Raw genomic sequence first — 57,671 nt, 5'->3', positions numbered from 1 at the left:
TTTACAATTTCTAAAGCGTTACTTTGCAAAGCAATAGTCTGTTTAACAATATCCAATTGGCTGTCTAAAGCTAATAATTCATAATACGAATCGGCGATTTCAGCAATTAGATTGGTTACCACAAAGTTCTTGCCTTCTACCGTTGCTAAATATCTGTTTACGGCTGCTTTTTTAGAGTTGCGAAGTTTTTTCCAGATATCTACTTCCCAATTCGCGTAAGCGGCAATAGTAAAATCTGGCAACGGATCTGGTGTTTCTACTCCTGGTTTTATTTCAGTTGTAGCATCTCCTGCACCCTGACTTGTATATCGACCTACTTTTTCTATTCCAGCGCCCGCGCGAATTCCAGCTGTCGGAAGCAATAATCCTTTTCTAACACGAATATCATTCTTTGCAATTTCAATTTCCTGCAAAGTCATATTCAATTCCTGATTGTTTTTTAAGGCAACGTCAATCAGCTCTACTAAATTTTGATCTTTAAAAAATTCTTTCCATTTTAGAGCAGACATATTGGTTGTGTCCTGCGATTTTACAGCTCCAAACGCTTCAGGAACCGGAGTGCTTGTACTGGCAGTTTCAGCTGCAGGGGTTTTACATCCTGCCACGGCAAGACATAAACCCAATGCAATACTGTATTGATATAATTTGATTTTATACATGATTGTTGTCAATTTCTTCTGTTAATGGATTTTCTTCTTCATGTTTTACCAATTTGTGTTTCTCTGCAATTTTGGCAAATATGAAATACAAGCCAGGAATTACAAATACACCGCAAATGGTTCCGATAAGCATACCTCCTGCTGCTGCAGTACCAATTGTTCTGTTACCAATTTTACCTGGACCTGTTGCAAAAGCAAGCGGCAATAAACCTGCGATGAAAGCAAACGAAGTCATTAAGATTGGACGGAAACGTGCTTTTGCTCCTTCCATAGCAGCATCTAAAACTGATTTTCCTGCTGCATGCCTTTGAATCGCAAACTCTACAATTAATACGGCATTTTTACCCAATAATCCGATCAACATTACCATGGCAACCTGAGCGTAGATGTTATTTTCTAATCCAGTTAATTTTAATAAAAGGAAAGCTCCAAAAATACCCGCTGGTAAGGAAAGAATTACAGATAACGGAAGAATAAAACTTTCGTACTGAGCGGCTAATACTAAGTAAACGAATCCTAAACAGATTAAGAATACCCAAATTGCCTGATTTCCTTGCGCTACCTCATCGGCTGAAATACCTGCCCAGTCAATATCATATCCTCTTGGCAATTTTTCAGCCGCTACTTTCTGAATTACTTTAATCGCTGTTCCAGAACTGTAACCCGGAGCAGCAGAACCACTGATCTGTGTTGAGGTGTACATGTTATGACGTGTAATTTCTGAAAGTCCGTATACTTTTTCTAATTTCATAAAAGCAGAATACGGAACCATTTCGTCACGATCGTTTTTCACATACAGTTTCAAAATATCATCTGGCTGCGCGCGATATTCTGGAGAAGCCTGAACGATTACTTTATAGTTAATACCGAATTTAATAAAACTGATTTCGTAGTTACTTCCCACAAGAGTTGACAAACTATTCATTGCATTTTCGATAGAAACCCCTTTTTGCTGCGCCAAATCATTGTCTACTTTCATCATGTATTGAGGAAAACTAGAACTATAGAAACTAAATACATTCGATAATTCTGGCTGTTTGTTCAATTCAGCAACAAATTCATTGTTTACCTGCTCTGTTCTTTTGTAATCTACGGTACCTGTTTTATCTAATAAACGAAGCTCAAATCCTCCGGCAGCACCATATCCAGGTACAGCAGGCGGTTGGAAGAATTCGATATTTGCCCCCGCAATATCTTTACATTTTTCTTCCATTTCATGCATAATCTCTAGAACAGATTCCTTTCTATCACTCCAATCTTTAAGATTGACCAAACAAGTTCCAGAGTTTGCTCCTGTACCTTCAGACAAAATTTCGTAACCTGCTAACGAAGAAACCGATTTTACACCGTCAATATCTTCAGCAATTTTCTGAACTCTTTCGGCAATATTATTTGTTCTTTCTAATGAAGAACCTGGAGGAGTCTGAATAACCGCATAAAACATTCCTTGATCCTCATTCGGAATAAATCCTGAAGGAACTGTACTGCTTATAAACCAAGTTCCAGCACAGAAACCAAGAAGTGCTACGATAGTCACTACTCTTCTGTCAATAATTTTAGCTAACAGATTTTGATATTTTCCTTGAGCTAAATTGAATTTTTCGTTAAACGCATCAATAAATCTATTGGCAGGCGTTTTCTTTTTAGGCTGACCGTGATTGTTTTTCAGCATCATTGCACAAAGTGCCGGTGTTAAAGTCAAAGCCACGATACCCGAAAGAATAATAGCCGTTGCCATAGTAACCGAGAACTGTCTGTAGAATACCCCAACTGGTCCTGACATAAACGCTACCGGAATAAATACCGCCGCCATCAAGAACGTAATCGCAATAATTGCTCCTGCAATTTCGTGCATGGCTTTTTTAGTCGCTTTAAATGGCGAGAGATGTTCTTCTTCCATCTTGGCATGGACGGCCTCAATAACCACAATCGCATCATCGACGACGACTCCAATGGCCAATACTAAAGCAAATAGTGTAATTAAGTTTAATGATATATCGAAGAATGTCATAAACACAAAAGTTCCGACCAAAGAAACAGGTACTGCAATTGCCGGAATAACGGTCGAACGCCAGTCTCCTAAGAAAAGGAAAACTACTAAACCTACCAGAATAAAAGCTTCAACCAAAGTATGAATTACTTTTTCGATAGAAGCATCAAGGAATTTAGAAACGTCGTATGAAATTTCATAATTCATTCCTTTTGGAAATCTTTGTTTCAGTTTTTCCAATTTCGCTTTTACTTCTTCAATAACCTGATTCGCGTTACTTCCAAAAGATTGTTTTAATACGATCGCTGCAGATGGTTTTCCATTCAAATTAGAATAAATATCATACATCGAACTTCCAAATTCAATGTTCGCAATATCTTTCAAACGTAAAAGCTCACCGTTCGGATTTGCCTTAACTACGATGTTTCCGTATTGTTCTTTTGTTGTAAAACGTCCAGAATATTTCAATACATATTCAAACGCTTGAGAACGTTTACCAGAACTCTCTCCTGTTTTACCTGGAGAAGCTTCTAAACTTTGACTAGACAATGCTTCCATTACCTCATCTGCAGAAATTTTGTACGCAAGCATACGATCTGGTTTTAGCCAAATACGCATTGCATATTCACGTGTTCCTAAGATATCTCCAGAACCAATACCGTTTACCCTTTTCAATTCAGAAAGTACATTAATATCGGCATAGTTGTACAAGAACTTCATGTCGGTATTTGGATCTGTACTGTAAAGGTTGACGTACATCAACATACTTGGCACTTCGCGGGTAATTTTTATACCTTCACGAATTACCAAAGGAGGAAGTTTATTCGTAACAGAAGCCACACGGTTCTGAACGTTAATCGCCGCCTGATTCGGATCTGTACCTAAGTTAAAAACTACTTTGATTGTAGCTTCTCCGTCGTTTCCTGCATCAGAAGCCATATATTTCATTCCTGGAACTCCATTTAAGGCTCTTTCCAAAGGAATAACAACCGCTTTAACCATCAGCTCACCGTTTGAACCCGGATAATCTGCGGTAACATTCACCATTGGAGGTGAAATGGTAGGGAATTGTGTAATTGGTAAATTTAAAACCGACAATACCCCCAAAAAGACAATAATCAGCGATATCACTATCGACAGAACAGGTCTTTGTATAAATTTATTAAACATTTTGTATATTTTTTAATGATTAATCCATGCAAATCAATACAGCCAGTACACTTTCAGCATTCACTGAATACAATCCGGATGCTTCGGGATTGAGCACTGAACACTGAATTACTCTGCTTTTAAGCGTAAGTGATTAATTACTTCTTTAGGAGATTCGTAATCGAATTTAATTTTGTCGTTTTCTTTTACTTTCTGAACACCTTCAAGCAAGATTCTGTCGTTTTGTGTAAGCCCTTTTTTGATTACATATAAATCAGGAATTTCACCCGTAATGGTAATTTCTCTTGAAGTTACTTTATCGTCTTTGCCTACTATAAAAACATACTTTTTGTCTTGAATTTCGTAAGTTGCTTTTTGCGGAATTACAACAGCATTTTTAAGCGGAACATTCATCTGAACCTGTCCTGTTTCTCCGTTTCTAAGCAATTTTCCAGAATTAGGGAATCTTGCTCTAAAAGCGATATTTCCAGTTTCGTTGTTGAATTCACTTTCGATAACTTCGACATTTCCTTTGTCTTTAAAAGTATCTCCATTAGCTAAAACCAGCGACACTTTATTATCAGCGCGGTCTTTCACATTCGTCTGATATTGAAGATATTCTGGCTCAGAAACGTTGAAATAAGCAAACATCTGACTGTTGTCTGAAAGGCTTGTCAATAATTCGCCTTCATCAATTAAACTTCCTAATTTTAAAGGAATACGGTCGATTGTTCCGTCAAACGGAGCTCTGATTTCTGTGAATGATAAATGAAGTTTTGCTAATGAAACTTCAGCTTTTGCTGATTGCAGTTTTGCCTGAGCAACGCTCAATTCGTTTTTAGAAACGATATTTTTGTCTGCCAGCAATTTAGCATTTTGCAATTCGATTTCTGCTGATTTCTGTTCTGCCTGCGCTTTTAATAATTCTGCCTGATACATGTTTGGCATAATTTTAAATAATAGCTGGCCTGCTTTTACAAACTGCCCTTCATCAACGTATATATTTTGTAGAAACCCTTTTTCTTGGGCGCGCAGTTCAATATTTCGAACTGATTTTATTTGAGATACATAATCTTTTGTAAACGAAGTATCAATTACAACCGGATTGGTAACGGTAAATTTTTCAACTTCTTCTTTTTCTTCTTTTTTTGATGTACAGCTCGTTAAGCACACCAAGGCCATTAAGCCTGTGAACACAATGATTTTTTTCATGATTTAGTTTGGAAATTAAGCGATTGAATGCTTTTTGGAATGAAAATTCCTTTTGGATGTTAAAATGCATCAGTCAGCCTAGTCCAGACCTTTACTTTCATATAAGCAGAAGTAGAATAAATATACAACAGCAAGATACGCAGAGATCAAAACTCAGGTAACCGATGTATACTGTAAAATCAAATTCTTAATACTCGTTGAGTAATATAGATAGGATTTGAATGCCCGAAAACAGGCGTAGAAATTTTTAAACGATTAGAATCATTCGCTGCAGACTGATCTGAAAGTGCCAGATACAAAGCGTCTACCAAACTATACGAAGCCGTAAAAAACTTGTTCGTAAGTGTATTAACATCATCTCCTCCTAAAAGGTCTTCTTCTAGATCAATATCTGTAGCTTCTTCAATTGTTGAAGTTCCACGATCCTGATTGGTAAATTTTACTCTGTGTTTTTGAAGATGATGATGAGCATGAGGACCAAAAGTATTGGCATTCAAATATTGGCCTCCGCCAAACAGAAGCATATTCATGAATACTAGAAATACAATTAACTTTCTCATTTCGGTGCGAAAGTAATAAAAGAATCGAAAGAAAAAAAGATTTTTTAACAAGCTTTAACAATTGCCAAAAGCGAAAACGTTTTCAGTAATTAAACAGATGAACATAAGACAACAAAACTTGTTTTTTAAGATCATAAACAACTGCAATTCAAAAAATTAAATCAGTTGAAAAAACTGTAATTACAGATCTATTTCCATGATTGTAAATTCCTGACCCGCTTTGATAAATGTTTTGTGAGTATCTGTAAGTCCGATTTTTTCGTAAAAAGACTTTTTATTGCTTCTGGCATTACACCATACTTTTTGTATATTTTTATTTTTTGCAAATTCCAAAATATGCTTTAAAAGATAAGAAGCAATTCCTTTTCCCTGATACTCTTCTAACGTTGCCAATTTTCTAAACTGCATTTCTTTTCCTTCAATAAAACAGGAAACAATAGAAACCAATTTATCTTCTTCAAAAACTCCAAAATGATATCCTAATTCGTCTTCTTCAAGCTGTACAAATTCGAAGGGCTGGTCTGGCCACATTACTTCGTGTCTGATCTGCCAAGTATCGGATGCTTTTATTCTTTTAATTTCCATTTTGAAATAAATTATATCGTCAAAAATAATTCTTTTTGATTGGATGGAGAAAAGTAAAAGAGAAATCTCGATACAATTAATTTCCAAAACTTTACAAAAAAATAAATCAGACAAATCATTCAATTTTAATCTATTATGATTATTTTTATGTCACCAAAATCAAATAAAATTCCGTTATGAGAAAATTATTTTTAGCAGCATTTTTATGTATTTGCGCCAATGGATTTGCACAATTAATACAAATTGGACCTCAGATTTCGACGAATATTACTTCTGTCGATGCAAAAAATTTCAGCTCCGACCATACTAATACAGGAATTGGCTTTGCCGGTTTTGCACGAGTAAATCTGTTGCTTTTTTATGCTCAGGGTGAATTTGGATATGCCAAAAACAGTTTTAGCGTTTATCAAGATGGTATTGGAGAAACTGAATTTAAATTGGCTGGGACAGATGCCACATTAATTGCAGGATACAAACTTATTCCGCTGGGAAAACTCGGAAATGTGAGACTTTTTGTAGGCTACAACTGGAAGAATTACTCCGATATAAGCTCCAGCAACAATTTAAATACTATAGCATTCGAAAAAAATAATCACAGCGTGCTTGGAGGAGTTGGAGTCGATGTTTGGAGATTTACTTTTGATGTAAGATATCTTGCTGGATTGACAGATATAGATGCTTCTGACGGTGAAATTAAAACTGGAGTCACCAACTTATCAGTAGGATTTAAATTCCTATAGAATAAAAACCATAAAAAAAAGGGAATCGATTGATTCCCTTTTTGTGTCTTATTTAAATCTTAACGTAATAACTTTCTTCGTTATTAGTTTTGATTCTCTCTATTCCTTCTTCTGTTTTAATGGCTACATTAATAACATGAAGCACATTGGATTTTTCATCAATATCGCAGTTCCAAATTGTTCCGTCTGAAAGAATAATTTCTGAAAATGGAGATACCATACATTTAGCATCATTATAAACTAAATTTTCTGTTTTTAGAAGTTTCTTTACTTTCGTTTTTTTGTCAACTTCGTAAAACAATATTTCATTTTCTTTAATTTCGACCACTTCATCAAAAGTAGACTGATCATTACTGTTTGATTGAGCCGAAGACCATACAGGCTGGTTCCCTGTTTTTTTCCAAGTTCCAATTGCTTGGCTCATAATTTCTTTTCTTAAAAGCTCGCGTAAAGTGTCTACTTTTTTGACAGCTTCTTGCCCTATTTCATTCTCTGGTTTAATCTTCGCAGCCAAAGAAAATAAATCGATAGCTTTTACAAAATCGGCTTTTTTGTAGTAAGAAACAGCCAATTCATACTTGTTTTTTTGAAACGCGGTTTTTTGATCGTTCTGGCCAAAAAACTGAAAAGTAGTTAGCAGAACAATCACAACAAATGTCTTTTTCATTAAATCTTGTAGGTTTTTTTTGTTTTTTGCAAACATAAATTATTTTGCATAATAATCTTTACGGTTTTCCGTATTCTTGAATATTTTTAACTATTATAAACAAAAAAACGCCACTTCATCAAAACAAAGTGGCGTTATTAAAGTTTTATTAGAATTAATTCAATTATTTAACATGTAAAATATTATTTTCTGGCGTAGCATCCATAAAAATTCCGCCATCAAGTTCAATTTTTTCTATTTTTTTTGCGCTTTTCAAAATTATTTTAGCTGTTTTTTGATTTTTCTCCCAAATTGCTGGAGTTTGATGAACTGTTGCTGTCGATTTATCAGCGTAAGTAATCACAACATCAAACGGAATTGCAAAACCTCCAATGTTTTCTACTGTTATAACTTTTTTATCAGCAGAATAATCTTTTACAGCAATGTCTAAATAATGGTTGGTAAAGAACCAATTATTAAAAAACCAATTTAAATTCTTTCCTGTTGAGGTATTGAATGCATTAAAATAATCCCAAGGAATTGGATGTTTTCCGTTCCAGATATCCATGTAATCGTGCAGTGCCTTTTTGAATACATCGTCTCCAAGCATATCTTTTAGAGCCAAATAAGACAGAGACGCTTTTCCATAAGAATTATTGCCATAACCTGCACCCGAAACTTGAGTAGACATTGTTATTATAGGCTGGTCTTCCTCTGTAGAACGATCATTGATATAGCCTTTTACTCTAAAATTTTGATAAAACTTATCTGCTGCTTCTTTACCGTGTTCCGCAATTCCGATTAAATATTCGAAAGTTGTCGCCCAGCCTTCGTCCATAAAAGCATAACGTGTTTCATTAATTCCCATATAAAAAGGAAAATAAGTATGAGCTACTTCATGATCCTGAACTAATTGAGCAAAAATTGGATCATCCATTTGCGAATCGTTACACATCATTGGGTATTCCATGTCTGCAAAACCTTGAAAAGCCGTCATTTTAGAAAACGGATACGGAACTCCAGGCCAATTGTTAGAAAACCAATCTAAAGCATATTGATTGTTTTTTACTGAATTTACAAAATCTGTTCCTTTAACATTGTAAGCTGCCTGAACACTTGCCCGACGATTTGTTTTTTTGTCGACCACAACACTGCTGGCATCCCACAAATAATGATCGCTTAAACCAAAAGTAACATCTGTAATGTTTTTTGCTTCAAATTTCCAGACATTCCAATCGTATTGTTTGGTTACGATACCGCTTTTCATTTCTTGTTCGTTAGCCATATGCAAGATTTCATCTGTTGTATAAGATTTCTTTAAGCGTGAAGCAAATTCAGGCTGTAAAACCTCATCAGGATTTAATAAATCTCCTGTTGCATATACCACATAATTTTTGGGTGCTTTTACAGAAAAAGTATAATCATTAAAATCATTGTAAAATTCTTGACGATCTGTATGCGGTAATTTATCCCAGCCATTGTAATCGTCGTAAACCGACACGCGAGGATAGCTGTACGCTACAAAGAAAGTTGTCTCATCAATCTGCCCTTCTCTACCGCTTTCTTTAGACAAAGGATAATTCCACTGGATATTGATAATGGTTTTTGAATGCGGAAAAATCGGTTTTTGCAATTTCACATTTCCAACAGTACCCCAATTTTTAGCGTCTTCTTTATAGACTTCATTTTCTATTTTTAATGAAGTGATCGTTAATCCGTCGCTTAAAAAATCGTTGCTCACTTCACTGCCTCTTGGAGAAGATGGTTTATGAAGATTATTTACAAAACGGATAACTAAGTTTTTCAGGGTGTCTTTACTATTGTTTTCGTAAAGAATGGTTTCTGTTCCTGTAACCATTCTGGTTTTGGGGTCAACAGCGATTTCCATATTATATTTTCCTCGGTTTTGCCAGTAGTTTGCGCCAGGTTTTCCGTCTTTAGAACGAGTTCCTTTTTCAAAGGCTTTTTTTATATTTCTTGGCATATAAAGTTCTTGGGCAAAACTATTTTGAGCGAAAAGAACAAATGCTATTAATGCAAATTGCAAAAATTTCTTTTTCATAAATGATTCTTAGGTCTTTAAATTATTTTTTAGATAACTATTAGTGGAGATTTTTTTTAGAATGTTACAAAGTTAATTATTAATTGTGAATGCTCAATTGCGAATTATGAATGTATTAAGACTAAAAACTTAGAAGCTAAAAAAAAGAAAAACCGCCTGTCACCAAAAGCAACAGACGGCATCTACAATTAATATATAACCTTGATGACTACAAAATATAATCGGTATTAATAAAATTCGATTCTTTGCTGTTAAGCAATTCCTGCAGAATCTGATTATTATAATCGATATCTTTTGAAGCTACAAACGTACGAATTGAGAAGGAACGCAAAGCATCTGGAATACTCAAGGTTCCTACAGCAGAATCTTTTCTTCCTGTAAATGGGAACGCATCTGGCCCTCTCTGGCAAGAACTGTTGAGGTTTACTCTGCAAACTAAATTTACAAGCGAGTCAATAAGCGGTGCCAATGTTTTAATGTCTTTTCCGAACAAACTTACTTGCTGTCCGTAATTAGATTCTGCCATATCATGAAGCGGTTCTTTGATATCGCTGAAAGAAAGCACAGGAACCACTGGTCCAAACTGCTCTTCGTGATACACACGCATTTCTTTGTTTACCGGATATAAAACTGCTGGGAAAATATAATTTTCGGTATGTTTTCCTCCTTTTTCATTGATGATTTTCGCTCCTTTAGAAGTTGCATCATCAATTAAACCTTGAATATATTTTGGTTTATCTGTTTCTGGAAGCGGTGTTAAAGAAACTCCTTTTTCCCACGGATTTCCAAAAACCAAACTGTCTACTTTTTCAGCAAAACGTCTGTTGAATTCTTCCCTTACAGATTCGTGCACATACAATACTTTTAGAGCCGTACAACGCTGCCCGTTGAAAGACAAACTTCCTGTAATACATTCTTGAATAGCCAAATCTAAATCGGCGTCTGGAAGAATAATCGCTGGATTTTTGGCTTCTAATCCTAAAATCAAACGCAATCTGTTTTTGTTCGGGTGCTGATCTTGCAAAGCAATCGCCGATTTACTGTTTCCTATTAATGCTAAAACATCAATTTTTCCAGATTTCATAATCGGAGAAGCTACTTCGCGTCCTCTTCCGTAAACAATATTGATTACACCTTTTGGAAAACTGCTTCTGAAAGCTTCTAACAATGGTGAAATACATAAAACGCCATGTTTAGCAGGTTTGAAGATTACAGTATTCCCCATAATCAAAGCTGGAATCAGCAAGGAGAAAGTTTCGTTTAACGGATAGTTGTAAGGTCCAAGACACAAAACAACACCAAGAGGTCCACGGCGAATCATCGCGTTTACACCTTGTACTTTTTCAAAGTGCGAACTGCGTCCGTTTAATTCTTTGTAACTTGCAATAGTATCGTAAATATATTCTACTGTTCTGTCAAATTCTTTTTGCGAATCTCCCAATGATTTTCCGATTTCCCACATCAAGTATTTTACTACTTCTTCGCGGGTTTCTTTCATCTGGCGAACAAAATTCTCCATAGCCTTAATACGATCGGCTACTTTCATGGTTGGCCATAATCCTTGTCCCATATCGTAGGCAGCCGTTGCAGCTTCTACAACTTCGGCAGCTTCTTTTTCTGCCATAAACGGAATAGATCCTAATAAAGTCGGCGTATATTTTTCTGTTGAAGAAATAGTTGAAAACACAGGTGTGGTTTGCCCTGTCCATTGTTTCAATTCTCCATTCACAAGATACGTATCTTGGTTTATCAGCCCTTTGATCTGATATTCTTCTGGTATAAAACTCATAATTTGGTTTGTTTAATGGTCTGGTAATTCTATTTTCAAAAGAAAAAAGAGGCCTTTTTATGCCTCTTCTTCTTTTATGGTTGTACTGTTTCTCCTTCCCAATCTAGGATTCCTCCAAGCAGATTGTAGGCATTTTGTATACCCAACTCGTTCATGATCTGGCATGCTTTTGCACTTCTAGCTCCAGAACGGCAGTATACGTAATAGTTTTTATTTTTATCTAATTCTTCGATTTCATAGATAAATGCCTGCCCTTTATTGATATCAATATTAAGCGCGTTCTCAATGTAGCCGTCATTAAATTCGTCTTCAGTTCTTACATCAAGTATAACTGCATTTTCGTCAGCTTCTAACTGAGCAACCCAATCTTCTTGTGATAAATTCATAGTAAAATGTGTTTTTGTAAAATTACGACGTTTCTATATATAAAAAACGTACCAAATGCGATTTCGATTATTATTCTCAGAAAACGTTTTAGAGAAACTATTATAATCAGTGATTTACAAATTTAGTTACTATTTTTAAAAATTCAGCCTACAAAATCGATAGAAAATAGGATTTTTTTAATTGACCAAAATGCATCCTAAAAACAATTTTATGACAATTTAAACCATCTGAATCTGCTATCTTTGCAAACAATTATAATTTTTAATTAGATTTTAATAAAATTAGTTGCCACGAATTGCGCAAATTCTCACGAATTAAATTAGTGCACATTTGTGAAATTCATGGCAAAAACACACAAGACATGCAGCATTCTTTAAAAACCATATTTCCTAATTTCTCCAACGAACTTATTGCTACAATTGAAGAAAATGGAAGTCTTCAGAATTTTGAAGCCGGAACAGTTTTAATGCGTACAGGACAGTATATTAAAAATACTGTTTTGATTATTAAAGGAAAAATCAAAATCTATCGCGAAGGCGAAGACGGCGGAGAGTTTTTAATGTATTATCTACAACCCGGACAAGCCTGCGCCATTTCGATGATTTGTACTGCTAAAAGCGAAAAAAGCCAGATTATGGCAAAAGTGGTAGAAGAAGTAACTGTCATGATGATTCCGTTGCAGCTAATGGACAAATGGATGATGGAACATCGTTCTTGGTACGAATTTGTAATTGAAACCTATCGAAGCCGTTTTGAAGAAGTTCTCGAAGTGGTTGACAACATCGCTTTCCGTTCTATGGATGAAAGATTGGAATTCTACTTAAAAAGACATTCTGATGCTTGCGGCTGTTCTGAAGTTAATCTATCGCATCAGGAAATTGCTACGGAGTTAAACACTTCAAGAGAAGTCGTTTCTCGTTTACTCAAAAAAATGGAACAGCGCGGTTTGGTTAAACTTAACCGAAACCAAATTGAACTATTGAAATAAAGTTTTTTTTCGCCACGACTCGAGCGGGAGCGAACTGACGAAGTAATTCACGAATTTCACTGTTACTTTTATTGTCTTTAATTTCACTAATTTTTTCTAATTATTATCAAAAAAGATAATTTGTGAATTCGTGGCAAAAAACACCTTTTTTAATAACACTAATATTTTTTCTGCCACAGATTAAAAAGATTAAACTGATTCTTATTTAGAAGTAGAAAAAAAATCCTAACAATCCCTTTAATCTTTGGCTAAAAACTTTACTTCTGTCAATTCGAGCGGAGTCGAGAACCGACAAAGCATTTCAACTTCGCTCAAAAATTAGTGAAATTCGAGAAATTCGTGGCCAAAAAACTTCTGTTAGTTCGAGCGGAGCCGGGAACCGACAAGCAATTCGGCTTCAAAAAATAATTCGTGAATTCGTGGCGGAAAAAACTCTTCTGTGATAAATGTTACTGTAGGTTTCTAATTTCCGAAGCAACTTTGCATCAAAACAAATGCAATGGAATATTTAGGGTATTTTGCCTCAATCATAATCGGAATAACACTTGGCTTAATTGGCGGTGGCGGTTCTATTCTGACAATTCCAATTTTAGTTTATTTATTTAAAGTAAATCCCGATCAGGCTACTTCTTATTCTTTATTTATTGTCGGATTAACGGCAATGTTTGGAAGTTTCAGCCATTATAAAATGGGGAATCTGAAACTTAAATCAGCTTTATATTTTGCTTTGCCTTCGGTTATTTCAATTTTAATAATTCGCGAAGTTATATTTCCGCAAATTGCTGCGACTTTATTTTCTGTTGCGTCTTATACGGTTTCAAAAGATTTTCTGATTATGATTATCTTTTCTATCCTGATGATTACGGCAGCAATTTCTATGATTAAAAAAAATCAGCCCGAAATAAAATCAGCCGAAACCAATTATTCACAACTTAGCTTTATCGGTTTTTTGGTCGGAATCGTAACGGGTTTTCTAGGCGCGGGCGGCGGATTTTTAATTATTCCTGCTCTGCTTTTCTTTGCAAAATTACCAATGAAACAAGCCGTTGGAACTTCCTTATTAATCATTACTATAAATTCGTCAATAGGTTTTGCAGGCGATTTGTATATCGGAACACCCATAAACTATACTTTTTTGTTAAGCGTCTCAGCAATGGCCTTAATCGGAATGATTGTTGGAAGCCAGCTTTCTAAAAAAATTGACGGCGCAAAATTAAAACCCCTATTCGGATGGTTTGTCCTCGTAATGGGATTTTATATCATAGCCAAAGAAATTTTATTTTAAAAACTTAAAAGTGCGTCAGTGTACTTTTTAATTTGAATTTTTGAATTTAGTTTTCACTTGTAGAGTAATCTTTGTCAAAGTATTGAACTTTGACAAAGATGAAACTAAAAAATTCTAAAGTTCTCCAAATTTATCTTTATAACGTTCAAGCTCAATTTCGGTTCTATTTAGCAGTTTTTCTAAGAGCTGGATTTTATCTTCGTAAAGTTCTTTTAAAATCGAAGTATTATCGGCATTAATTAAAATACTTCCGTTATTGTTTCCTGTAATTTTGTTGTAGTTATTAAAGTATTTATCGTAATCAAAACTAATTATATCCTCTACACTGACATCTAAAATCCGTCCTATTTCGACCAATTTTTCATAACTCAAAGAAGTTTTTCCTTTCTCAATTTTACTGTAACCTGCTTGAGTCACACCTAATCTTTCTGCCATATACTCTTGAGTATAATTTTTTAACTCTCTAATATTTTTGATTTTGTTTTTTATTGTTGTGGCCATATTCTTTTCTGATTTGGGGTCATGTATAGTCAAAACAGCCAGCCGTTACATTATAACGGCATAACTATACTTATTTTTGGGTATTCATAAAGCTACTTCATAATGAGAATATTATGACTTAGCGTTTTGTTAATTTTTTCTTTCTGATAATAAAGTAACCATATATCAAAGCTGCCATTATGAACAAAATATCATAATGGGAAATATAAAATGCAAACATTTCTGATTTTTCTTAAGCAGTTTTCTTTATACTGCGTTCAAACTGAAGATCTAAATAATAATCGATCTGTTTACCAACCAATGCACGGTCTTTTGGCGCAATTTTAGTTCTTATTTCATTTTGGTAAATATCTTTAACAAAAATAAAATATACAAACTCCGCCTTATTGCCAAATCGGGCAATGATAATAAGAGTGTAGCATAAAAGCGCAGGAATAATATAATATAAGTCCATTAAGTCGGAAAATATCATACAGTAGTACGTGGCAATTGTTACGGCTATAAAAGCGCCATTTTCAAGAAAATATTTTCTCTTTTTTTTAAGCAGTCCAAGTTCTTTAATTTCATCAAACTGATACTGCCAATTCTTAGATTTGTAACGAAATCTAACCTTGTCGGAAAAAATTGTTAAAGGCATAATAATTTGTAGGTAAAAAATAGATTTAATCTTTTGGTAAAAATCAATTTCTAAAAATTCTTAGGGGGAAAAATTCTTAGATACGCAATATTAAGCATTAACTGCATTTTTTTCTTACAATCAGCATTATAGAATATAACTATAAGTTGTAATTAAATCTTTCGTAAAAGTTATCTTATGTTTATTTATTAGAAAATAAATTAATTCAGAAGAATGTTTTGGGCGTTTTCGCCACAGCGAACGGGCTATCCGCTAAATTCCCGATTAACAAAAACTACGGCTAAAAAGCCTTGTTTTTCTAAATCGGGAGATACCGCTACTATCCCTAACGCATATCGATAAAATAGCAGTTTTTCGTCTTTTACGATTTATAAAACTTCAAAGATCCCGCCCTTTAATTCAAATATTTTATCTGAAACTAAATGACTTCCCTTTTCATTCATTTTTTCAATGTAATCATATAGTTTATGTAAATTTTCAGAATCTTTACTCCCCGTTACATATAAAATATCTCTTGTGGGAATTCCTATCAAGAAATTTCCATTAATAGGGAAATTTTCATTATCCCAAATATTTAATAAAATTAAACTGGATTCGTAATTACCTCCAGCAGTGACCATGTAGAATCCATTTTCTCCATGGCGTTCTATTTTTATGCAATTTTTCAAATTCTCAAGGGCTATAGATTTTAGATTATCTATTGAGAGATTAATTTCTTTTAAATTGCTTTGCGAAATATAATTAATAGTATGTTCGCCGTCTTCTACATAGAATATAAAAAGTTCTTCATTATAAGATTCAAAAACATGGCTTTCCTCAAAATCCACATTCATTTCCCTTAAGCTGGCAACAAATCTTTTATCTTTAATTACTGGCAAAATTCTTTCACTTTTTAAAACCTCTTTAGGTAGATAAATAGCACTGGCAGCATTTAAATATCTATTTAGTATATCTTTTATATCTTTAGGATCAATTTTATATTCAGCATAGCAATTATCCAAGAAATGTTTGAAATCTGAAATCCCATTAAATTTAGCTATAATTTCCAAACCATTTATGGAAATGATTTGCAAGCCGTTGACTCTCTTTAATAATCCTTTTGCAAATTTTTTCGAGAATTCAGTTTCAGAGAGTGGTTTCTTTTTAAAAAACATTACTATATTTTGTTTCAGTTAATAATTTGCTTAATTATAATTTAGATTAAATTCCATCCAAAGTATATTTCAATCTTTTGTCAACGTTTAAATTTTAAAAGATGGAAACATATAATTTATTAAATTGCCTCCAGCTTTAGCTGGAGGTAAACAAATGTATATAAAAAAGGCTTTAGCCAAACTTTACAATTTTGGCTAAAGCCCAATTCTAATTCAAACAAAAAACCTCCAGTTAAAACTGGAGGCAATTAATATTAAAATTTAATTCGTGAAAATTCGTGTAATTTGTGGCTATCAAAAAAATCAATGTTCTCCATACCCGATATCATCCATTTTCCCACTGAAAACACGATATTGAATAATAAAATAAACAATCACCAAAGCCAAAGCCACAAAAAACCAGCTCAAACCAGCATTTAATCCATATTCGTGAGCGGCAGTATTATAAATCGTCAACGACGGATTTACTTTATTGGTCGATGGCAAAACATTCGGAAAAATAGAAACCGCTGTCGAAGCGAATCCGCCAAGGAGAAACAAGGTTGAAAAGACAAATCCGTGTCCATCTTTTTTGAAGGAACGCACTTTGAACAAACCTATTATTCCAACAAAAGTCATTATTGGAAAAAACCACAAAATCGGATTTTCTACAAAATTGTGAAAGGGTTTCGGCTCAATAAAATGCCAGATTTGCAATGAAATACAAACCAAAACCAAGAGTACAATATTCAAACCAAAAACTACTTTTTTAAGTTTTTCATTTAAAGAAGAATTCGTTTTATAAATAATCCAATTGGCGCCGTGAATCGTCAAAGCTACAACGCTCACAATCCCTAAGAAAAGCGTAAACCAATCGATAATTCCCAATTCATTGGCCTGCGGACTAAAAGTCGGATTCCATAAAGGCAAAAAGAAATAATGCGCTTCTTGCGTAGAAACGCCATTTTGCACCATTCCGAGATTGACACCGCGAACAATATTTCCTAAAGCGATTCCGAAGAAAAGGGCTAAAAGCAGACTTGCAATTCCGAAAGCTTTATCCCAAATGGCTTCCCACATATGATTATGAATCTGTCCGCGCATTTCTAATCCGATGGCACGGAAAATCAAAAGCCATAAAATCATAATCAAAGGCAGATAAAATCCGCTGAAAGAAGAAGCGTATAAAGTAGGAAAAGCAAAAAACAAAACGCCTCCAGCTGCAATCAGCCAGACTTCATTGGCATCCCAAAATGGACCAATCGAATTGGTAATTACTTTTTTATCTCTTTCTGTATCGGCAAAAAATAAATGAATAATTCCTGCGCCAAAATCATAGCCATCTAAAACCAGATAAACAGCCAGAATTCCCATTAAAACTACGTACCAAAAAAATTCCATACTTATATTTTTTCTGTTGAAAGTTCCACATGATGCGGCCCTTTATTGATAATTTTTCCAATCAAAAGCAAAAACAACATTCCGAGTAAAAGGTATAAACCAATAAAACCAAGTAATGTAAATAAGGTATTTCCTGAAGAAACTGTTGGCGAAGCTCCCGCTGCTGTTCGCAATAAATTGTAAACCAGCCACGGCTGTCGTCCTAATTCTGCCGTATACCAACCCGTTGTGTTGGCGATGTACGGAAACGGCATCATGAACATCAGCGACCATAAAATCCATTTGGTTTGGAATAATTTTCCTCGAATTAATTGGAAAAGCGAAAGCACCATCAAACCAATAAAAACAGTTCCAAGTCCTACCATAATATGATAGGCGTAATACAATCCAGAAATATTAGTCGGATGCAGATCTTCTTCAAACTGGTCTAAACCTTTTATTTCCTGATCCCAATTTCCGTAAGTCAGGAAACTTAAAATATTTGGAACCGCAATTTTATTATCCAGTTTTTTGTCTTTTACATCGGGCTGCCCGATTAAAACAATTTCTGAACCTTTTTTCTCGGTATGAAAAATTCCTTCCATTCCGGCAAAAGTTACAGGTTGGTATTTCACCACATTTTTAGCCAATAAATCTCCTGTTGGAACTGCGACAATTATACTCGAAATCAATCCGAAGATAACACCTGTTTTAAGGAACAATTTCCCAAACGAAACATTTTTATTACTTAAAATATAGAAAGCGCCAATGCCCGCAACAACAAAAGAACTCGTTACCAGAGAAGCTGCTTGATTATGCAGATAAGAAGGCCAAAGCCAAGGATTTAAAAACAAAGCCTGAAAATTATTCAAAACAAATTTTCCGTTTTCGAGAATTTCATAACCTACAGGATTCTGCATCCACGAATGTGTAGCGATAATTAAAAATCCGCTGGCCCAAGAACCAATCATGATTAGTAATCCCGTTACAAAATGCCATTTATGCCCAAGGAGTTTTTCTCCAAATAAAAATATACCTAAAAATGAAGATTCTAAGAAAAACGAAAACATTCCTTCCATCGCCAGAGTCTGACCTATGATTCCACCCGTCAATTCGGAGAACTTTGCCCAGTTGGTTCCAAACTGAAACTCCATTGGGATTCCGGTTACTACGCCCATCGCAAAATTGAGGGCGAATATTTTCATCCAGAAATGGGTGGCATGATTGTATTGTTCGTCTTTAGTTTTGAGAAATTTCCACTTGAAGTAGACAATGATCAACGAAAGACCCATTGTAAGTTGCGGAAAGAGATAATGAAAAGTAATGGTGAACGCGAACTGCATTCGGTCATAAAAGAGCATTTCTTCCATAAGGTAATTTGTTTATGAAGTTCCACAAATTTAACCATTACAACCCGAATTAACGCCCTAAAAAAACAGTTTATTTTAATTTTTTAAACCATATAAGTGATATAAGTAAATATAAAAATTAGTAGACGCAAAAAGCTCATATCAGATTTGCTCCTGCAAGGTTTTGGAAACTTTGCAGGAAAACAAAAAAACTTATACCACTTATATGGTTTAAAAAAATTATTTCTCTAAAATCCCTTTTTCAACGCTGTCGTTAATTAAGCCTTCAGCGTAATTCCATATTGATTTTGAGCCTTCTTTTATCACGCTTTTCTTTTCGTAAACTTTATCGTATTTCACTCCAAATTCTTTCCATGTTCCGCCGTTATTCGAAGTGTTTTGCAGAAGAGGTTCTAATCTGTCCATTGATTTGGCGAATTTGGCTTCGTTGGTTTCTCCAGCTTCAAATTCTTCCCAGATTGATATAAACTCTTCTTTTTGCTTTTCTGGCAGTAAACCAAAAATTCTATTTGCTGCCAAACGCTCTTCATCAGTGTTCGAATGATTTTTTACGGTATCGTAAATAAAAACATCTCCGGCGTCGATTTCTACAATATCATGAATTAAAACCATTTTTACGACTTTCAGAACATCAATGGGTTCGTTAGAATGCTCGGCCAGAACAATTGCCATTAAGGCTAAATGCCAACTGTGTTCGGCGTCGTTTTCGCAACGGTCGCTATTGAATAATTTAGTTTTGCGTTGAATGTATTTTACTTTATCAATTTCTTTTATAAAAGCAATTTGATCTAATAAGTCCTGTGTGTTCATTTTAAATATTTTAGCAAAAAAGCAAAATTACGTAGTTTTTTCACCATATAAGTGATATAAGCAAATTAAGATATATGCTTATTTATATAATCAAAAAATGAACTTATATCACTTATATGGTAAAGACATATTTTTTTACACAAAAACCTAATTTCTGTAACATTAGTCACCCAATTTATTAAAAAACAAAGTTACCTTTGTATCCCATCATTTTACAATATCTATCATGAAAATAGAACAAATTTACACCGGATGCTTAGCACAAGGTGCATATTATATCACTTCAAATGGCGAAGCGGCCATTATTGATCCGCTTAGAGAAACGCAGCCTTACTTAGATCGTTTGGAACGCGATGGAGTTAAGCTGAAATATATTTTCGAAACACATTTTCACGCCGATTTCGTTTCTGGCCACGTTGATTTAAGCAAAGAAACGGGTGCGCCAATTGTTTACGGTCCAAATGCTGCCTGCGAATTTGACTGCGTTTCTGCAAAAGACGAACAGGAATTTAAACTTGGAAAAGTAACGATCAAAGTTTTGCACACTCCTGGCCATACTATGGAAAGTACAACTTTTTTACTGATTGATGAAAACGGAAAAGATCACGCGATTTTCTCTGGAGATACTTTATTTATTGGTGATGTTGGTCGTCCAGACTTAGCTCAGAAAGCAGCGGGAATGACGCAAGATCAATTGGCGGGAATTTTATATCATTCGCTGAGAAATAAAATCATGACTTTGGCTGATGATGTAATTGTGTATCCGGCACATGGTGCGGGAAGCGCTTGCGGAAAAAACATGAGTAAAGAAACGGTTTCAACTATCGGAAATCAAAAAGCGACAAACTATGCTTTGCGCGCTAATATGACCGAAGAAGAATTCATCAAAGAAGTTACTGACGGTTTATTGCCTCCTCCAGCCTATTTCAGTATGAATGTGGCGATGAATAAAGGGGGGTACGAAAGTTTCGAAACTGTTTTAAACAACGGAATGAAAGCTATAAACGTAAAAGAATTTGAAGCGGTTGCAGAAGAAACTGGAGCTTTGATTCTCGATACTAGAAGCGCTGCCGATTTCAGCAAAGGATTTATTCCACAGTCAATTAATATCGGAATCAACGGTGATTTTGCGCCGTGGGTTGGAACTTTAATCGCAGATGTAAAACAGCCAATTGTTTTGGTTACGGCTGCTGGAATGGAAGAAGAAACGGTAACGCGTTTAAGCCGTGTTGGTTTTGATACTATTATAGGTCATCTAGAAGGCGGTTTTGAAGCGTGGCAAAAGGCAGGTTTCGAAATTGATACTGTAAACAGAATTACTGCTGACCAATTTGCTAATGAATTTAAATTCGGCGAAGATAAAGTGGTTGATATTCGTAAAGAAACCGAATACGAAGCAGAACATATAGACGAAGCTTATAGCAAACCTTTAGCCTATATAAATGACTGGGTAAAAGATATTAATCCAAATGAGCATTTTTATCTGCATTGCGCGGGCGGATATAGAAGCATGATTGCCGCCTCTATTTTACAAGCAAGAGGTTTCAGAAACTTCTCTGAAGTAGAAGGCGGTTTCGGAGCAATCTCAAAAACAAATGTTCCAAAATCAGATTTCGTTTGTCAGAGCAAAGTTTTGAAAGCATAAATATATTTTTACCATATAAGTCATGTAAGTTCATTTTAGTTGGGGCGTAATTTCAATCGCTTATATTAACTAGATCATATAAGAATTCTACACATCAGCTTAAAATTACTTATATCACTTATATGGTTTTGAAAAAAAAAATTTTAATTATGAGTATATTAGAAATCATTAAAGAACCTTGGCCGTGGTATGTTGCGGGGCCGTTGATTGGATTGACTGTTCCAATTTTATTAATTATCGGAAATAAATCTTTTGGGATTAGTTCGTCGCTTCGTCACATTTGTGCGGCTTGCATTCCTGCCAATATTTCGTTTTTTAAATACGACTGGAAAAAAGAAAGCTGGAATTTATTCTTTGTTTTCGGGATTTTCATTGGCGGTTTTATTGCTGCTTATTTTCTTACGAATCCAAATCCAGTTGAAATTGCTCCTGAATTATCTGAGAAATTAGCGACTTATGGAATCACAGATCATAGCGGTTTGGTTCCGTCACAATTATTTTCTTGGGAAAGTTTACTAACGCTTCGCGGATTTATCATGATCGTTGTAGGCGGATTTCTTGTTGGTTTCGGAACTCGATATGCTGGTGGATGTACGAGCGGTCATGCGATTATGGGATTATCAAATTTACAATGGCCTTCTCTTGTTGCTACAATCTGTTTTATGATTGGCGGTTTTGTAATGGCACTTTTGATTTTACCTTATATTCTTTCACTTTAAAATTTCAAAAATGAGTTTAGAAAATAAAAATATCGATGGCGAAGGAATAAATGCAAGCCAGAAAAAAGAAAATGCATTCGCAAACCTAAAATATTTAATCGTTGGCATTTTTTTCGGAATTGTATTCGTAAAAGCCGAAATCATCAGCTGGTTTAGAATTCAGGAAATGTTTAACTTGGAATCTTTTCACATGTATGGCGTTATCGGATGTGCCGTTTTTGTTGGATTAATTTCGGTACAATTGATTAAAAAATTCAACATCAAAACCCTTGATGGAGAAAAAATAGAAATTCAGCCTAAGACTTTCAACAAAGGACAAATCTATGGAGGTTTACTATTCGGTTTTGGATGGGCAATTACTGGAGCTTGTCCTGGACCGCTTTTCGCTCAAATTGGAACTGGAGCAACGGTTATTGTTGTCACTTTATTAAGTGCCATTGCTGGAACTTGGTTTTATGGATTAATTAAGGACAAACTACCTCATTAAGATGTCTTACAATACGTTGATTTAAACGCAAAGCACGCTAAGATAACGCAAAGTTCGCAAAGTTTTTTTGACAAAGCTTTGCGAACTTTGTGCATTAAACACTTACTTCATTCCGTAGGAATGTCTCATCGGTAGAATTAGATTCGATTACAATTATTACGTTCGTTTGATTAATTTACATAAAAATCAGGTGTCCCTACAGGACACAATTCAATGCGACATATTTTTTTTTACCGATGAGATATTCCTATGGAATATTCTTCATCAATTTTTAATTTCGTTTTGTTAAGTTTGCTTTCAACATTTCCCAAACAAGCAAACTAAATATATGATCCGTTCTGAACAGCTCTCACAATTACAAAATACCGACAAATGGGACGTAATCATAATTGGCGGAGGCGCAAGTGGTCTCGGAACTGCAATCGATGCTGCGAGTCGCGGTTATAAAACGCTTTTATTAGAAGCAGTTGATTTTGCAAAAGGAACTTCAAGCAGAAGCACCAAATTGGTTCACGGCGGGGTTCGTTATTTGGAACAAGGCAATATCCATTTAGTTCGAGAAGCATTAAAAGAAAGAGGTTTGCTGGCTCAAAATGCCAATCATTTGGTCAAAAACCAGTCTTTTGTAATTCCGAATTACCATTGGTTTGGCGGTTATTTCTATACTTTCGGATTAAAAATTTACGATTTATTGTCGGGGCGTTTGAGTTTAGGAAGCTCCAAATATCTTTCGAAAAAAAGAACTATTGAATTGCTTCCGAACGTAGAAGAAAACGGATTAGCAAATGGCGTTATTTATCATGACGGGCAATTTGATGATTCTCGTTTAGCAATAAATATGGCTCAAACTGCTTTAGAAAATGGCGCTTGTGTTTTAAATTATATAAAAGTTGTCCATTTAGTAAAAGGCGAAAAAAATCAGATTATTGGTGTTCAAGCTGTCGATCAGGAAACTGGCATCAAATACGATTTGAAAGCTTCTGCTATTGTAAATGCTACTGGAGTTTTCACCAATGCGATTATGAAACTTAATGATACGGTTTATAAAAAATATATAGTTCCGAGTCAGGGAATACATTTAGTGTTTGATAAATCTTTTCTTCCTGGCGAAAATGCTTTGATGATTCCCAAAACAAAAGACGGGAGAGTTTTATTTGCTGTTCCGTGGCACAATCATATTGTGGTGGGAACAACTGATACTTTAATTAAAAAACAAAGTTTAGAGCCAATTGCTTTAGAAAGCGAAATTCAATTTGTTTTGGAAACCGCCCAAAGATTCCTAGCGAAGAAACCAACAAGAACTGACGTATTATCTGTTTTTGCAGGATTACGTCCGTTGGCTGCTCCTGAGGAAGAAGGAAAAAGCACCAAAGAAGTTTCTAGAAGCCATAAAATTATCGTTTCAGAAACGGGCTTGATTACCATTACAGGCGGAAAGTGGACTACTTATAGAAAAATTGCTGAAGATATTATTGATAAAGCAATCAAAACGGGTAAGTTGTCTAAAAAAGAATGTCGCACAGAACATCTTTCCATTCATGGAAACCAGCCAACTAATTCTTTCGATAGAGAAAATCACCTTTATATATATGGTACTGATATTCCGAAAATAATGGAATTAATGGAAAACGAACCTGAATTAAAGGAAAGACTACACCCTAACTATGAATTTACATTAGCAGAAGTTGTTTGGGCAATTCGCTACGAAATGGCCAGAACTGTTGATGATATTTTAGCGCGACGTGTTCGTTTATTATTTTTAGATGCCAGAGCTGCGATTGAAGTTTCTGAAAAAACCGCACGATTAATTGCTAAAGAATTAGGTTACGATGAAGCGTGGATTATTCAAGAAATTGCAAATTTCAGACAAATTTCTAAAGGTTTCCTTCTGTATGAGTTTCAATAAACCATTAAAACTCGCTGATTTTGAGTATCTTTTACCTTAAATCATCTTACAAAAAATAATTTCAGGCTAGTTTTAATCAAAGATTTGTCTTTAGTTTAAAAAAACATTAATTATCAATATATCAATACGTTATATTAAAAAATTATTTTAATTTTATTGTTTAAAAGCTATATTTTAGTTCATACTAAAACGAATTCATTTGTATTAACAAAAATTTAACATGACACTTGTATATACAACTATTAATTGTTATACATTTGTATATACAAATTATACACTTACGACTATGACAATTGAAGAGGTTATTAAGAGTACGGTTAAGATGGATAATGCGAAAAAAGTTATTCTGAATATCATGTACACACAAAATGTGGTTCAGGATCATTTCAACGAGTTGCTTAAACCGTATGATTTATCTGGTGAACAATATAATGTGTTGCGTATATTAAGAGGACAAAAAGGTAAACCTGCCAATATGTGCGTAATACAAGAGCGTATGCTTGCGAAGACGAGCAACACAACTCGATTGGTAGACAAATTATTATTAAAAGAATTTGTAACCCGAAATGTTTGTCCAGATAACCGAAGAAAAATAGAAGTCTTAATCACACAAAAAGGATTAGACGTCTTAAAAGAATTAGATCCGAAAGTAGATGCGCATGAAAACACATTTGCTAAAAATTTGAAACCAGACGAACTGGTTTTCTTAAACCAATTATTAGAAAAATTTAGAACCAACAAATAAAATAAATACTATGAGCAATTTCTTAGAAAATCAAAATTGGAGATATGCAACCAAACAATTTGATGCTTCAAAAAAGATATCAGATGCTGATTTAAATACACTGAAAGAGGCTGTTAGATTAAGTGCTTCTTCATACGGATTACAACCTTACAAAGTTGTTATTGTGGAAAATCCAGAAATTAGAGAGCAATTAAAAGCTGCCGCTTGGGGACAAACTCAAATTACAGATGCTTCTCAATTATTCATTTTTGCAAATGATTTAAACCTAGATGCAGGTTCTGTTGATAAATACATCAGCAACATCAGCGAAGTAAGAGGTGTTCCTACAGATGCTTTAGGCGGATTTAGCGACATGATGAAAAATGTAATTGCAAATTTATCTGAAGATGCTAAACACATCTGGACTGCAAAACAAACTTATTTAGCTTTAGGAAACTTATTAAACGCAGCTGCAGAATTAAAAATTGACGCTACTCCAATGGAAGGTTTCAACGCAGCTCAATTCAATGAAATTTTAGGTTTTGATAAATTAGGGCTAAATGCTTCAGTTATCGCTACTGTAGGATACAGACACGAAGACGACAAATCTCAACATAGCAAAAAAGTTAGAAAATCACACGAGGAATTATTTATCACTATATAATTATTTATTAATCAAATTCAAATTTTAATTTTAAACAACATGAAAAATTTAAAAACAATTGCAATAGCATTATTCGTAGCAGCAGCTGGAATCTCAGTAAACGCACAAACTAAAAAAATCGACGTAAAAGCATCTACTATTAAATGGGTAGGTAAAAAAGTAACTGGGGAGCACTCTGGAACTGTAAACTTCAAAGAAGGTGCTGTAGTTTTCAAAGGAAAAAAATTAGCTGGAGGTAGCTTTACAGTTGACATGACTTCATTAACTGCTACAGATTTAACTGGAGAATACCAAGGAAAATTAAACGGTCACTTAAAAGCTGACGATTTCTTCGGAACTGACAAATTCCCAACTTCAAAATTAGTTTTCAAAACTGTTAATGCAAAATCTGCTGACGTTTATTCTGTAACTGCAGATTTAACTATCAAAGGAATCACTAAACCAGTATCTTTTGACATCACTGTAAAAGGAAACACTGCTACAACTGCTTTCAAAGTTGACAGAACTAAATACGATATTAAATACGGTTCAGGTAGCTTCTTCGACGGTTTAGGAGATAAAACTATCAACGATGAATTTGAATTAGCTGTTGCTTTAAAATTCTAATATTTCAGGCTTACTAAATTCAGAAATACAATAAACCCCAACGGTGTAAAACTGTTGGGGTTTTGTTTTTTTAAAATTATTTATTTCTATAAATTTTCTCGGGATTTTGTCTGGTATCAAATACGTCCAAAATTTCGATAGTGTTTTTCTCCACATTAATTCAATAAATAATTTTATAGTTTTTGTATATTAAATAACGTATTCCGTTCGGATTATTTATTAAAAGTTCTTCTTCTTGACCAATTTCCGAATGTGAAATTAATTTGACAGTTTCTTTTGTAATTCCTGACACAAGATTTCTCGCGACATTTAAACTAGCTTCCCTTTTATAATAATCAAAAATATTCCGTAATTCCTTCTTCGCAAAATCTGTCCAAAATATTTTTAATCCCATTTTTCAATTTCTGTAATTAAATCATGAACCTCAGTCACATGACCATTTTTAGAATCTTGCAAAGAAAGGTCAATTCTTTTTTGAAATTCAGAAATAGACATAGGATTTAATTTAGACTCTTTTTCATTTTCTTTACGCAACAATTTTTCAAACTGTAAAATAGCTTTCTCGCTCTCAAGCTTTAAAAACTCTTTTATGAAAATTATTTTTCTAGTATCTAAGTCCATTTTTACTATTTTTTTCAAAGTTACAAATTATCTGAATATCAAGATTTAATTCTAACTATTTAACAGGTACTGAATATTCAGAACTTCTAACCTTAAACTTTCCACAATCTTAACATTCTTAATATTATAATAACGCTTTCGTAATAAGTATCGGGGCTTTGATTAACATACGGCTTCTAATTTTGGGACAATTAAAAAAAATCACAAACTAGAAATTAAAATCATAGTTATGAAAACAAAATTACGTATTGCATCTATTATCTTCATTATCAGCTTTTTCGCACAAGCTCAACAACAGCAAAAAGGAATCGTTGGTGCAACAAACTGGATGAATAACTGGACGAACTTTAAACCAGCGATAAATGAATACGATGAAGCAACCAATATAATTGCCGGAACAATTGATAAAGATACACGATTAGTAAAGCGCAGTGTTTACCATTTAGTTGGCGTTGTGTATGTTACTAACAATGCAACCTTAACTATCGAACCTGGAACTGTAATTCGCGGAGACGATAAAACCTGCGGAACTCTTGTCATTACAAACGGAGCAAAAATTATGGCTGAAGGTTTAGAAACTGATCCAATTGTGTTTACGTCAGAAAATGAAAAAAACAACAGAAAACCTGGCGATTGGGGCGGAATCATTATTTTAGGAAAAGCACCTATTAATTCTCTTGGAGGCATCAACACTTTGCCTTTTGATTTAGATCCAACTTTAAATCATTATGGAGGTCAGGATCCTGAAGATAATTCTGGGGTTATGAAATATGTTCGTATCGAATATGCTGGAAGAAAATTAAGTGCTTCTAAAGAGTTAAACGGACTTTCTCTAGCAGGAGTTGGTAGAAAAACTCAGGTGAGCAATGTACAAATCAGTTTTTCAAATGATGATTCTTTCGAATGTTATGGAGGCGATTTAAATTTGAGCAATCTAATTTCTTACAGAACAACCGATGATGATTTTGATTTTACTCAAGGTGCTCAAATAAACATTAGCAATAGTATCGCAATTCGTCACCCATTTTCATCGGATATTTCGGGTTCAAGATGTTTTGAAGTTGATTCATACGAAAAAGTTGCAACAACTGATATGACGAAAAAAATGACCAAAATAAACGCAAACAATATTACATTGGTCAATTTGGAAGAAAACAATCAGGGCTTAGTAAGAGAATCGGCTCACATTAAAGAAAACACTTTTTTTAATTTAACTAACAGTGTCGTTTCAGGATTTGCGCCTTTTATTTTATTGGAAGGAAATATCGGAAATGGAGAAGCTAATTTATCTAAAATTACTTTTAAAAATGTCGTGGCAAACAACTGTCAAGGTGAAATTGAAAGCGAATCTGGAAGCAATATTCCTGGTATAAAAAGCTATTACAGCAATCCTGCTTTTGGAATAGAATATACTAAAATGAAACTTACAGAGTTATTTGCTCTTCCAAGTATTAAAGGAAATCCAGATTTTAGATTAAATGTAAACAACACGTTAGCAATTGGAAATTAAAGAATTGCAAAAACACTTTCGATTAAAATTTAACAAATTTCACAGAATCGAAAAGTTTTTTTTCAAATTTTATATACTCTAATTCAAATTACATTTATATCTTTGTGACATCAAAATAAGATATGAAAACAACAATGAACAATATTTGGTGGTGGAAGAATTTACGTCAGACGTCGTGAACGAAGCTTCCTATGGTATTGTAAAAACTATAAAAATTTAAAGGGCTTGTCATCACGACAAGCCCTTTTTTTTGATCAAAACTGAAACACATTAACGAACAACATAAAACTATATATTTTGAAACCTTTTATTCTTAATACACATTACAAACAAATTCTGGCAGATACCGTTACGCCTGTGAGCATTTATTTCAAAATCAGAGATAAATTCCCAAACAGTTTATTGCTAGAAAGTAGCGATTATCATGGAAATGACAACAGTTTCTCTTACATCTGCTGCAACCCGATTGCTACAATCAAAATTGAAAATGAGGTTATCTCTAAAACTTTTCCAGACGGAACTTCAGAAAAAATCACAATCGATTCTTCAACAAATATTCCCCAAGTCATTCAGGAATTTTCAAGTCAGTTTCAATCGGAGAAAAACGATTTTAAATTCATTAACAACGGTTTGTTCGGCTACATTTCTTATGATGCTGTTCGTTATTTCGAGAAAGTTTCAATTGCCAAAAAAGATAATGCGACTTCTATTCCAGATGTTTTTTATGCCGTTTATCAAAACATTATTGCTATTAATCACTTTAAAAACGAAGCTTATATTTTCTGCCACAGCGTAGATAATAAAAACAATATTGCAGAAATTGAGCAATTGTTGCAATCCAGAAATATCGCTTCATATAAATTTTCTAAAGAAGGAGAAGGTTTTTCAAATTTAACAGATGAAGAGTTTAAAGCAAATGTGGCTTTAGCCAAAAAACATTGTTACCGCGGAGATGTTTTTCAATTGGTTCTTTCTCGCCGATTTACTCAAGGTTTTAAAGGAGACGAATTTAATGTGTACAGAGCTTTAAGAAGCATCAATCCTTCACCTTATTTATTCTTCTTTGATTACGGCGATTTTAAAATATTTGGTTCTTCGCCAGAAGCACAAATTATCGTTAAAAACAGAAAAGCCGAAATTCACCCAATCGCTGGAACTTTTAAAAGAACAGGAAATGACGAACGCGATGCGCTTTTAGCAAAAGAACTTTCTGAAGATAAAAAAGAAAACAGCGAACACGTTATGCTAGTTGACTTAGCCAGAAATGATTTAAGCCGAAACGGACATGATGTAAATGTAGAAAAATACAGAGAAGTTCAGTTTTTCTCTCACGTAATTCACTTGGTTTCAAAAGTTACGGGGCATTTGCACGACAAAGCAACTACTATGCAAGTTGTAGCCGATACTTTTCCAGCAGGAACTTTGAGCGGAGCGCCAAAACACAGAGCAATGCAGTTAATTGAAGAATGCGAAAAAACAAATCGTAATTTTTATGGAGGTGCAATCGGCGTGATGGATTTTGACGGAAACTTTAACCATGCGATTATGATTAGAACTTTCCTTTCTAAAAATCATCAATTGCATTGTCAAGCTGGAGCTGGAATCGTAGCAAGTTCTGACGAAGAAAGTGAAATGCAAGAAGTTTATAATAAATTACGAGCTCTGAATACAGCGCTTGAAATGGCAGAGAAAATTTAGTGTTCAGTGTTCAGTCTCGAAGTGTTCAGTTTTTTTAAGCGTGAATCCTGAAACTTAAAACAAATCAAAAAACAACCATAAAAAAAACCACAAAAGATCATGAAAAAAGTAGTATTCATTTTAGTTTTAATCATTAGTATGAGTTCTTGCAATTCAGAAAAAAAACAGAATCCGATTGAAGGAACCTGGCGACTTATATCGGCAGAAACAACTGAGAAAGATTCGACTTTTTCTACATTCAATAAAAACACCAAAATGATTAAAGTTATAAACAGCACTCATTTTGCTTTTATGAACCATGATTTAAAAAACGGCAAAGATTCTACAACAGCGCTATATTTTGCTGGAGGTGGAAAATATACATTGAAAGACAGCATTTATACTGAAAATCTGGAATATTTTAATAATCGTGATTGGGAAAATGGAAAATTTGAGTTTGTGGTAAAAGTTCAAAATGATACCTTAATTCAAAAGGGAGTAGAAAAATTAGAAAAATTAGGAATAGACCGAATTATTACTGAAAAGTACGTTCGAGAGAAATAAAAAATTTAGTTGCATTTTAAGTCATAGTCAAAAACTTAGAACCTTAGAAGCTTAGCAGCTCAGAACCTTAAAAAAAAATGAAAAAAATACTAGTTATAGACAATTACGATAGTTTCACTTACAATTTAGTACACTATCTAGAAGATTTAAACTGTGAAGTAACGGTTTACAGAAACGACGAATTTGATATTGATGAAATTGCTTCTTTTGAGAAAATTTTACTTTCTCCAGGACCTGGAATTCCAGATGAAGCGGGCTTATTAAAAGCAGTAATCGAAAAATACAGTCCGACGAAAAGTATTCTTGGAGTTTGTTTAGGACAGCAAGCAATTGGAGAAGTTTTTGGCGGAACGCTTTCGAATCTTGATAAGGTATATCACGGTGTAGCTACAAATGTAAAAACTGTAGTTTCTGACGAAATTTTGTTTGAAGGTTTAGGAAACGAATTTGAAGTAGGAAGATACCATTCTTGGGTTGTTGATGCAAATTTACCTGAAGATTTAGAAGCAACTTCGGTAGATGAAAATGGCCAAATCATGTCTTTACGTCACAAAAATTATGACGTAAGAGGCGTTCAGTTTCACCCAGAAAGTGTTTTAACACCAAACGGAAAAAGAATTTTAGAGAATTGGATTAAGAGTTAAATTTTGTTTCAGGTTTCAAGTTTCAAGTTGTTGGAACGCGAAACCTAACACAACTAAAACAAAAACTTAGCACCCTAGAACCTTAGCAACTTAGAACCTTAAAAAAATGGAAATATCAATTCTTGAAACCAGAGAAATCAAAATTGAAGACATTTTAGTTTTGTATAAAGCAAATGAATGGAGTTCTGCCAGTAAACCAAATGAGTTGTATAATGGGCTTTTGAATTCTGAAACCTTAATAACAGCATGGGAAGGAGAAAAATTGGTCGGACTTGGAAATGCAATTTCAGATGGATTTTTAACCGTTTATTATCCGCATTTATTGGTGCTTCCTGAGTACCAAGGAAAAGGAATTGGAAAGATGATTTTGGATAAAATGCAGGAAAAATATCGTCGCTTTCACATGCAGATGCTTACGGCAGACGGACGCTCCGTTGATTTTTATAAAAAAAACGGATTTGAACGAGCAGGAAAAACAGAGCCGATGTGGATTTATCACGGTAACGAACATTAAGAAATAGTATTCAGTTACAGTTTACAGTCAAAAAAACTTAGAACCTTAGCATCTCAGCACCTTAGAACCTTAGAATAAAAAAAATGAAAACAATATTAAATAAATTAATCAACCACGAAGTGCTTTCTAAAGAAGAAGCAAAAAACGTTTTGATTAATATTTCAAGCGGTCAGTATAATCCGAGTCAGATTTCGGCATTTTTGACTGTTTTTATGATGCGAAGCATTACAATTGAAGAACTTTCGGGTTTTCGCGAAGCTTTATTAGACCTTTGCGTAAGAGTAGATTTATCAGCTTACAACACGATAGATTTGTGCGGAACAGGCGGTGACGGAAAAGATACGTTCAACATTTCAACTTTGGCTTCTTTTGTTTCTGCTGGAGCGGGAATAAAAGTGGCAAAACACGGAAATTACGGGGTTTCTTCTATTTCTGGATCAAGCAACGTGATGGAAAAAATGGGAATTAAATTTAGCAACGATCCTTCATTTTTAGAAAAATGTATGGACAAAGCGGGAATCTGCGTTCTGCATGCTCCCCTATTTCACCCAGCAATGAAAAATGTCGGACCAATCAGAAAAGAGTTGGCGGTAAAAACCTTCTTTAATATGTTGGGACCAATGGTAAATCCCGCATTCCCACAAAATCAATTGGTTGGAGTTTTTAACTTAGAATTGGCGAGAATGTATGCCTATTTATATCAAAATACCGATGTGAATTTTACCATCCTGCATTCGCTTGACGGATATGATGAAATTTCACTGACAGGACCAACCAAAACAATTTCTAACCATATGGAAGGAATGTTGAATCCAGAAGATTTTGGTGTTAATCTTTTATCTCAAACCGAAATTGAAGGCGGAAAAACTATTGAAGAATCGGCTGAAATTTTCACGAATATCATTTCAGGAAAAGGGAATGAAGCGCAGAATAATGTCGTTTGTGCCAATGCTGCAATGGCGATTTCAACCGTTACAAAATGTTCTCCGCAAGAAGGTTTTGAATTAGCAAAAGAAAGTTTATTGTCTGGAAAAGGATTAAAGGCATTACAAACATTACAAGAATTGAGTAAATAAAATTAAACACAAATTTCACGAATTATCACGAATAAACTTTGCGTCTTTGTGACTTTGTGGCAAAACAACAACAATGAACATTTTAGATAAAATAATAATAGACAAAAAACGAGAAGTGATTCTGAAGAAATCGATTATTCCGATTTCACAGTTGGAGACTTCTGTCTTTTTTGGAAAACAAACCATTTCTCTTAGTCAAAAATTAAGAGAAAGCAATTCTGGAATTATCGCCGAACACAAACGTCGTTCTCCTTCAAAATCAATTATCAATAATAATTTTACAGTTGAAGAAGTCGTAAAAGGTTACGAAAATGCTGGCGCGTGTGGAATCTCGGTTTTAACCGACGGAAAATATTTTGGAGGTTCGCTTGACGATTTACTTTTAGCAAGAGCGTCTGTAAATATTCCGCTTTTGCGAAAAGAATTTATTGTAGACGAATATCAGATTCTGGAAGCCAAAGCACACGGAGCTGATTTAATTTTGCTAATCGCAGCGGTTTTGACCAGAGAAGAAATTAAATCTTTATCTGAGTTTGCTAAAAAATTAGATTTAGAGGTTTTATTGGAAGTTCATAATCAGGAAGAATTAGAAAAATCGATTATGCCAACTTTAGATATGATTGGTGTGAATAACAGAAATTTAAAAACGTTTGAAGTGAGCTTAGATTTCAGTAAAGAATTAGCATCGCAGATTCCAAACGAATTTGTAAAAGTCTCAGAAAGCGGAATTTCATCAGTAGAAGCCATTCAAGAACTAAAACCTTACGGTTACAAAGGTTTCTTAATTGGAGAGAACTTCATGAAAACCGACAACGCAGGAGAAGCTGCAACTGAATTTATAAATCAGCTTAAGTAAAAAAATAGCCACGAATTCACGAATTAATTAAAAGAGATTCGTGAATTCGTGGCGGAAAAATTAACATAAATCTTAGCGCACTTTGCGTTAAAAAACACACAACAATGAAACTTAAAATATGCGGCATGAAAAATCCAGAAAACATCCTTGAGGTAGGCGCACTCCTACCCGATTATATGGGATTTATTTTCTGGGAAAAATCCGCTAGATATTGCAATGGGAATGTTCCCGAACTGATCAAAACCATCAAAAAAGTTGGTGTTTTTGTCAATCAGAGTTTGGAAGAAATTCTGGAAAAAGTCGAAAAATACAATTTACAAGCCGTTCAGTTACATGGAGAAGAATCAGTTGAATTCTGTTCAGCCTTAAAAGAAAAACTTTCAAAGAAAATTGAAATTATCAAAGTCTTTTCTGCAGATGAAAATTTTGATTTTGAAGTTATTAAACCTTTTGAAAATGTTTGCGATTATTTTCTGTTTGACACAAAAGGAAAACTGCCTGGCGGAAACGGAACCACTTTCGACTGGACAATATTAAAAAAATACAATTCGAAAAAACCTTTCTTTTTGAGCGGCGGAATCGGAATGAATGAATTAAAAGCCATTGAAGAAATTTCAAAAACAAAATTGCCTATTTACGCTATTGATGTAAACAGTAAATTTGAAATCGAACCAGGGCTAAAAAATAGAAATCTATTAAGCAATTTCAAACGCAAATTTGATGTTGCCAACTTTTAAAATTTAAAAAAATGAGTTTTAACGTTAACGAAAAAGGATATTACGGAGAATTTGGAGGAGCTTTCATTCCAGAAATGCTATACCCAAATGTAGAAGAATTACGCCAAAAATATCTAAGCATAATGGACGAACCTGATTTTAAAGCAGAGTTCAATCAGTTATTAAAAGATTACGTAGGACGCCCTAGTCCGCTGTATTTTGCGAAGCGCTTATCTGAAAAATACAATACCAAAGTTTACTTGAAAAGAGAAGACTTGAACCATACCGGAGCGCACAAAGTCAACAATACTATAGGACAGATTCTGCTAGCAAAACGTCTTGGTAAAAAAAGAATTATTGCTGAAACAGGTGCTGGACAGCATGGCGTAGCAACTGCAACAGTTTGTGCTTTAATGGGAATTGAGTGTATTGTATACATGGGTGAAATCGACATTGCGCGTCAGGCACCAAACGTGGCACGTATGAAAATGTTAGGCGCAGAAGTTCGTCCTGCACTTTCGGGTTCAAAAACTTTGAAAGATGCCACAAACGAAGCCATTCGCGACTGGATTAATAATCCTGTTGATACGCATTATATTATCGGATCTGCAATTGGACCACATCCTTATCCAGATATGGTTACGCGTTTTCAAAGCATTATTTCAGAAGAAATAAAATGGCAATTAAAAGAAAAAGAAGGGCGTGAAAATCCTGATTATGTAGTAGCTTGTATTGGCGGAGGAAGTAACGCTGCGGGAACTTATTATCACTTTTTGCACGAACCAGAAGTTGGAATTATTGCGGTTGAAGCAGCAGGAAAAGGTGTTGACTCAGGACATAGCGCCGCAACTAGTAAATTAGGGAAAGTTGGTGTTATTCACGGTTGTAAAACTCTTTTAATGCAAACTCCGGACGGACAGATTACAGAACCGTATTCTATTTCTGCCGGATTAGATTATCCAGGAGTTGGACCTTTACATGCGCATTTGGCGCAAACTGGACGCGGAGAATTTTTCTCTGTTACCGATGATGATGCGATGAATGCTGGTCTGCAGTTAACTAAATTAGAAGGAATTATTCCAGCTATAGAAAGTGCACATGCATTTGCGGTTTTAGATCAGAAAAAGTTTAAGCCGACAGATGTTGTCGTAATTAGTCTTTCTGGTCGTGGCGACAAAGATTTAGATAATTACATTGAGTATTTTAAATTGTAATAAAAGTTATACTTTTGGTGTTAGCGCTTCGGCGATCTGAGATTTATTCTAAATGCTAAAAATTAACGGGAAATATAATTATTATGGAACTATTATTCTCATACGGAACATTAAGATCAAAACAAATTCAAATGCAGATTTTCAATAAAGTTTTAAGTGGATCTCCAGATCAGATTCTGGGCTTTAAACTTAAAAGTTTACAAATTGAAGAAGAATTTGGAATGGCAGATTATGTTGTTGCAGTGCCAAGTGATAATCTTGAAGATATTATACATGGAGTTGTTTTTGAAGTGTCGAGTTCTGAAATGTTAAAAGTTGACCAATTTGAATCTAATTCATACAAAAGAGTTCAGGTGAAACTAAAATCTGGAAAAACGGCTTGGGTTTATACCGAAAACAAATAATAAAAGATGATTTTAGCAGCAGCGCAGACCAAACCAAAACGCGGAGATATATCTTCTAATTTATTAAATCATTATCAGCTTATTGAATTGGCTGTTGAAAACGGGGCTAATTTAATTGCATTTCCAGAATTATCTATTACGGGTTACGAAAGAGAAAATGCTGAAGAATTGGTTTTTACAGAAGACGATTATAGAATTGATCATTTAAAGGAGCTGTCGACTAGATATAACATCGTCATTATAGCTGGAGCTCCAATTAAGATAGATTCGAAAATGTTTATTGGCGAATTTGTCATTGCTCCAGATGATTCGGTTTCTATTTACACGAAACAATTTTTACATGAGGGAGAAGATGAATTTTTCGAATCTTCTTTTGATTATAATCCGATGATTGAAATAGAAGACCAAAAGATTTCTTTGGCTATTTGTGCTGATATTGACAATCCGCTGCATCCTGAAAATGCAAAGAAAAGAGATACCGATATTTATATTGCCAGTATTTTCTTTTCGCCAAACGGAATTCCGAATGCGTACAGAGATCTAAAAAGCTATGCCGAAAAACATAAAATGAATATTATGATGTCCAATTTCAGCGGTGAATCTTGGGGATCACCATCTGCAGGACAAAGCGCTTTTTGGAATAACAAAGGAGAATTAGTTGCCCAAATGAATGATTCTGATTCTGGATTATTGCTTGTTGAAAAACAAGACGATGATTGGGAAAGCCGAATCGTAAAATTTTAAAATTGTTTCATGCTCCCGATAGCTATCGAGATGGCAGATCATTGCAGATTAAAATTAAAAAAATCTGTGCGAATCAGCTTAAATCTTTTTAAATCTGCGTGAAATAAAATTTATCGATAAGAAAAACATAAACATACCTACAAGGTTTTGAAAACCTTGCAGGAATAAAAAATACAGTAAAATGAACAGAATAACTCAAAAATTACAAGAAGATAAAAAGATACTTTCTATTTATTTTTCTGCCGGATATCCCAACTTAAATGATACGGTGCAGATTATTCAGGATTTGGAAAAAAATGGAGTTGATTTAATCGAAATCGGCCTTCCATTTAGTGATCCTTTAGCAGACGGACCTACGATTCAGGCGAGTTCGACAGCGGCACTTCATAACGGAATGACAACTCAAATTCTATTCGATCAGCTGAAGAACATTCGCGAAAGCGTTAAAATTCCGTTGATTATCATGGGATATTTTAATCCGATGCTGCAATATGGAGTTGAAGCTTTCTGCCAGAAATGCGCCGAAATCGGAATTGACGGTTTAATTATTCCAGATCTTCCTGTTGACGTTTACGCAGACGAATACAAAGCGATTTTTGAAAAATACGGTTTAATTAATGTGTTTTTAATTACGCCTCAAACTTCTGAAGAAAGAATTCGTTTTATCGACAGCGTTTCAAATGGATTTATTTATATGGTAAGTTCTGCAAGCGTTACGGGTTCTCAATCTGGATTTGGTGATACTCAAGAAACGTATTTTGAAAGAATTGCCGATATGAATTTGAAAAACCCACAAATAGTAGGTTTCGGAATTTCTAACCAAGAGACTTTTAATCAGGCAACAAAATATGCGAAAGGCGCTATTATTGGAAGTGCTTTTATTAAACATTTAAGCGAAAGCGGAAGTGGAAAAATTGAGGAATTTGTTGGAGGGATTCGATAATTTATTTTAAAGATGAGATTTTTAAAATATCTTATAGTACTCCTATTTTTTACATCAATTAGTTCATGCCAAAAAATTCAACCTAACAAATTAATTGGAAGTTGGAAAATGAAGGATTTAGTAGATACGACTGGTAAAAACATTGAAGACAAAACAACTTTCACAAAGGATAATTTATTAATCCTAGAATTAATTTCAAACGAAAAAATTATCGAAAAAAACATCGCTAATTATACTTTAGAAAAAAACATTATTAAAATAAAGTATGGGAAAAGAAATTTATTTAACTATGAAATATTAAAGTTGAATGATTCAGAAATGGAATTACTACATAGTACGGATAAAAAAATATATAGATACATTCGAATTCATTAAAACATCTTTTTAGACGGGTTAAAATTTCAATTTAATTGAAGAAGTTTCTATTCTTTGGAATGACAAAATTATACAAAAAGCTGAAACAACAACTGTTTCAGCTTTTTTTTGCTCCAAAATATCGAAACCGTTTTATGTTAATATTGTGTTAAAATAAAATTAAACAAGTGTTTAAATTAAACAAGTGTTTAATTTTGCATCCGATTAGAAACAATACCATGTCCAACATCGAATTAAACGACAAAAAAATTCAGATTCTTGAAGTCGCAGAAAAGCTGTTTTCTGAAAAAGGATTTGAAGGTACATCGATACGAGATATCTCAAAAGAGGCAAAAATCAACATTGCCATGGTCTCGTATTATTTTGGTTCAAAGGAAAGGCTTTTGGAAGCTCTAATTCTCTACAAAACCGTTGATTTAAAACTACAACTCGAAAATTTATTACAAGAAGATCTTGAGCCTCTTGAAAAAGTCAATAAATTAATCGAAATTTACATTAGTAGAATTTGCCTTAACAAAGGGATTTACAGGGTTTTACATTTTGAACTTAACGCAAAAAAAAGAGAAAAAAGCTTAAATGCTTTTACAGAACTTAAAAAAGGAAATTTAAAATCTGTTGAAAGCATTATCAAACAAGGGCAAGCTCAAGGAGTTATTAGAAAAGATATTAATATCCAACTTATAACGCCAACCATTATTGGAACCTTTTTTCACTTTCACATGAATCGCTCTTTCTTCGAAGAATTATTGGATTTAAAAACAGAAGAAATGTTTAACAATTACATTAAAAACGATCTCACAAAGCACATTCAACAAACTATAAAAGCGCTACTTGTTTATGAAAATTAGTCAATTAATGCTCTTTGGAGTTTTCTTTATCGGAATATCTTCAATTGAGGCACAAGAAAAAACAAGTTTAACCTTAGGCGAAGCCGTGCAAATGGCTTGGGAAAAGAGTAATGAAGTTACGCTTGCCAACACTAAGGTAAACACAAAAAAATACGAATTAAAAACTGTAAAAAACAATCAGTATCCAGATCTTAAAATTTCTGGTCAATACCAGCGTCTTACAAAAGCTTCTATTGATATGCCAAATCAAGGAGAAAGCGCTTCTTTAGCATCTCCAGACCGTGCAATGTTGGGAATGGCAAACTTAAGTCTTCCAATTTTTGCTGGTTTTAAAATTCAAAGCAGCATAGATGCTTATGAAGGAATGTACGAAGCAGAAACTGCTAATGCGGCAAAAACGAAAGAGGATGTAGCTTTAAAAGCAATCACTTATTACACAGCACTGTACAAAGCTCAAAAAACATTAGATGTTTTAAACGAAAATCAAAAAAGTGCGAAACAGCGTGTTACCGATTTTACAGAGTTGGAGAAAAACGGAATTATTCCGAGAAATGATTTATTAAAAGCGCAATTATTAGTTTCTAAAACGCAATTATCTATCGATGAAGCTAATAATAATATTAATAACATCAATTACTACCTAACTACTTTGCTTAAATTAGATCCTAATGTAAAAATTGAGGTAAACGAGCAAGATTTCTTTAATCTGAAAACAAGCAACACTATAACATCTGATGCTGTTGCACTTGAAAGCAGAAAAGATTTAGAAGCAATAAGATTGCAAAGCAAAGCTTCTGAAGCTAATGTAAAAATTGCAAAAGCAGGATATTATCCAGCAATCTCATTACTTGGTGGTTATACAGCGTTGGATCTGAAAGATATCATAACTGTAAAATATGCTATGAATTTTGGAATCGGATTATCTTATGATTTATCAGGAATTCTAAAAAACAATGTGCATGTTAAAGAAGCAGAAAGTAGAGCTTTGGAAGTAAAAAACACAGAAGCAATTATGACGGATCGTATTAAAGTTGAAGTTCAGAAATCTATTGAAGATTATGACTTAGCTATTAATCAAAGTGTTGTTTATGATGAAGCGCTTCAGCAAGCGGCAGAAAATTACAGATTAGTAAAAGATAAGTTTGACAATGGTTTATCTGACACCAACGATTTGGTAGAAGCTGACGTTGAACATTTAAATGCCAAAATTCAAACTGCTTTATCTAAAGCCACTATTATTCAAAAATATTACGAATTACTTTCAGTATCAGGACAATTATCACAATCATTCAATCTTTCTAAAATATAATCGATAGCTCTCATGGAAAAGAAAAAGACAAATAAAAAATTCATCATCATACTAACCGTTTTGGTTTTAGTGGGCGGAACTTACGGAATATCTAAATACTTACACGCTCAAGCACACGAAGAAACTGATGATGCTCAAATCGAAAAAAGAATGAATCCGATTATCCCGAGAGTATCAGGATATATCAGCAAAGTATATGTGAAAGATAATGATTATGTAAAAAAAGGAGATACTTTATTTACAATTGATAAGAGAGATTACCAATTAAAGATTGATGAGGCTAACGCTGCTTTATTAGGAGCTGAAGGTCAATTTGAAGCTGCAAAAGCAGATATCGGAAGTGCTTATGCAAGTATTTCTGTTTCAGATGCTCAAATGAGATCTGCAAGTGGTTCTATCGAAAGTGCAAGAATTAGATTGAGACAGCTTACAAACGATTATAACCGTTACAACAACTTGTACAAAACGCATACAATTACAAAACAGCAATATGAGCAAGCTTTGACTGCAAAAGAAGAAGCTGAAAATCAAGTTCGTGTTTTAGAACAACAACAAAAAGCTACTTCTTACCAAAAATCGGTTATTCAGTCAAAATCTAAAGTTTCTGACAAACAAACAGAAGTTGCTGCTGCAAACATTAAAAAAGCGAAAACAATGCTTGATGTTGCGCACTTAAACCTTTCTTATACTGTAGTTACAGCTGCAATTGACGGTCAGGTTTCTAAAGTTGATATTCAGCCAGGACAATTAGTTCAGCCAGGACAATCTTTGTTCTACATCATTAACAATAATGAAGCTTGGGTTGTAGCTAACTTTAAAGAAACACAGTTAAACAAAATGGTTGTGGGACAAAAAGTAAGCTTAAAAGTAGATGCTTATCCAAACTATGAGTTTAAAGGTACTGTATCTTCTTTCTCTCCAGCAACAGGATCTCGTTTTTCATTATTACCTCCTGACAATGCAACAGGAAACTTCGTAAAAACAATTCAGAGGTTACCAGTAAAAATCACCATCGATCAATCAAACGATCCTGAAAAAGTAAAACTTTTAAGACCAGGAATGAATGTTGATGTAGATGTACATTTGAAATAAAATAAATGGCTACAGCAGTACAAGATGACGATTTAGTAGAATACGGTTTCAGACGTGTTATCATTACGATTACCGCAGTACTTTGTGCATTGCTGGAAATTGTTGATACGACGATTGTAAACGTAGCGCTAACAGACATGCGCGGAAGTCTTGGTGCTACCTTGACCGATGTGGCATGGGTAATTACAGCATACGCAATTGCGAATGTTATTGTAATTCCGATGACGAGCTGGCTATCACAGCAATTTGGACGACGTAATTATTTTGTGGCTTCGATCATAGTATTTACGGTCTGTTCCTTCTTGTGTGGTAATGCCACAAATATATGGGAACTTGTCGCTTTTCGATTCGTACAAGGTATGGGCGGTGGAGCGCTTCTAGTAACAGCCCAAACTATTATTACAGAAAGTTACCCCGTAGCAAAACGTGGAATGGCACAGGCGATTTACGGAATGGGTGTAATTGTTGGTCCAACTCTTGGTCCGCCTTTAGGAGGATATTTGGTTGATAATTATTCTTGGCCTTATATTTTCTACATCAATATTCCGTTGGGAATTATTGCAACGATTTTGGCTCTAACATTTGTGAAAAGTCCAAAATATGGTGAGAAATTAAAAGCCAATCAGGTTGACTGGTGGGGAATTATATTGTTGACCGCTTTTATCGGATCTTTACAATTCGTATTGGAACACGGACAGCAAGATGACTGGTTTAATGATTCTACAATTGTAGCGTTAAGTGTTGTAACCGTTTTGGGATTGGTTCTTTTTATTTGGCGAGAACTTACGTATGATTATCCAATTGTAAACTTGAGTGTTTTAAAAGATGGAAACTTAAGAATTGGAACCATAATGTGTTTTATTCTTGGTTTCGGATTATATGGATCAACATTAATTATTCCGATTTATACACAGTCTATTTTAGGATGGACCGCAACAGACGCAGGTCTATTATTAATTCCGGGATCTATTACAACGGCGATCATGATGCCATTTGTTGGTAATATGATCCAGAAAGGAGTTCCGCAGGGATATATGGTTGGAGTTGGATTTTTAGTTTTCTTCTTCTTTACTTTTATGATGTATAGCCGCATGACGCCTGATACGGGAGTTGAACATATGTATTGGCCATTAATATTAAGAGGGGTTGGTTTAGGATTGCTTTTCGTGCCTATTACAACGCTTTCTCTATCTACTTTGAAAGGAAAACAAATTGGTGAAGGAGCTGCATTTACAGGAATGATGCGTCAGTTAGGCGGATCTTTTGGTATTGCGATTATTACCACTTTCATTACACGTTTCAGCCAGTCACACCGAGTAGATTTAATTAATAATTTAGATCCTGCCAAGTTTGAGGTACAACAGCGTATTGCAGGAATGCAGCACGCCTTCATGGCAAAGGGTTATAGTGCAGATGTCGCTTTGAAAAAAGCATATCAAGCTATAGAAGGCTCTATAATGAAGCAAAGTACTGTAATGGCTTATATGGATATTTTCCTTTACCTAGGGATTATGTTTTTATGTTGCATACCGATTATTCTCTTTATCAAAAAAGGGAAGAACAAAATTAGTGCAGCCGACGCAATGCATTAATAATAATAATTTTATAATACGCAAAAACGCCGAATTCAATTTAGAATTCGGCGTTTATTTTTTTTATTTCAATTTGATCTGCTAAATCTGCAGGGATTAAAATCCCTGCCTACAAAATTGTTCGAATCTACGATTCTTTAAGAACCTTTGTCGCTTTGTCACTTTGCCCCTTTGAACTAGACAACGTTCTAACGAGTAAAAACCAAATGATTTCCTTTAGAAAGATTCGCATCAAACTGATATCCTTCGTAATTGAAACCTTTTAAATCATTAATCGTTTCTGCATTGGTATCGATTATATAACGAACCATCATGCCTCTCGCCTTCTTCGCAAAGAAACTGATCATTTTTAATTTTCCATCTTTGTAGTCTTTAAAATCTGGCGTAATTACAGGAACTTTTAGAGCTTTTACATCAACAGCAGAAAAATATTCGTTACTGGCTAAATTCACGAATAACTCGTCTTTTTTCAATTCTTTGTTTAAAGCCTTTGTTACTGTCGGTTTCCAAAACTCGTGCAGATTTTTAGATTCGCCAACTGGCATTTTGGTTCCCATTTCTAAACGGTACGCCTGCATTAAATCAAGCGGTTTCAAAAGTCCGTAAAGTCCAGATAAAATTCTTAGTTTATCTTGCAAAGCATCTAATTTTTCTAACGGAATGGTATAAGCATCTAAGCCTGTGTAAACATCTCCATCAAAAGTATAAACTGCTGGACGCGCATTTTCTGGAGTAAAAGGTGTTTTCCATTCCTGATTTCTTTTCCAATTTAAATCGGCTAGTTTGTCTGAAATAGACATTAACTCTGATAATTCTGCTGGCTTTTTTGTTTTCACTACTTTATGAACGATTCTTGCTTCTTTTAGAAAAGCTGGTTCTGTATGTTGTTTTGTAGGCAATTCTTTTTCGAAATTTAATGACTTCGCTGGCGATATAACAATTTTCATTTGTGCATTTTTAAGTGATTCAAAAATACTATTTTTCCGCCACGAATTCACGAATTATTTTTCCCAATCTTTGAGTCCAATTTCGAATAAATTCGTGTAATTAATTACTCTAATTTATTCGAAATGATTAAAATTAATTCGTGAATTCGTGGCAAAAATTCTAGTTTATCTTAATCTCTAATTATTTTTTCAATCTTTAAGTATAATTTCAAATTAATTCGTCCAATTCACAACCTGAATTCATAAAAATTAATTAAAAATAATTCGTGAATTCGTGGCGAAAAAAAAATCATGAATTGTTTTCATTTTACATTTTCATAAAATTCAAATGAAAAATTGTGAATTTATTCAAAAAAGTCAACAATAGATTATAAAAGGCATTTTCTATGTTGTAAATTTGCAACCATAAAATTCCAAAAACATTTTCAATACAAAAATTGAAAGTTGTATTCTAAATAATAGCCACAAATTCACGAATTAACTTTTTTAAAATTAATTAGAAAAATTCGTGAATTCGTGGCGGAAAAATTTAGATCATGACAAAAATATTGTATCAGCAGGAAAGCTATCAGATAATGGGAATTTTATTTGATGTTCATAGAAATTTAGGTGGAGGTTTTTCTGAAATCGTATATAAAGATGCTTTAGAATATGAATTTAAGAAAGCCGATATTCCATTTGAAAGAGAAAAAGAATATTTGGTAAATTATAAAGACATAATATTAGATCACAAATTTTATGCTGATTTTGTTTTGTTTGATAAAATAATACTTGAAATAAAATCAAGCGATTTTCTACATCCAAAATACATTTCGCAATGTCTTAATTATTTAAAAGTTTCCAAAAATCATTTAGCTATTTTGGCAAACTTCAATTCTACCTCACTAGAACACAAACGTATTATTTTATAAAAATTAGTGAATTCGTGGCTGTACAAACAAACTATAAATCTGCTTTACAAAACAAAATCTTCGATATTATTTCGAAAGCTTCTAAGGAATTAAACGTTGACTCTTACGTAATCGGCGGATTTGTCCGTGACTTACTTTTAAACCGAGGTTCTAAAAAAGACATCGACGTTGTGGCTGTTGGAAGCGGAATCGAACTGGCGCTTAAGGTTTCTGATTTACTTCCGAACAAACCAAAAGTTCAGGTTTTTAAAACTTACGGAACCGCAATGCTTCGTTTTGAAGATACGGATATTGAATTTGTTGGTGCAAGAAAAGAATCTTACACCCGCGACAGCCGAAATCCGATTGTGGAAAACGGAACGCTTCAAGACGATCAGAACCGTCGTGATTTTACAATCAATGCATTTGCTCTTTCGTTAAACGAAAATAATTTTGGAGAACTGCTAGATCCTTTTAACGGTCTGCAAGATTTAGAAAATAAAACAATCAAAACACCTTTGGATCCAGACATTACGTATTCTGATGATCCTTTGCGCATGCTTCGTGCGATTCGTTTTGCTACACAGCTGAATTTTGAAATTGAAGAAAATTCATTGAATGCAATTACAAAAAATGCAGATCGTATCAAGATTATTTCTGGCGAAAGAATTGTCGATGAATTGAACAAAATTCTTTTGACAGATAAACCTTCGACTGGATTTTTACTTTTATACAAAACGGGGCTTCTGGATATCATTTTACCTGAATTGACAGCGTTGAATCAGGTGGAAGAAATTGAAGGTCATACGCATAAAAACAATTTTTATCATACGCTAGAAGTTGTCGATAACATTTGTCCAAATACTGATGATGTTTGGCTGCGCTGGTCGGCTTTATTGCATGATATTGGAAAAGCGCCGACAAAACGTTTCACCAAAAAACAAGGATGGACTTTTCACGGTCATGAATTTCTGGGCGGAAAAATGGCTAAAAAAATATTCGAACGTTTACACATGCCTTTAAACCATAAAATGAAATTCGTTCAGAAAATGGTTATCATGAGTTCGCGTCCGATTGTTTTGGCACAAGATATTGTAACTGACAGTGCGGTTCGTCGTTTGGTTTTTGATGCCGGCGAGGATGTTGAGGATTTAATGACTTTATGTGAAGCCGATATTACAACTAAAAATCCTGCGAAGTTTAAGAAATATCATAAAAATTTCGAAGTAGTTCGCAAGAAAATTGTTGAAGTCGAAGAACGCGATCATGTTCGTAATTTTCAACCGCCAATTACGGGAGAAGAAATTATGCAAATGTTTGAGTTGAAACCTTCACGCGAAATCGGAGTTTTGAAAGAGGCGGTAAAAGAAGCTATTCTAGAAGGCGTTATTCCAAACGAATATCAAGCAGCTTACGATTTTGTGATTAAGAGAGCTGAGAAATTAAATCTGACACTTAAGAAGTAATGGACATTTTAGGTGCTATTTTTTTAATAATTCTAGTAATAATAGTTTTAGCAACTAATATTATTTTTATTCGTAAAATCAATAGAACTAATAATAACCACTATAAATATAAAATCTTCTTTTTTTTAATAAGTATTGTTTCCGTATCCACTATAATGATTATAGCTGCACTATTTCAAAATATAGTTTTAATTGATTATTTTAAAATAACAGTTAATATAGAAAGCTATCTATACAGAACAATCATTATGATAGTTATCTTATCTAGCAATATCATAGTAAACTTTACTTCATTAAAACTTTATATAAAAAGAAGAGAAAGAAAAAGCAAAATCAACGAAATCGAATTAATCGGAAAAGAATGAAAACACAGAATAAATCAGTAATCATTTGGTTACTATCAGGTTGCGTATTATTATTTTTAATGGTTGTCGTGGGCGGAATCACCCGTTTAACCAATTCAGGCTTATCAATGACCGACTGGCATTTGGTAACCGACACCTTCCCTCCTCTAACTGAAGCCAAATGGCAAGCTGCTTTTGACGAATACAAAAAGTTTCCTGAATATCAGAAAATCAATATTCATAACGATTTTCAATTGGCAGATTATAAATTCATTTATTTCTGGGAATGGTTTCACCGTTTTATCGGTCGTATTATCGGTTTGGTTTTCTTTGTTCCGTTTGTTTACTTTTTAGCTAAAAAGAAATTAGATACGGATACAATCAAAAAATGTATTGTGCTTCTAGCAATGGGAGGTTTCCAAGGATTTTTAGGCTGGTTTATGGTAAGAAGCGGATTAATCGATAATCCAGATGTGAGCCATTTTAGACTTTCATTACACTTAACTTTTGCTTTTATCACTTTTGCTTATACACTTTGGGTTGCATTAGATTTAATTTACCCTGAGAGAAATATCAATAAAATTTTACCTCTACGAAATATTGCCCGTTATGCTTTAGTAGCTTTATTAATCCAGATTATTTACGGCGGGTTTGTAGCGGGTTTAAATGCAGGATTAATTCACAATCACTGGCCTTTAATGAGCGATGGCGAGTTTATTCACGAATCTGTTTTTATTGAACAATCGACTTTAGTGAAGAATTTAATTGAAGGAAAAAGCGGTGTTCAGTTTGTGCACAGAACTTTCGCTTATGTAGTGGTTGCCATTATTCTTTTCCTTTTCTTCAAAAGCAAAAAATATACGCTTACGCATACTCAAGCAAACGGAATCAAAACTTTAGTAATTTTTGTTTTTATTCAATTTTTATTGGGCGTTTTCACTTTATTATACAGTGTGCCATTGGCTTTAGGACTAATTCACCAGATTATGGCATTTTTCCTTTTGAGTGCTATGACGTATACATTGCACAGATTGAGCAAATAATCTTGAAATATTTAAATAGAAAAACAGCCGATAATAATCGGCTGTTTTTTTTATCTGTTTTTATATGAATTGAGCCGATGGCTCTCTTTTGATTTTGATACCCTTCGCCCCCGGATTAAAATCCGGGGCTACAATATTGGTCGAACCGATGGTTCTTTTTCAACTGAATAATTTAATCTAAAAAGAAATTCCGTAGGAATGGCAAAAATATTGTAGCAACGGATTTTAATCCGTTGAAATTATAATGCACATTTTGCATCTTACATTTTACATTTCACATTAAAAAAAACTATCCCAGCCAGCTTTTAAAATCCTGAACTTTTTCTCGACTTACAATTACCTCATCTTCTTTGTAAGTTGGAAGAATAACTTTTAAACGTGAATTGGTATAAACCTGAATTTCTTTAATCGCTTTTAGCGGAACAATAAATTTTCTGCTTACGCGAAAGAAATCCTTTTTGTCTAATTCCTGTTCTAAAATCTCTAAAGTCGAATCGATTAAATAATCGCGATTGTCGTAGGTATGAATATAAGTTCCTTTGTTTTCACTAAAAAAACATTCGATTTCTTCTGTCGTAATTACTTTTAAGTGCTGCCCGATTTTTACGGTAAATCTCTTTTTATAGGTTTTCTCAAACGGATTTGACAGCATCTGGCGAATCTGTTCAAAATCCAGATGTAAGTTTGAAGTTTCTGCACTGGCTTTTGGAAGACGTGATTTAAATTTGGCAACAGCCGTTTCCAGATCATCTTCGTCAATTGGTTTTAAAAGATAATCGATACTGTTTAGTTTGAAAGCCTTTAACGCATATTCATCATAAGCCGTTGTAAAAATGATAGCGCTTTTAATGTCTATTTTTTCAAAAATTTCGAATGACAAACCATCTGAGAGCTGAATATCCAGAAAAATCAAATCGGGATGCGGATTATTAGAGAACCATTCTACCGATTCTTCAACAGAGTGAAGCATGGTTTCTACGGTTACATCTAATTTTTCAAGCTTTCTTTGCAGCAATCTTGCCGCTGGTTTTTCGTCTTCTATAATTAATGTGATCATTTACTCGATTGTAAAATTTAGAAAAAATAGTATTTCAAAGTTACTCCCATTTATTTTTATTTGCGGCGTCTTTCTCCATATATTTTTGAATTTTTCTCTTTTCCCAGTCTTGACCGAAAAACAGATCAGAACCAAAAACAGACAATCCGTGAGCCGCTAAACCAATTCCCCAGAAAAATGCAGTCGAATACGTATGCCATTCAGATAAACCGCTAAAATCAATTCCTCTAGTAAAACTAGATCGGGTTAAACTGGATATAATGATGATAATATTTATGATAATGTAAATTTTCACATGAGAATAAAACCCTTTAAGTTTCTTTACTCTTTTATAAGCTGCATTGTAACTTTCGTCATTCGTATATTCTGCTCCAAAATGCTGGCTTGTATAATCTTCGTATCTATTTCTTCTAAAACGTCCCATAACTATATTTTAAATTATTGCCACTTATTTTTATTCTGTTTTTCTTTTTCTTTTTCCATAAACTCCCTGATTTTTCTTTCTTCCCATTCTTTACCCATTCCTGGAAAAACTTCAAAAACTTTTAATCCGTGAAAAAGAACGCCAACTCCCCACCACAGCAATGGCCAGAAAAACCATAAATAACTTGGCGATGTGTATAAATTGATAAAGATTAAAATTGCATTTACTAATACGAAAGCCAGAAGATTTCCGTAAAATCCCTTAATGTTTTCAACCTTCTTTTTGGCTTGGATATATTTTTCCTCTTCGCTTAAATTCCTTTCCATAATTATTCCCATTTTTGTTTTTTATATTTTTTTTCTAGAATGCTTTTCATTTTACGCTTTTCCCATTCTTGCCCAAATATTTTAGTCGAAGCAAACAAATCTATTGCAGAACCTGCTACCACAGCCGACCAGATAATCATAACTACCCAATTTAAATATTTTATCGGAATGAAATTAACGGGAAGATTTGTGTATTCTTTTAAAAGAAAAAGAAGCATTACAATAGTGTAAATGAACAAATGTTTGTAAAAATACTTCAGCTGAATTACTTTTTTACTTGCCAATTCTTTTAGAATTGTTTCTTCCTGATCATTACTCAAATTTGTTTCCATGATTATTTTCAAGTCGTTTTTGGTTTTCTTTTTCTAAAATTTCCTGAATCTTTTTCTGTTCCCATTTTTTATTATAAAAAGGCGGATATTCAAAAGCTTTTAATCCATGCAATACGATTGCCATTCCCCATCCCATTACAGACCATACCCACCAAAGATATTCTGGAGAAGTCATATAATTGACAACAATTACAATCGGATTGCATAAAACGTACACAGTCAAATGCTCGTAAAACCCTCTTATTTCTTTTACTTTTTTCTGGGCATCATAATAACGCTCTGCTTCTGTGAAATCTTTTTCCATTATTTCCACGTTTTTTGTTTGTTGTCTTTTTCTAAAATCTCACGAATTTTTCTTTCTTCCCAATCTGAGCTGTAGCCAAAAACCTTAAAAGCATGCATGGCAACTCCAAACCCCCAGCCTAAAGCAGAAAACCAAAACCATTGAAATTGCGGTGAAAATCTTAGATTGATAAAAATCAAAAACGGAATTACACAACAATATGAAATTACATTTCCATAAAATCCCTTTAACTCTTCTACTCTTTTTTTGGCTCTATAATAAGCTTTTGCTTCGTCGGTATATTCTGCACTCATTTCCATAACCGCAATTTGTTTGGTTAAAATCGGAATCCTAACGGTGAAATTCTTTTCATCTTCCTGAACTTTCACTTTTCTGTCGGTTATAATTCCGTATCGATTTACAATATTCTGCAGTCCGACACCTTGTCTGTCCTGCAAAACTTCTTTTTTCTGAAGATCGTTCTGAATCGCCAAGTAATCTCCATCAATAAAAATTCTAATATGAAGCGGTTTTTGCTCGCTTACCACATTGTGCTTTACGGTGTTTTCTAGCAAAAGCTGTAAAGAAAGCGGCACCACTTTGGCTTCTGGATTGATGTTTTCTGTTGGCAATTCGTAGAACAAACTATTTTCGAAACGCATTTTCAACAGATTCATATACGTTTTTGCAAATGACAATTCATCTTCAACCGAAACCAATTCTTTATCTTTCTGTTCTAAAACATAGCGGTAAATTTTAGATAATGAAGTGGTAAAACGCTGTGCATTATCTGGATTCTCCTCAATTAAAGAACTTAAAACATTTAAACTATTAAAAAGAAAATGCGGATCGATCTGGTTTTTTAAACTCTCAAATTTGGCATTTGCCGTTCCTGCGATAATCTTTTGCTGCGTGACTTTGTTTTCCTGATAGAGTTTATAAAAATTAAGTCCATGAAAAAAAAGCAGTACAATAAAGGTCATAACTGCAGATTCTATATAATTTTCTGCCTTTTCATTTGCCAGAAAACCTATGATGGTCTTATTCTCGATTATTACACTTGTAAACAAACGCAATACACCAATAATGATCATCGATATGAAAAATGAACTTACAAAACCTATTACAATTCTCTTTATGGAATAAGGATTTGCCTTGAAAACTTTATCTAAAAACTCAAAAAGAACAACGTTTACGATATACAAAACCACACTGTAAAGCATGCAGTACAAGAAATAAATAGAAAGATTCTTATTGAAAACTGCAGTTCCTAAAGAAGCAAATCGAATTAGAAAAGAAAATAAAAATACTATTCCTCCAACTAAACATGCTTTTAACAAATTGGGTTTTAATATCATGAGGCTTATAACTATTAAATTATTTACAAGTTTTTTGAATTTCTAACGCTCTTTCTAATCCCCATTTTGGAGAATATGGCGTAGCTGGTTTAAAATTATTAAAAAGTTCGATAGATTTATCAACTTGCGCACATAAAGGTTTTGTATCTACTCCTGTCCATTTTGCACCGCCCAACTGATAATCTGCTTCACCAAAAACCGCTCTAGGGTTTGTTGGGTCTAATGCTTTTGCTTTCGCGTAAGCTTCCATTACTTTACCAGAATATTTCATTCCGTTTGTCATTGGGTCTGCCACAACATATCCTGTGTAAATTAAAGCTTGTAAAACATACAATTCTGAATTGCTTTGATCTTTAATCATTTCAACATCAACAGCATCTTGAGCTTTTGTCAATAGCAAGTCGATTTTTGTTTTATCTTTTTCAGTAAAAACGGCCAATGAATTTATTAAGCCTACATAATAATTTGGCAGGTAACTGTTTTTTTCGGCAGCGGCAATTCTTTCAAATAAAGCAGAAGCCTCAGTGTTTTTTCCTTCTTTCCAAAGTCCGAAAGCTTTGTTCATTCCTTGTTCAAATTGCGTTTGAGCTGAACTTATTCCTACTATAAATAATGCGATTAAAGTGATGATTTGTTTCATTTTATAAATAATTAAATGGTTGTTTTTATATGGATTAGTTATATGTTATTAGAATGTAATTTCAATTTTTGAATCTTTACTCACAGTAAATTTAGCATCATTATACGAAGGAGGTCCCATAAATCCTTTTGCATTGTTTGAAGCTGCATATTCTTCAGACGGAATTCCCATTGCGTTTCTGTCCAGTTTTCCGTTGCTGTTTTCATCATGATAAGTTGAAATGGCATATACTCCCGCAGGAAGGTTATCAAAAGTTACAACGGCATTATTGTCTTTAATTTCTGAAGAAAGGCTTTTGTAAATTGTTTTAAGAAATGTCCCTTCTGAATTGTACAATCCTACTTTAACGTTTCCTGTATCATTTTTCAATCCTGAAACAGCAACAGTCAGTTTCACATTCTGTGCAGACATTAAGCTGCAGATAAATAAAATAGTTATGGTAATAATTTTGGTCATGATTATTTTTTTTTAAGGTTCTAAGGTTCTGAGATGCTAAGGTTCTAAGATTTGTTTCTTTGTCACTTTGTTTCTTTGTTCCTTTTAATTTACTCTTCAAAAGTATACTGGTTTTTAGTGTTTTAAAATTAAATGATACTGAGTTGTTGATTTTGGTTACTGAATTGTTTTTTCTGAGGTTCTAAGGTGCTAAGCTACTGAGGTACTAAGAAAAAAACTTAGAAGCTTAGCCTCTCAGAACCTTAGAACCTTTGAAAAACCTACAGGTTTTTCAGCTGATTCTCATTCTTATTCTGACTAATCGTCCAGAAGAAACCTACGAAGAAGAATCTGTCTGCTGTTGGCACTACCGCTTGTCTTTGATATACTCCGCTTGGGTCTGGGGTTTTAGCATAATCGTAACCGAAAACGTTTTGCGTTCCTAAAAGATTTGAAACGGAGAAATAAAGGATTTTTTGCGTTGTTAATAAATACGCCCAGTTAAAACTCAAGCTATTGTACGATTTTGTTTTTCCATTCATAAACTGCGTCTGATTTGGATCGTTGTACGGACGTCCTGTGCTAAAACTATTTGTAAAACCTATCTGTGATTTCCAGTCTGTAATAAAATATTTGGTTACAACCGATAAATTATGATTGGCAATAAAACTTGGAGTTGCCATGTTTGGAAAATTCTTGTATTGTCTTTCTGAATCGATATAAGAGTATGAAATCCAATATTCTAAGTTTTTGTACAAATTGCTGTCTCTCCAAAAAATATCCAATCCTTTTGCGTAACCTGATCCGTTATTATTAAAAACCGAATTGTATTGAATATCTCTCGTATCGTATTGAACTAAATTGCTGTAATCTTTGTAATAAGCCTCAGCTCTCAGCGTCTGACCAGGTCTTGTAAAGGTGTAATTTAAAATATAATGCTGTGCTTTTTCGCTTTCAAACTGATGGTATTTCGAATATTTAATATAATCAACAACAGGAGTTTGGCTAAAATCTCCGTAAGCAAAAGAGAACTGACTTGTTTTTGAAACTTTATATCCTAATGAAGCTCTTGGCGCAATATTGTTTTCGTTTAACAAACTATTATTCGAAAATCTCAAACCAACTTTTAAAGCTAAGTTTTTAGAAAATGAAATATCTCCTTCTGTATAAGCCGCAAAAATGTTAGAATTATAACCATTTGTTACGTCAAGCGAAATATTATCAGCTACATTTTCATTGTATTTTGTAATGAAATAATCTGTTCCGGCAGACAATCTAAAATAGTTCGAAAATTTCTTGCTTAACTTCAGTTTCAATTGAGACGCATTTTCTTGAGCGTCAATTCCAGTAATATCATATTTCAATTTGTTTTTGCTATAACCGTAACTCACTCCAGAAGTTAACGTCCAACCTGTTCCGAAACTTCCTTTATAAGAAGAATTCAAATAGAAGTTATTATTGTTCATGTCAGTGCGAATCGGATTTTCGAAGTTGATGTTTTTCTGATTTAAATCGAATTTTTCAGAATCGAATGAAGCATACAATTTAAAAACTCCATTTGTGAATTTATATCTGTAAACCGTTTCACCTCCAAGCGATTGATACGGATTGTTCCAATCTACGTTTTGTGGAATCACCGCTTGATACGGCGCCAGATTAATGTAAGCCATGTTTACGCTCAAAGTGCTTTTTTTGAATTTCTGCGTATTTCCTAAACTCAAACCAACCGTCATTAATCCGATATCTGTTTTTTCGTGATCTTCATCATCATTCGTATTCAAAAGTAAAACACTAGATAAAGCTTCTCCGTATTCTGCAGAATAACCGCCTGTAGAAAATGCGATCCCGCTAAACAAGAAAGGAGAAAAACGGCTTCTAGTTGGCAAGTTATTCGTTGTTGCTCCGTATGGCTGTGCTACGCGAATTCCGTCCACAAAAGTTTGCGTTTCGCTTGCCTCTCCTCCACGTACAAACAGACGTCCGTCTTCACCCACACTCTGCGTTCCTGGCAAAGTTTGCAATGCCGCCACAATATTTCCAGCAGAACCTGCTGTGGTTACAATATCTAAAGGTTTTAAAACCGAAACTCTTGCCTTGTCTCCAGATTCTAAAGTTCCAGCCGTGATTACAACTGCATCCAACGCGTTTACATTTTCTCTCAGTTTTACTGTTTGATCTTTATAATTGGCAACATCAATTTCTTGTTTGTAAGTTTCGAAAAGTAAAAAACTAACCACTAAAAATTTGTTTCCTGTTTCTGTAGTTTCAAAAGAAAAATCTCCCGTTTCAGAACTCGTTGCTCCGTCGTAAGTTCCGTCAATATATATGTTTGCACCCGCAACTGGTTTTCCTTTTTGATCTACGACTTTTCCTGAAATAGTGTTCTGAGCAAAAATTAATGCCGTAAAAAATAAAAAACTAAGGGTAAAAAATAATTTGGTTTTCATGTCATCTTTGGTTTTGATGAAGCAAATGTATTTCAACCATAAACGTTAAAAAATATATAATAACCCAATTGTAGAATTTCGAGGATGAGTTGTAAATGACTAATTTGTATCTTAGCTTGGAATTCCAAAATCATCATTTTATGTCAGAAAGTAAAAGAATCTCAAATTTATATCAATCCATCTATAACGGAAATCCTTGGCTAGAAGTTAATCTAGCCGATACCTTAAAAAATGTTACTGCAGAACAGGCTTACAAAAAAGCCAATCCGAATCTTAATACAATCTGGGAAATTGTAAACCATTTGATACAATGGAGAAGAAATATTTTAGAACGCATGCAGGGCGAAGTGATTATCACGCCAGACCATAATTATTTTGTTCCTGTTCTGGATCCTTCAGAAGTAGCTTGGGAACAATCTCTTCAGACTTTAGCAAAATCCCAAGATTCTTGGACTGCTTTTTTCGAAAATTTTAATGATGAAGATTTAGCTAAAATCTACGTTAATAATGGTCATACGTATTACGAACACATACACGGAATTATTCAGCATGATGTGTATCATTTAGGGCAGATTGTTATTTTGAAGAAACTGGTTTAGTTCAATTGAAACACATAGAAACATAGATTTTTTATTTCTCAGAAAAGAATATTTAAAAATCTAGATTTTACACATAGTCTATGTGAATGTATGGAAATGAAATGCCTTTACTACGCTTTTAAACTATGTTTCTATGTGTTAAAAATAAAAAAACATTTATATGAAAACCTCACTTTTTATTCTAGCATTTCTATTTTTCAGCACAATTGGTTTTTCACAAGAAACTGAAGTAAAATACGATGAAGCCTTAGCCAAATCTCTCCATGCCGACGAATACGGAATGAAGAAATATGTTTTTTGTCTTTTAAAATCTGGAAGCAATACAACGGCTTCTAAAGAAGAAACCAAAAAACTTTTTGAAGGCCACATGGCAAATATTAATAAATTGGCTAAAGAAGGAAAGCTAGTTGTTGCCGGACCTTTTATGAAAAACGATAGAAATTATCGCGGCATTTATGTTTTTAATGTAGAAACTGTAGAAGAAGCGAAAGCGCTTGTTGCCACAGATCCTGCCATTAAAGCCAATTTACTTGAAGCCGAATTAACGCCTTGGTATTGCACCGCAGCACTACAGGAAACTGTAAAAATTCATGACAAAATTGCCAAGACGAAAATGTAAAATATGAAATCAGAAAAAGAAAAAATGATCTCTGGCGAATACTACAATGCCTTTGATCCAGAATTAGTTAAAGGACGCCGTGCCGCAAAGAACCTTTTGCATACTTTAAATGTAAAAGAATATCGAGTTACCAAAAAAGCAAAAGAAATCCTTAAAGAACTGATTCCCAATACTGGAGCTGGTTTTTATATTGAACCGCCGTTTCACTGTGATTATGGGTATAATATTTTTGCAGGTGACAACGTTTATTTTAATGTGAATTGTGTCGTTTTAGATTGCGCTCCTGTAACTATTGGCTCCAATGTTTTCATAGCGCCAAATGTTCAAATTTATACAGCACATCATCCGCTTGACGCTGAATTGAGAAGAACTTTAGAAAATGCTTATCCCGTTACGATTGGAGACGACACTTGGATTGGCGGAAATTCGGTGATCTGTCCTGGAGTTACGATTGGAAAAGGCTGTGTTATTGGAGCTGGATCTGTTGTGACAAAAGATATCCCAAACAATTCACTTGCCGTTGGAAATCCTGCAAAAGTTATTCGAAAATTAAATCAAGAATCTGAATCCAAAAAATAATGCTTACCCTCAATAAAGTCCACCATATTGCCATTTTATGTTCCGATTATGAAAAATCGAAATATTTCTATACCCAGATTTTAGGTTTAACCATAATTAGAGAAATTTACCGCGAAGAACGCCAGTCTTATAAATTAGATTTGGCTTTAAATGGTTCTTATGCAATCGAATTATTCTCATTCCCAAATCCGCCGCAAAGACCTTCAAGACCTGAAGCTGTTGGACTTCGCCATTTGGCATTTGAAGTAATTAATTTGGAAGAAACTATAGATTTTCTGAATTCAAAAGAAATAGAATCGGAGCCTATTAGAATTGATGAAACAACTGAAAAACGCTTCACTTTCATCTCCGATCCAGATTTACTGCCAATTGAGTTTTATGAGCGTTAAGTTTTTTTTAGCCACTAAGGCGCTAAGGCACTAAGTTTTTATTTAAAACAAACAATTAAACAGACAGTTTGTCATTTCGACGAAGGAGAAATCTCCGCAAGAAGCTCTACAAAGATTGGCGATTTTAATTGTGGAGTTACTTGTGAAGATTTCTCCTTCG

At 34.0% G+C, this 57,671-nt stretch carries 61 protein-coding genes (1 of these 61 running past the window's edge); 34 read left to right on the top strand and 27 right to left on the bottom strand.

Translation table 11 applies throughout. The annotated features are described in order from the left end of the window. The 5 genes from ACWA1F_RS19030 to ACWA1F_RS19010 form a co-directional block, all read right to left on the bottom strand. A protein-coding gene (locus ACWA1F_RS19030; protein WP_306155998.1) for a TolC family protein crosses the window boundary here: on the bottom strand, window positions 1-659 show its 5' end (the start). Its footprint begins 781 nt before the window's first position; only the first 659 of its 1,440 coding nucleotides appear in the window; its start codon is at window positions 657-659; its stop codon lies beyond the left edge, outside the window. After that, window positions 652-3,819, bottom strand: a complete 3,168-nt coding sequence (locus tag ACWA1F_RS19025; RefSeq protein WP_306155999.1) for an efflux RND transporter permease subunit — start codon at window positions 3,817-3,819, stop codon at window positions 652-654. Before ACWA1F_RS19025 ends, ACWA1F_RS19030 begins: the two co-directional genes overlap by 8 nt. Before the next feature lie 108 nt (window positions 3,820-3,927). Continuing rightward, entirely contained in the window at window positions 3,928-5,010 is a 1,083-nt protein-coding gene (locus ACWA1F_RS19020) for an efflux RND transporter periplasmic adaptor subunit (protein ID WP_456895957.1), read from the bottom strand. 179 nt (window positions 5,011-5,189) lie between these two features. Continuing rightward, window positions 5,190-5,570, bottom strand: a complete 381-nt coding sequence (locus ACWA1F_RS19015; RefSeq protein WP_456895955.1) for a hypothetical protein — start codon at window positions 5,568-5,570, stop codon at window positions 5,190-5,192. Between the two features lie 180 nt (window positions 5,571-5,750). Further along, a complete protein-coding gene (locus tag ACWA1F_RS19010) occupies window positions 5,751-6,155 on the bottom strand; it encodes a GNAT family N-acetyltransferase (protein WP_456895953.1) in 405 nt (134 codons plus the stop codon). A gap of 176 nt (window positions 6,156-6,331) precedes the next feature. Here ACWA1F_RS19010 and ACWA1F_RS19005 point away from each other — a divergent pair, with 176 nt between their 5' ends. Continuing rightward, window positions 6,332-6,895 (top strand): outer membrane beta-barrel protein, encoded by a 564-nt coding sequence (locus ACWA1F_RS19005; RefSeq protein ID WP_456895951.1) that lies wholly within the window; start codon window positions 6,332-6,334, stop codon window positions 6,893-6,895. A 52-nt stretch (window positions 6,896-6,947) separates the two neighbouring features. Here the strand turns inward: ACWA1F_RS19005 and ACWA1F_RS19000 are convergent, their stop codons facing one another. The 4 genes from ACWA1F_RS19000 to ACWA1F_RS18985 all read right to left on the bottom strand — a co-directional run bounded on the left by ACWA1F_RS19000 (window position 6,948) and on the right by ACWA1F_RS18985 (window position 11,778). Continuing rightward, window positions 6,948-7,562, bottom strand: a complete 615-nt coding sequence (locus ACWA1F_RS19000) for a hypothetical protein (RefSeq protein WP_456895949.1) — start codon at window positions 7,560-7,562, stop codon at window positions 6,948-6,950. A 163-nt stretch (window positions 7,563-7,725) separates the two neighbouring features. Continuing rightward, window positions 7,726-9,603, bottom strand: coding sequence for a M1 family metallopeptidase (locus ACWA1F_RS18995; RefSeq protein WP_456895947.1), 1,878 nt, complete (start codon window positions 9,601-9,603; stop codon window positions 7,726-7,728). A 208-nt stretch (window positions 9,604-9,811) separates the two neighbouring features. After that, window positions 9,812-11,392: an NADP-dependent glyceraldehyde-3-phosphate dehydrogenase gene (locus ACWA1F_RS18990; protein ID WP_456895945.1), complete on the bottom strand. Its 1,581-nt coding sequence runs from the start codon at window positions 11,390-11,392 to the stop codon at window positions 9,812-9,814. A gap of 74 nt (window positions 11,393-11,466) precedes the next feature. Continuing rightward, window positions 11,467-11,778 (bottom strand): rhodanese-like domain-containing protein, encoded by a 312-nt coding sequence (locus ACWA1F_RS18985; protein WP_306156007.1) that lies wholly within the window; start codon window positions 11,776-11,778, stop codon window positions 11,467-11,469. Between the two features lie 362 nt (window positions 11,779-12,140). On the opposite strand from ACWA1F_RS18985, the gene ACWA1F_RS18980 reads away from it, so the two are divergent. Next, window positions 12,141-12,767: a Crp/Fnr family transcriptional regulator gene (locus tag ACWA1F_RS18980; protein ID WP_456895943.1), complete on the top strand. Its 627-nt coding sequence runs from the start codon at window positions 12,141-12,143 to the stop codon at window positions 12,765-12,767. A 499-nt stretch (window positions 12,768-13,266) separates the two neighbouring features. After that, window positions 13,267-14,052 (top strand): sulfite exporter TauE/SafE family protein, encoded by a 786-nt coding sequence (locus ACWA1F_RS18975; protein WP_456895941.1) that lies wholly within the window; start codon window positions 13,267-13,269, stop codon window positions 14,050-14,052. A gap of 114 nt (window positions 14,053-14,166) precedes the next feature. Here ACWA1F_RS18975 and ACWA1F_RS18970 read toward each other — a convergent pair whose 3' ends face one another. From ACWA1F_RS18970 to ACWA1F_RS18945, 6 genes are all read right to left on the bottom strand, one after another. Beyond that, window positions 14,167-14,553 carry a helix-turn-helix transcriptional regulator gene (locus ACWA1F_RS18970; protein WP_456895939.1) on the bottom strand — a complete coding sequence of 129 codons (387 nt, stop codon included), beginning with the start codon at window positions 14,551-14,553 and terminating at the stop codon, window positions 14,167-14,169. 232 nt (window positions 14,554-14,785) lie between these two features. Continuing rightward, the gene (locus tag ACWA1F_RS18965) at window positions 14,786-15,190 is read right to left on the bottom strand and encodes a hypothetical protein (protein WP_456895937.1); all 405 of its coding nucleotides are present in this window, start codon (window positions 15,188-15,190) and stop codon (window positions 14,786-14,788) included. Between the two features lie 368 nt (window positions 15,191-15,558). Beyond that, window positions 15,559-16,344 carry a DUF1444 family protein gene (locus ACWA1F_RS18960; protein WP_456895935.1) on the bottom strand — a complete coding sequence of 262 codons (786 nt, stop codon included), beginning with the start codon at window positions 16,342-16,344 and terminating at the stop codon, window positions 15,559-15,561. Between the two features lie 303 nt (window positions 16,345-16,647). Then, window positions 16,648-17,724 (bottom strand): cytochrome d ubiquinol oxidase subunit II, encoded by a 1,077-nt coding sequence (gene cydB, locus ACWA1F_RS18955; protein WP_456895933.1) that lies wholly within the window; start codon window positions 17,722-17,724, stop codon window positions 16,648-16,650. Window positions 17,725-17,726: 2 nt separating this feature from the next. Next, window positions 17,727-19,073: a cytochrome ubiquinol oxidase subunit I gene (locus ACWA1F_RS18950; protein WP_456895931.1), complete on the bottom strand. Its 1,347-nt coding sequence runs from the start codon at window positions 19,071-19,073 to the stop codon at window positions 17,727-17,729. A gap of 219 nt (window positions 19,074-19,292) precedes the next feature. Further along, the gene (locus ACWA1F_RS18945) at window positions 19,293-19,883 is read right to left on the bottom strand and encodes an HD domain-containing protein (RefSeq protein ID WP_306156015.1); all 591 of its coding nucleotides are present in this window, start codon (window positions 19,881-19,883) and stop codon (window positions 19,293-19,295) included. Between the two features lie 226 nt (window positions 19,884-20,109). Here ACWA1F_RS18945 and ACWA1F_RS18940 point away from each other — a divergent pair, with 226 nt between their 5' ends. The 7 genes from ACWA1F_RS18940 to ACWA1F_RS18910 all read left to right on the top strand — a co-directional run bounded on the left by ACWA1F_RS18940 (window position 20,110) and on the right by ACWA1F_RS18910 (window position 26,634). Beyond that, a complete protein-coding gene (locus ACWA1F_RS18940) occupies window positions 20,110-21,528 on the top strand; it encodes an MBL fold metallo-hydrolase (RefSeq protein WP_456895929.1) in 1,419 nt (472 codons plus the stop codon). Between the two features lie 155 nt (window positions 21,529-21,683). Next, the gene (locus ACWA1F_RS18935; RefSeq protein WP_456896285.1) at window positions 21,684-22,247 is read left to right on the top strand and encodes a YeeE/YedE family protein; all 564 of its coding nucleotides are present in this window, start codon (window positions 21,684-21,686) and stop codon (window positions 22,245-22,247) included. Between the two features lie 10 nt (window positions 22,248-22,257). Further along, a complete protein-coding gene (locus ACWA1F_RS18930; RefSeq protein ID WP_456895926.1) occupies window positions 22,258-22,734 on the top strand; it encodes a DUF6691 family protein in 477 nt (158 codons plus the stop codon). Between the two features lie 328 nt (window positions 22,735-23,062). Continuing rightward, window positions 23,063-24,640, top strand: a complete 1,578-nt coding sequence (locus ACWA1F_RS18925; protein WP_456895924.1) for a glycerol-3-phosphate dehydrogenase/oxidase — start codon at window positions 23,063-23,065, stop codon at window positions 24,638-24,640. A 286-nt stretch (window positions 24,641-24,926) separates the two neighbouring features. Beyond that, complete coding sequence (locus tag ACWA1F_RS18920; RefSeq protein WP_456896283.1) at window positions 24,927-25,385, top strand: MarR family winged helix-turn-helix transcriptional regulator; 459 nt, start codon at window positions 24,927-24,929, stop codon at window positions 25,383-25,385. Window positions 25,386-25,395: 10 nt separating this feature from the next. Beyond that, window positions 25,396-26,028 carry an NAD(P)H-dependent oxidoreductase gene (locus ACWA1F_RS18915; protein ID WP_306156020.1) on the top strand — a complete coding sequence of 211 codons (633 nt, stop codon included), beginning with the start codon at window positions 25,396-25,398 and terminating at the stop codon, window positions 26,026-26,028. 39 nt (window positions 26,029-26,067) lie between these two features. Beyond that, a complete protein-coding gene (locus tag ACWA1F_RS18910; protein ID WP_306156021.1) occupies window positions 26,068-26,634 on the top strand; it encodes a YceI family protein in 567 nt (188 codons plus the stop codon). 160 nt (window positions 26,635-26,794) lie between these two features. On the opposite strand, the gene ACWA1F_RS18905 is transcribed toward ACWA1F_RS18910, so the two are convergent. Then, window positions 26,795-27,028, bottom strand: a complete 234-nt coding sequence (locus ACWA1F_RS18905) for a type II toxin-antitoxin system RelE/ParE family toxin (RefSeq protein ID WP_456895922.1) — start codon at window positions 27,026-27,028, stop codon at window positions 26,795-26,797. Further along, window positions 27,019-27,255, bottom strand: coding sequence for a hypothetical protein (locus ACWA1F_RS18900; protein ID WP_306156023.1), 237 nt, complete (start codon window positions 27,253-27,255; stop codon window positions 27,019-27,021). The genes ACWA1F_RS18905 and ACWA1F_RS18900 overlap by 10 nt, the downstream gene beginning before the upstream one ends. 229 nt (window positions 27,256-27,484) lie before the next feature. Between ACWA1F_RS18900 and ACWA1F_RS18895 the strand changes: the two genes are divergently transcribed. The 17 genes from ACWA1F_RS18895 (at window position 27,485) to ACWA1F_RS18815 (ending at window position 43,333) form a co-directional block, all read left to right on the top strand. After that, complete coding sequence (locus tag ACWA1F_RS18895) at window positions 27,485-28,765, top strand: hypothetical protein (RefSeq protein ID WP_456895920.1); 1,281 nt, start codon at window positions 27,485-27,487, stop codon at window positions 28,763-28,765. 297 nt (window positions 28,766-29,062) lie between these two features. After that, complete coding sequence (locus tag ACWA1F_RS18890) at window positions 29,063-30,463, top strand: anthranilate synthase component I family protein (protein ID WP_306156025.1); 1,401 nt, start codon at window positions 29,063-29,065, stop codon at window positions 30,461-30,463. Window positions 30,464-30,562: 99 nt separating this feature from the next. Continuing rightward, window positions 30,563-31,006, top strand: coding sequence for a hypothetical protein (locus ACWA1F_RS18885; RefSeq protein WP_456895918.1), 444 nt, complete (start codon window positions 30,563-30,565; stop codon window positions 31,004-31,006). Between the two features lie 77 nt (window positions 31,007-31,083). After that, window positions 31,084-31,650 carry an anthranilate synthase component II gene (locus tag ACWA1F_RS18880; protein WP_294787397.1) on the top strand — a complete coding sequence of 189 codons (567 nt, stop codon included), beginning with the start codon at window positions 31,084-31,086 and terminating at the stop codon, window positions 31,648-31,650. Between the two features lie 106 nt (window positions 31,651-31,756). Beyond that, entirely contained in the window at window positions 31,757-32,164 is a 408-nt protein-coding gene (locus ACWA1F_RS18875; protein ID WP_456895915.1) for a GNAT family N-acetyltransferase, read from the top strand. An 83-nt stretch (window positions 32,165-32,247) separates the two neighbouring features. Beyond that, complete coding sequence (gene trpD / locus ACWA1F_RS18870; protein ID WP_456895913.1) at window positions 32,248-33,240, top strand: anthranilate phosphoribosyltransferase; 993 nt, start codon at window positions 32,248-32,250, stop codon at window positions 33,238-33,240. Between the two features lie 73 nt (window positions 33,241-33,313). Then, entirely contained in the window at window positions 33,314-34,096 is a 783-nt protein-coding gene (gene trpC / locus ACWA1F_RS18865; protein ID WP_456895911.1) for an indole-3-glycerol phosphate synthase TrpC, read from the top strand. 104 nt (window positions 34,097-34,200) lie between these two features. Next, entirely contained in the window at window positions 34,201-34,833 is a 633-nt protein-coding gene (locus ACWA1F_RS18860) for a phosphoribosylanthranilate isomerase (protein ID WP_456895909.1), read from the top strand. 11 nt (window positions 34,834-34,844) lie between these two features. Next, window positions 34,845-36,026, top strand: a complete 1,182-nt coding sequence (trpB, locus tag ACWA1F_RS18855) for a tryptophan synthase subunit beta (protein WP_456895908.1) — start codon at window positions 34,845-34,847, stop codon at window positions 36,024-36,026. 83 nt (window positions 36,027-36,109) lie between these two features. Continuing rightward, window positions 36,110-36,430, top strand: a complete 321-nt coding sequence (locus ACWA1F_RS18850; protein ID WP_306156033.1) for a gamma-glutamylcyclotransferase family protein — start codon at window positions 36,110-36,112, stop codon at window positions 36,428-36,430. Between the two features lie 6 nt (window positions 36,431-36,436). Next, entirely contained in the window at window positions 36,437-37,174 is a 738-nt protein-coding gene (locus ACWA1F_RS18845) for a carbon-nitrogen hydrolase family protein (protein WP_456895906.1), read from the top strand. A gap of 181 nt (window positions 37,175-37,355) precedes the next feature. Then, the gene (gene trpA / locus ACWA1F_RS18840) at window positions 37,356-38,117 is read left to right on the top strand and encodes a tryptophan synthase subunit alpha (protein WP_456895904.1); all 762 of its coding nucleotides are present in this window, start codon (window positions 37,356-37,358) and stop codon (window positions 38,115-38,117) included. Window positions 38,118-38,225: 108 nt separating this feature from the next. Further along, window positions 38,226-38,492, top strand: coding sequence for a hypothetical protein (locus ACWA1F_RS18835; protein ID WP_456895902.1), 267 nt, complete (start codon window positions 38,226-38,228; stop codon window positions 38,490-38,492). 218 nt (window positions 38,493-38,710) lie between these two features. Continuing rightward, window positions 38,711-39,340: a TetR/AcrR family transcriptional regulator gene (locus ACWA1F_RS18830; RefSeq protein ID WP_306156038.1), complete on the top strand. Its 630-nt coding sequence runs from the start codon at window positions 38,711-38,713 to the stop codon at window positions 39,338-39,340. Beyond that, the gene (locus ACWA1F_RS18825; protein ID WP_456895900.1) at window positions 39,330-40,649 is read left to right on the top strand and encodes a TolC family protein; all 1,320 of its coding nucleotides are present in this window, start codon (window positions 39,330-39,332) and stop codon (window positions 40,647-40,649) included. Before ACWA1F_RS18830 ends, ACWA1F_RS18825 begins: the two co-directional genes overlap by 11 nt. Before the next feature lie 12 nt (window positions 40,650-40,661). Then, window positions 40,662-41,741 carry an HlyD family secretion protein gene (locus tag ACWA1F_RS18820; RefSeq protein ID WP_306156040.1) on the top strand — a complete coding sequence of 360 codons (1,080 nt, stop codon included), beginning with the start codon at window positions 40,662-40,664 and terminating at the stop codon, window positions 41,739-41,741. A 5-nt stretch (window positions 41,742-41,746) separates the two neighbouring features. Next, window positions 41,747-43,333, top strand: coding sequence for an MDR family MFS transporter (locus ACWA1F_RS18815; protein ID WP_306156041.1), 1,587 nt, complete (start codon window positions 41,747-41,749; stop codon window positions 43,331-43,333). Window positions 43,334-43,521: 188 nt separating this feature from the next. Here ACWA1F_RS18815 and yaaA read toward each other — a convergent pair whose 3' ends face one another. After that, complete coding sequence (gene yaaA / locus ACWA1F_RS18810) at window positions 43,522-44,280, bottom strand: peroxide stress protein YaaA (RefSeq protein WP_456895897.1); 759 nt, start codon at window positions 44,278-44,280, stop codon at window positions 43,522-43,524. A gap of 536 nt (window positions 44,281-44,816) precedes the next feature. On the opposite strand from yaaA, the gene ACWA1F_RS18805 reads away from it, so the two are divergent. From ACWA1F_RS18805 to ACWA1F_RS18795, 3 genes are all read left to right on the top strand, one after another. Next, window positions 44,817-45,191: a GxxExxY protein gene (locus ACWA1F_RS18805; RefSeq protein WP_456895895.1), complete on the top strand. Its 375-nt coding sequence runs from the start codon at window positions 44,817-44,819 to the stop codon at window positions 45,189-45,191. A 14-nt stretch (window positions 45,192-45,205) separates the two neighbouring features. Further along, entirely contained in the window at window positions 45,206-46,636 is a 1,431-nt protein-coding gene (locus ACWA1F_RS18800; protein ID WP_456895893.1) for a CCA tRNA nucleotidyltransferase, read from the top strand. 361 nt (window positions 46,637-46,997) lie between these two features. Next, entirely contained in the window at window positions 46,998-48,023 is a 1,026-nt protein-coding gene (locus ACWA1F_RS18795) for a COX15/CtaA family protein (RefSeq protein ID WP_456895891.1), read from the top strand. 289 nt (window positions 48,024-48,312) lie between these two features. Here ACWA1F_RS18795 and ACWA1F_RS18790 read toward each other — a convergent pair whose 3' ends face one another. From ACWA1F_RS18790 to ACWA1F_RS18750, 9 genes are all read right to left on the bottom strand, one after another. Beyond that, window positions 48,313-49,080: a LytR/AlgR family response regulator transcription factor gene (locus ACWA1F_RS18790; protein ID WP_456895889.1), complete on the bottom strand. Its 768-nt coding sequence runs from the start codon at window positions 49,078-49,080 to the stop codon at window positions 48,313-48,315. Window positions 49,081-49,120: 40 nt separating this feature from the next. Then, complete coding sequence (locus tag ACWA1F_RS18785; protein ID WP_456895887.1) at window positions 49,121-49,504, bottom strand: 2TM domain-containing protein; 384 nt, start codon at window positions 49,502-49,504, stop codon at window positions 49,121-49,123. Between the two features lie 14 nt (window positions 49,505-49,518). Next, entirely contained in the window at window positions 49,519-49,830 is a 312-nt protein-coding gene (locus tag ACWA1F_RS18780) for a 2TM domain-containing protein (RefSeq protein WP_306156047.1), read from the bottom strand. Window positions 49,831-49,832: 2 nt separating this feature from the next. Continuing rightward, complete coding sequence (locus tag ACWA1F_RS18775) at window positions 49,833-50,162, bottom strand: 2TM domain-containing protein (RefSeq protein ID WP_306156048.1); 330 nt, start codon at window positions 50,160-50,162, stop codon at window positions 49,833-49,835. After that, window positions 50,143-50,466 carry a 2TM domain-containing protein gene (locus ACWA1F_RS18770; protein ID WP_306156049.1) on the bottom strand — a complete coding sequence of 108 codons (324 nt, stop codon included), beginning with the start codon at window positions 50,464-50,466 and terminating at the stop codon, window positions 50,143-50,145. The genes ACWA1F_RS18775 and ACWA1F_RS18770 overlap by 20 nt, the downstream gene beginning before the upstream one ends. After that, on the bottom strand, window positions 50,466-51,803 hold the full coding sequence (locus ACWA1F_RS18765) for a 2TM domain-containing protein (RefSeq protein WP_306156050.1): 1,338 nt from the start codon (window positions 51,801-51,803) through the stop codon (window positions 50,466-50,468). Before ACWA1F_RS18765 ends, ACWA1F_RS18770 begins: the two co-directional genes overlap by 1 nt. Window positions 51,804-51,822: 19 nt before the next feature. Then, complete coding sequence (locus tag ACWA1F_RS18760; protein WP_456895884.1) at window positions 51,823-52,443, bottom strand: hypothetical protein; 621 nt, start codon at window positions 52,441-52,443, stop codon at window positions 51,823-51,825. A gap of 48 nt (window positions 52,444-52,491) precedes the next feature. Beyond that, the gene (locus ACWA1F_RS18755; RefSeq protein WP_456895882.1) at window positions 52,492-52,899 is read right to left on the bottom strand and encodes a DUF2141 domain-containing protein; all 408 of its coding nucleotides are present in this window, start codon (window positions 52,897-52,899) and stop codon (window positions 52,492-52,494) included. A 260-nt stretch (window positions 52,900-53,159) separates the two neighbouring features. Continuing rightward, window positions 53,160-55,325, bottom strand: a complete 2,166-nt coding sequence (locus ACWA1F_RS18750; RefSeq protein ID WP_456895880.1) for a TonB-dependent receptor — start codon at window positions 55,323-55,325, stop codon at window positions 53,160-53,162. Between the two features lie 140 nt (window positions 55,326-55,465). On the opposite strand from ACWA1F_RS18750, the gene ACWA1F_RS18745 reads away from it, so the two are divergent. From ACWA1F_RS18745 to gloA2, 4 genes are all read left to right on the top strand, one after another. Beyond that, window positions 55,466-55,924 carry a DinB family protein gene (locus ACWA1F_RS18745; RefSeq protein WP_306156054.1) on the top strand — a complete coding sequence of 153 codons (459 nt, stop codon included), beginning with the start codon at window positions 55,466-55,468 and terminating at the stop codon, window positions 55,922-55,924. 160 nt (window positions 55,925-56,084) lie between these two features. After that, window positions 56,085-56,543 carry a YciI family protein gene (locus tag ACWA1F_RS18740; RefSeq protein ID WP_306156055.1) on the top strand — a complete coding sequence of 153 codons (459 nt, stop codon included), beginning with the start codon at window positions 56,085-56,087 and terminating at the stop codon, window positions 56,541-56,543. A 3-nt stretch (window positions 56,544-56,546) separates the two neighbouring features. After that, the gene (locus ACWA1F_RS18735) at window positions 56,547-57,122 is read left to right on the top strand and encodes a sugar O-acetyltransferase (protein ID WP_456895877.1); all 576 of its coding nucleotides are present in this window, start codon (window positions 56,547-56,549) and stop codon (window positions 57,120-57,122) included. Then, window positions 57,122-57,511, top strand: coding sequence for an SMU1112c/YaeR family gloxylase I-like metalloprotein (gene gloA2 / locus ACWA1F_RS18730; protein WP_456895875.1), 390 nt, complete (start codon window positions 57,122-57,124; stop codon window positions 57,509-57,511). The genes ACWA1F_RS18735 and gloA2 overlap by 1 nt, the downstream gene beginning before the upstream one ends. Window positions 57,512-57,671: the final 160 nt, after the last annotated feature.

This window comes from Flavobacterium erigeronis (genome assembly GCF_054075165.1).
Note: the sequence above shows the minus strand (reverse complement) of the source record. Positions and strands in the feature narration are given on the sequence as shown.

Bases quoted from the DNA above. Each gene is read 5' to 3' on its own strand.
- ACWA1F_RS19025 (WP_306155999.1), bottom strand. From the start codon at position 3,819: ATGTTTAATAAATTTATACAAAGACCTGTTCTGTCGATAGTGATATCG.
- ACWA1F_RS19020 (WP_456895957.1), bottom strand. From the start codon at position 5,010: ATGAAAAAAATCATTGTGTTCACAGGCTTAATGGCCTTGGTGTGCTTA.
- ACWA1F_RS19015 (WP_456895955.1), bottom strand. From the start codon at position 5,570: ATGAGAAAGTTAATTGTATTTCTAGTATTCATGAATATGCTTCTGTTT.
- ACWA1F_RS19010 (WP_456895953.1), bottom strand. From the start codon at position 6,155: ATGGAAATTAAAAGAATAAAAGCATCCGATACTTGGCAGATCAGACAC.
- ACWA1F_RS19005 (WP_456895951.1), top strand. From the start codon at position 6,332: ATGAGAAAATTATTTTTAGCAGCATTTTTATGTATTTGCGCCAATGGA.
- ACWA1F_RS19000 (WP_456895949.1), bottom strand. From the start codon at position 7,562: ATGAAAAAGACATTTGTTGTGATTGTTCTGCTAACTACTTTTCAGTTT.
- ACWA1F_RS18995 (WP_456895947.1), bottom strand. From the start codon at position 9,603: ATGAAAAAGAAATTTTTGCAATTTGCATTAATAGCATTTGTTCTTTTC.
- ACWA1F_RS18990 (WP_456895945.1), bottom strand. From the start codon at position 11,392: ATGAGTTTTATACCAGAAGAATATCAGATCAAAGGGCTGATAAACCAA.
- ACWA1F_RS18985 (WP_306156007.1), bottom strand. From the start codon at position 11,778: ATGAATTTATCACAAGAAGATTGGGTTGCTCAGTTAGAAGCTGACGAA.
- ACWA1F_RS18980 (WP_456895943.1), top strand. From the start codon at position 12,141: ATGCAGCATTCTTTAAAAACCATATTTCCTAATTTCTCCAACGAACTT.
- ACWA1F_RS18975 (WP_456895941.1), top strand. From the start codon at position 13,267: ATGGAATATTTAGGGTATTTTGCCTCAATCATAATCGGAATAACACTT.
- ACWA1F_RS18970 (WP_456895939.1), bottom strand. From the start codon at position 14,553: ATGGCCACAACAATAAAAAACAAAATCAAAAATATTAGAGAGTTAAAA.
- ACWA1F_RS18965 (WP_456895937.1), bottom strand. From the start codon at position 15,190: ATGCCTTTAACAATTTTTTCCGACAAGGTTAGATTTCGTTACAAATCT.
- ACWA1F_RS18960 (WP_456895935.1), bottom strand. From the start codon at position 16,344: ATGTTTTTTAAAAAGAAACCACTCTCTGAAACTGAATTCTCGAAAAAA.
- cydB (WP_456895933.1), bottom strand. From the start codon at position 17,724: ATGGAATTTTTTTGGTACGTAGTTTTAATGGGAATTCTGGCTGTTTAT.
- ACWA1F_RS18950 (WP_456895931.1), bottom strand. From the start codon at position 19,073: ATGGAAGAAATGCTCTTTTATGACCGAATGCAGTTCGCGTTCACCATT.
- ACWA1F_RS18945 (WP_306156015.1), bottom strand. From the start codon at position 19,883: ATGAACACACAGGACTTATTAGATCAAATTGCTTTTATAAAAGAAATT.
- ACWA1F_RS18940 (WP_456895929.1), top strand. From the start codon at position 20,110: ATGAAAATAGAACAAATTTACACCGGATGCTTAGCACAAGGTGCATAT.
- ACWA1F_RS18930 (WP_456895926.1), top strand. From the start codon at position 22,258: ATGAGTTTAGAAAATAAAAATATCGATGGCGAAGGAATAAATGCAAGC.
- ACWA1F_RS18925 (WP_456895924.1), top strand. From the start codon at position 23,063: ATGATCCGTTCTGAACAGCTCTCACAATTACAAAATACCGACAAATGG.
- ACWA1F_RS18920 (WP_456896283.1), top strand. From the start codon at position 24,927: ATGACAATTGAAGAGGTTATTAAGAGTACGGTTAAGATGGATAATGCG.
- ACWA1F_RS18915 (WP_306156020.1), top strand. From the start codon at position 25,396: ATGAGCAATTTCTTAGAAAATCAAAATTGGAGATATGCAACCAAACAA.
- ACWA1F_RS18910 (WP_306156021.1), top strand. From the start codon at position 26,068: ATGAAAAATTTAAAAACAATTGCAATAGCATTATTCGTAGCAGCAGCT.
- ACWA1F_RS18905 (WP_456895922.1), bottom strand. From the start codon at position 27,028: ATGGGATTAAAAATATTTTGGACAGATTTTGCGAAGAAGGAATTACGG.
- ACWA1F_RS18900 (WP_306156023.1), bottom strand. From the start codon at position 27,255: ATGGACTTAGATACTAGAAAAATAATTTTCATAAAAGAGTTTTTAAAG.
- ACWA1F_RS18895 (WP_456895920.1), top strand. From the start codon at position 27,485: ATGAAAACAAAATTACGTATTGCATCTATTATCTTCATTATCAGCTTT.
- ACWA1F_RS18885 (WP_456895918.1), top strand. From the start codon at position 30,563: ATGAAAAAAGTAGTATTCATTTTAGTTTTAATCATTAGTATGAGTTCT.
- ACWA1F_RS18880 (WP_294787397.1), top strand. From the start codon at position 31,084: ATGAAAAAAATACTAGTTATAGACAATTACGATAGTTTCACTTACAAT.
- ACWA1F_RS18875 (WP_456895915.1), top strand. From the start codon at position 31,757: ATGGAAATATCAATTCTTGAAACCAGAGAAATCAAAATTGAAGACATT.
- trpD (WP_456895913.1), top strand. From the start codon at position 32,248: ATGAAAACAATATTAAATAAATTAATCAACCACGAAGTGCTTTCTAAA.
- trpC (WP_456895911.1), top strand. From the start codon at position 33,314: ATGAACATTTTAGATAAAATAATAATAGACAAAAAACGAGAAGTGATT.
- ACWA1F_RS18860 (WP_456895909.1), top strand. From the start codon at position 34,201: ATGAAACTTAAAATATGCGGCATGAAAAATCCAGAAAACATCCTTGAG.
- trpB (WP_456895908.1), top strand. From the start codon at position 34,845: ATGAGTTTTAACGTTAACGAAAAAGGATATTACGGAGAATTTGGAGGA.
- ACWA1F_RS18850 (WP_306156033.1), top strand. From the start codon at position 36,110: ATGGAACTATTATTCTCATACGGAACATTAAGATCAAAACAAATTCAA.
- ACWA1F_RS18845 (WP_456895906.1), top strand. From the start codon at position 36,437: ATGATTTTAGCAGCAGCGCAGACCAAACCAAAACGCGGAGATATATCT.
- trpA (WP_456895904.1), top strand. From the start codon at position 37,356: ATGAACAGAATAACTCAAAAATTACAAGAAGATAAAAAGATACTTTCT.
- ACWA1F_RS18835 (WP_456895902.1), top strand. From the start codon at position 38,226: ATGAAGGATTTAGTAGATACGACTGGTAAAAACATTGAAGACAAAACA.
- ACWA1F_RS18830 (WP_306156038.1), top strand. From the start codon at position 38,711: ATGTCCAACATCGAATTAAACGACAAAAAAATTCAGATTCTTGAAGTC.
- ACWA1F_RS18825 (WP_456895900.1), top strand. From the start codon at position 39,330: ATGAAAATTAGTCAATTAATGCTCTTTGGAGTTTTCTTTATCGGAATA.
- ACWA1F_RS18820 (WP_306156040.1), top strand. From the start codon at position 40,662: ATGGAAAAGAAAAAGACAAATAAAAAATTCATCATCATACTAACCGTT.
- ACWA1F_RS18815 (WP_306156041.1), top strand. From the start codon at position 41,747: ATGGCTACAGCAGTACAAGATGACGATTTAGTAGAATACGGTTTCAGA.
- yaaA (WP_456895897.1), bottom strand. From the start codon at position 44,280: ATGAAAATTGTTATATCGCCAGCGAAGTCATTAAATTTCGAAAAAGAA.
- ACWA1F_RS18805 (WP_456895895.1), top strand. From the start codon at position 44,817: ATGACAAAAATATTGTATCAGCAGGAAAGCTATCAGATAATGGGAATT.
- ACWA1F_RS18795 (WP_456895891.1), top strand. From the start codon at position 46,998: ATGAAAACACAGAATAAATCAGTAATCATTTGGTTACTATCAGGTTGC.
- ACWA1F_RS18790 (WP_456895889.1), bottom strand. From the start codon at position 49,080: ATGATCACATTAATTATAGAAGACGAAAAACCAGCGGCAAGATTGCTG.
- ACWA1F_RS18785 (WP_456895887.1), bottom strand. From the start codon at position 49,504: ATGGGACGTTTTAGAAGAAATAGATACGAAGATTATACAAGCCAGCAT.
- ACWA1F_RS18780 (WP_306156047.1), bottom strand. From the start codon at position 49,830: ATGGAAAGGAATTTAAGCGAAGAGGAAAAATATATCCAAGCCAAAAAG.
- ACWA1F_RS18775 (WP_306156048.1), bottom strand. From the start codon at position 50,162: ATGGAAACAAATTTGAGTAATGATCAGGAAGAAACAATTCTAAAAGAA.
- ACWA1F_RS18770 (WP_306156049.1), bottom strand. From the start codon at position 50,466: ATGGAAAAAGATTTCACAGAAGCAGAGCGTTATTATGATGCCCAGAAA.
- ACWA1F_RS18765 (WP_306156050.1), bottom strand. From the start codon at position 51,803: ATGATATTAAAACCCAATTTGTTAAAAGCATGTTTAGTTGGAGGAATA.
- ACWA1F_RS18760 (WP_456895884.1), bottom strand. From the start codon at position 52,443: ATGAAACAAATCATCACTTTAATCGCATTATTTATAGTAGGAATAAGT.
- ACWA1F_RS18755 (WP_456895882.1), bottom strand. From the start codon at position 52,899: ATGACCAAAATTATTACCATAACTATTTTATTTATCTGCAGCTTAATG.
- ACWA1F_RS18750 (WP_456895880.1), bottom strand. From the start codon at position 55,325: ATGAAAACCAAATTATTTTTTACCCTTAGTTTTTTATTTTTTACGGCA.
- ACWA1F_RS18745 (WP_306156054.1), top strand. From the start codon at position 55,466: ATGTCAGAAAGTAAAAGAATCTCAAATTTATATCAATCCATCTATAAC.
- ACWA1F_RS18740 (WP_306156055.1), top strand. From the start codon at position 56,085: ATGAAAACCTCACTTTTTATTCTAGCATTTCTATTTTTCAGCACAATT.
- ACWA1F_RS18735 (WP_456895877.1), top strand. From the start codon at position 56,547: ATGAAATCAGAAAAAGAAAAAATGATCTCTGGCGAATACTACAATGCC.
- gloA2 (WP_456895875.1), top strand. From the start codon at position 57,122: ATGCTTACCCTCAATAAAGTCCACCATATTGCCATTTTATGTTCCGAT.